The sequence below is a fragment of the Streptomyces sp. NPDC057939 genome (assembly GCF_042887545.1).
Lineage (GTDB): Bacteria > Actinomycetota > Actinomycetes > Streptomycetales > Streptomycetaceae > Streptomyces.
Window position 1 is genome coordinate 1 of sequence record NZ_JBHVPG010000012.1, and the last position, 54,195, is coordinate 54,195.

Here is a 54,195-nt window from a genome sequence, read left to right on the forward strand (position 1 = left end):
CCGTACCGGAACGTCGGCAGGGCCCGACGCGCGAGGAGGTGCCCGATCCGGGCCTGGAGCCCGGTACGGCATGCCCCGTGCGCGCGACCGTCCCGTCCGCACCCCCGGACGCGCGAAGGCCCCGCCCGGGCGGACCGGGCGGGGCCTTCGCGTACGGCGTGTCGCGGACGTCAGTCCTTGATCTCGCAGATGCTGGCGCCGGAGGTGATGGACGCGCCGACCTCGGCGTTCAGCCCGACGACGGTGCCGGAGCGGTGCGCGTTCAGCGGCTGCTCCATCTTCATGGCCTCCAGGACGACGACCAGGTCTCCCTCGTTGACCTGCTGACCCTCCTCGACGGCCACCTTGACGATGGTGCCCTGCATCGGGGAGGCGAGGGTGTCACCGGAGGCGGCCGGGCCCGACTTCTTCGCCGCGCGGCGCTTGGGCTTGGCCCCGCCGGCGGCGGCGGTGCGCGCCAGGGTCATGCCCAGCGAGGACGGGAGGGAGACCTCCAGGCGCTTGCCGCCGACCTCGACGACGACCGTCTCGCGGCCGGGCTCGTCCTCGGTCTCCTCGGCGGCCGGAGCGACGAACGCCTTGATGTCGTTGACGAACTCGGTCTCGATCCAACGGGTGTGGACCGTGAACGGGTTGCCGCCCGCGGGGGCGAACGCCGGGTCGGCGACGACCGCGCGGTGGAAGGGGATGGCCGTGGCCATGCCCTCGACGTTGAACTCGGCGAGCGCCCGGGCGGCGCGCTGGAGGGCCTGCTCGCGGGTGGCGCCGGTGACGATGAGCTTGGCGAGGAGGGAGTCCCAGGCCGGGCCGATCACCGAACCGCTCTCGACGCCGGCGTCGAGGCGCACACCGGGGCCGGACGGCGCGTCGAACTTCGTGACGGTGCCCGGGGCGGGGAGGAAGCCACGACCCGGGTCCTCGCCGTTGATGCGGAACTCGAAGGAGTGCCCGCGCAGGACGGGGTCCCCGTAGCCGAGCTCCTCGCCGTCGGCGATCCGGAACATCTCGCGGACCAGGTCGATGCCCGCGACCTCCTCGGTGACGGGGTGCTCGACCTGGAGGCGGGTGTTGACCTCCAGGAACGAGATCAGGCCGTCGGCGGAGACGAGGAACTCGACGGTTCCGGCGCCGACGTAGCCGGCCTCCTTGAGGATGGCCTTCGACGCGGCGTACAGCTCGGCGTTCTGGGCCTCGGAGAGGAACGGGGCCGGAGCCTCCTCCACCAGCTTCTGGTGGCGGCGCTGGAGCGAGCAGTCGCGGGTCGACACGACGACCACGTTGCCGTGGGAGTCGGCGAGGCACTGGGTCTCGACGTGACGCGGCTTGTCGAGGTAGCGCTCGACGAAGCACTCGCCGCGGCCGAAGGCGGCGACGGCCTCGCGGACGGCCGAATCGTAGAGCTCGGGCACCTCTTCGAGGGTGCGGGCGACCTTCAGGCCGCGGCCGCCACCACCGAAGGCCGCCTTGATGGCGATCGGCAGACCGTGCTGCTCGGCGAACGCGACGACCTCGTCGGACCCCGAGACCGGGTCGGGCGTGCCCGCGACGAGGGGGGCCCCGGCGCGCTGCGCGATGTGGCGGGCGGCGACCTTGTCGCCGAGGTCGCGGATGGCCTGCGGCGGCGGCCCGATCCAGGTGAGTCCGGCGTCGAGGACGGCCTGCGCGAAGTCGGCGTTCTCCGACAGGAATCCGTAGCCGGGGTGGATGGCGTCGGCCCCGGAATCTGCGGCGGCCTGCAGGACCTTCGCGATGTCGAGGTAGCTGGCGGCCGGGGTGTCACCGCCCAACGCGAAAGCTTCGTCTGCCGCGCGGACGTGCAGGGCATCCCGGTCCGGATCGGCGTAGACGGCTACGCTCGCGATCCCTGCATCCCGGCATGCCCGAGCAACGCGGACAGCGATTTCGCCACGGTTGGCGATGAGCACCTTGCGCACGATGGCTCCCTCCTTGAAACAAGCTGAGTTTAGGGATAGTCGACACGGCCTTTCGACCCTTTCCCGGAGGTGAGCTTGCCCACACGGAGCGTGATTCGAGGCAGGCTCTAGTCCGAAAACCCTTGTGTCGCCCCAGGTCAGGGAGATCCCAGACTGCACAGTAACCCTGATGGACGGCCAAGGTCTCTGTTCGGCGGGTCAGCCGCCCCCGCTGATTCTTTGTGGAGTCCCTACGAACGGCCTATGCATTCTTTGCGTGAGAGCCGTCACGGAGGGCATCCGTAACGAAGCCGCCCCGACCCCTTGTCCGCAGGTTTACTCGTTAGTAGCCTCCACGACGTCGAACACGCTTGTGCCGTGTCGGGGGATGGGGACGTCGTGCTGCGCAGATTCGTCGCCGGGCTGGCCGCGGTCGTGCTCGCCGCCGAGGCGGCGCTGCTCGTACTCGTCCACCTGGTGCTGGGCCGGACCACCGAGAACCAGTCGATGTCCATCGCGGGCAGCGACCCGGACCTGATGTCCACGGCCACCTACGTGATGGGCGCCGGGATCGGCGCGTTCCTGCTGCTGTGCGCCGTCGTGCTCGCCGTCGCCGCCGTACGGGACCGGTCGCCGGGCCGTGCCGGCCGCATCCTGCTCATCGTCGCGGCCGTCGTCCACGCGCTGCTCGGCACGCTCGCCGTCGGACTGGCCGGCTGGCCGGTCTGGGGCGCGCTGATGCTGGTCCTGTGCCTGCTGGTGCTGTGCCTGCTGCTCTACGCCAGGACCGACGGGGACGCCCACGGCACCCGGCCGAAGGCGCCCACCGGGCCGGTCGGCGAGTTCAGGCCCACAAGTCCGTGATGGACACGTCCAGTTCGCCCAGCAGGGAGCGCAGCAGCGGCAACGACAGGCCGATGACGTTGCCCGGGTCGCCGTCGATGCCGTCGATGAAGGGCGCCGACAGGCCGTCCAGGGTGAACGCCCCCGCGACGTGCAGCGGTTCCCCGCTCGCCACGTAGGCGGCCACCTCCGCGTCCGTGGGCTCGCCGAAGCGGACCGTGGTGGAGGCGGTCGCCGAGACCTGACGGCCGGCGGCGGTGTCGACCACGCAGTGGCCCGTGCGCAGCACGCCGGACCGGCCCCGCATGGACTTCCATCGGGCGGTGGCCTCCGTGGCGTCGGCCGGCTTGCCGAGCGCCTCCCCGTCCAGCTCCAGCACCGAGTCGCAGCCGATCACCAGGGCGCCCGCGGCCTCCGGGAGGGCCGCCACCACGGCGGCCTTGGCCTCGGCGAGGGCCAGCGCCAGGGCGGCGGGCTCGTCGTGGTCCAGGGTGTCCTCGTCGAAGCCGCTGACGATCACGTGCGGGGCGAGGCCGGCCTGCCGCAGCAGGTTCAGCCGGGCGGGGGACGCGGAGGCGAGGACCAGCGTGCGGCGCGGGCTCTCGGGGAGCGGGGTTGCGGGCAGTGGGGTTGCGGTCATGGGGGCCATCGTAGGGCGGCCCCGGGGACCGCCTAGAACGGGGCGACGCCCAGCACGTAGACGCCCACCACCATCGCGAGGACGAGGAGCACGAGCAGTCGCCGGAGCATCGCCTGCGCGTCGCGCATGTCCTTCGGCGGCTCGTCCTTCGGGTCTGACCAGAGCATGGTTCGATCCTGGCGCCGGTACGGCGGTGGCGCCTGAGTACTCGTACTCAGGCGCCACCGTGCGTTCACGTCATCCTCGCCCGGCCCGTCCCGCGGACGGGTCCGGGAAGGGGCTCAGCCCTGGCCGGGCCAGTACGTACGACCCCAGGCGCGGGGCCCCGGCCGCGGCAGCCGGTGGCGGGCCACCCGGCCCGGAGCGGCCCATTCGTCCGGAACCCGGGGCGCGCCCGACGGGGCCGAGGCCAGCGCCGCCGCGCGCGCTTGGACCACCGCCAGTGCGGCGGCCAGCTCCTCGGGGGTCGGATTGCCCTTGACGACCTTGATCACCGCAGAGACCTCCTCGGGGGCTTACAGGGGGATGTTGCCGTGCTTCTTCGGGGGCAGGGACTCCCGCTTGGTGCGCAGCTGCCGCAGGCCCTTCACGACGTGCGCGCGGGTCTCGGACGGCATGACCACCGCGTCGACGTAGCCGCGCTCGGCCGCCGTGTAGGGGTTGAGCAGGGCGTCCTCGTACTCGGTGATGAGCCGTGCGCGGGTCTCGTCGGCGGTGCCGGCCTGCTCCGCCTCGGCGATGGCCCGCCGGTGCAGGATGTTCACCGCGCCCTGGGCGCCCATGACGGCGATCTGGGCGGTCGGCCAGGCCAGGTTGAGGTCGGCGCCGAGGTGCTTGGAGCCCATGACGTCGTACGCCCCGCCGAAGGCCTTGCGGGTGATGACGGTGATCAGGGGGACGGTGGCCTCGGCGTAGGCGTAGATGAGCTTCGCGCCGCGCCGGATGATGCCGTTGTACTCCTGGTCGGTGCCGGGCAGGAAGCCCGGAACGTCCACGAACGTCAGCACGGGCACATTGAAAGCGTCGCACGTCCGGACGAATCGCGCAGCCTTCTCGGAGGCGTTGATGTCCAGGCAGCCGGCGAACTGCATCGGCTGGTTGGCGACGATGCCCACCGGGTGTCCCTCGACGCGGCCGAAGCCGGTGAGGATGTTCGGCGCGAACAGCGACTGCGTCTCCAGGAACTCCGCGTCGTCGAGCACGTGCTCGATCACGGTGTGCATGTCGTACGGCTGGTTCGCGCTGTCCGGGATCAGCGTGTCGAGTTCGAGGTCGGTGCCGGAGACCTCGGTGTCCGCCTCCTCCGGGAACGCGGGCGGCTCGGAGAGGTTGTTCGACGGCAGGTACGCCAGCAGGGACTTGACGTACTCGATGGCGTCCTTCTCGTCGCCCGCCATGTGGTGGGCGACGCCGGAGGTGCTGTTGTGGGTACGGGCTCCGCCGAGTTCCTCGAAGCCGACGTCCTCGCCGGTGACGGTCTTGATGACGTCCGGGCCGGTGATGAACATGTGCGAGGTCTGATCGACCATCACGGTGAAGTCGGTGATGGCGGGCGAGTACACGGCGCCGCCCGCGCAGGGGCCGACGACCAGGCTGATCTGCGGGATCACGCCGGACGCGTGGACGTTGCGGCGGAAGATCTCGCCGTACATGCCGAGCGCGCTGACGCCCTCCTGGATGCGGGCGCCGCCGGAGTCGTTGATGCCGACGAGCGGGCATCCGGTCTTCAGCGCGAAGTCCATGACCTTCATGATCTTCTGGCCGTAGACCTCGCCGAGGGCTCCGCCGAAGACGGTGAAGTCCTGCGAGAACACGGCCACCGGGCGGCCGTCCACCGTGCCGTAGCCGGTGACGACGCCGTCGCCGTACGGCCGGGTCTTCTCCAGCCCGAAGTTGGTGGACCGGTGCCGGGCGAACTCGTCGAGCTCTACGAAGGACCCCTCGTCCAGCAGCAGTGCCACCCGCTCGCGTGCCGTCAGCTTGCCCTTGGCGTGCTGCTTCTCCACGGCGCGTTCGGAACCTGCGTGGGTGGCTTCCTCGACGCGGCGCCGCAGATCCGCGAGCTTGCCCGCGGTCGTGTGGATGTCGATCGGCTCTGAGGGTTGGGACATCGGGGTCGCGGCTCCCTGTGTGGTGTCAACTGCCTGGTCAATTGATTGACTGCTGCTGGCTACTGGTGCGTAGCGTATCGGCGGGCATGGCGCTCGGCAGTGCGGCGTTTGACACACCTACATTGACTTGCATGACGCCATCAGATGCTCCAACCGGAGCTTCCGCGGGACGCTGGTCGAGCCTGGACCGTCCTCCCCTCAACACCGCAGCCCTGCAGCGCGCCCTCGTGGCCGACGGGGGCCTGTGGACCTCCCTGGAGGTCGTCCCCGCCACCGGGTCGACCAACACCGACCTCGCGGCACGGGCCGCCTCGCTGCCCGAGGGGGCGGTGCTCGTCGCAGAGGAGCAGACAGCGGGGCGCGGTCGCCTCGACCGTAGCTGGACGGCGCCGGCCCGGTCCGGGCTGTTCTTCTCCGTCCTGCTCAAGCCGGGGCCGGGCGTGCCGGAGGAACGGTGGGGGTGGCTGACCCTGCTGGCCGGCGTGGCCACCGCCACCGGCCTGTCCCGGGCGGCGGGCGTGGACACCAGGCTCAAGTGGCCCAACGACCTGCTGGTCGTCGTGGACGGCGAGGAGCGCAAGACCGGCGGCATCCTCGCGGAGCGCGTCGCGGACGGGGTGGTCGTCGGGATCGGCCTCAACGTGACCCTCACGGAGGACGAGCTGCCCGTACCGACGGCCGGTTCGCTGCTGCTGGCGAAGGCGTCGGCGACGGACCGGGACCCGCTGCTGAAGGCCGTGCTGCGCTCGCTGGAGCAGTGGTACGGGAACTGGCGCGAGGCGGCCGGCGACCCGGGGGCCAGCGGGCTCCAGGAGGCGTACGCGGCGGGCTGCGCGACCCTCGGCAAGCACGTCCGCGCCGACCTGCCGGGAGGGCGGACCCTCACCGGAACGGCCGAAGCGGTGGACGCGGACGGACGCCTGGTGATCCGTACCGTCGAGGGCGAGCGGGAGGCCGTGGGCGCGGGCGACGTGGTGCACCTGAGGTCGGTGCACTGACTCCGACCCGGTGGCGGTCGGGGGCCCGCTCCCGGGCCGCCGGGCCGGCGGGCGCGGCCGGGTCGCGGGGGGCTGAGCCCCCGGGCCCCCGCGCCCCGGGCGTCGGCGGAGCCTCGGGCCGCGGGGGACCGGGAAGTGGGGGAGTGAGCTACGGCACACCTGCCGTATGGTTTAGGCGATCCCGGTCCTCCCGGTGATCACCCGGTTCGGCAGTGCGCACGGAATGGACAGGAGGCGGCCCTTGACCGTCGACGACCCTACGTCCGGCGCGTCCGGGGCCGGCTCCACCAGCGGCCCGGGGACCCCCATCGGGCGGGACCAGCACACGCCGCACCACGAGGTCGACCACACGGCGCAGCCGACGGCCGATCCGCTGGCCATCCGGCTGGAGCAGCTGATCCTCGGCGCCGAGCGCCGGTACACGCCGTTCCAGGCGGCCCGGAGCGCCGGTGTGTCGATGGAGCTGGCCTCGCGCTTCTGGCGGGCCATGGGCTTCGCCGACATCGGCCAGGCCAAGGCGCTGACGGAGGCCGACGTACTGGCCCTGCGGCGGCTCGCCGGTCTGGTGGAGGCGGGGCTGCTGTCCGAGCCGATGGCGGTGCAGGTGGCCCGGTCCACGGGGCAGACGACCGCCCGACTGGCCGAATGGCAGATCGATTCCTTCCTGGAGGGGCTGACGGAGCCGCCGGAGCCGGGGATGACCCGTACGGAGGTCACGTACCCGCTGGTCGAGCTGCTGCTGCCGGAGCTGGAGGAGTTCCTCGTCTACGTGTGGCGGCGCCAGCTGGCGGCCGCGACGGGGCGGGTCGTGCAGGTCGCCGACGACGAGGAGATGGTCGACCGGCGCCTGGCGGTGGGCTTCGCGGACCTGGTCGGTTTCACCCGGCTGACGCGGCGCCTGGAGGAGGAGGAGCTCGGCGAGCTCGTCGAGGCCTTCGAGACGACGGCCGCCGACCTGGTGGCCGCGCACGGCGGCCGGTTGATCAAGACCCTGGGCGACGAGGTGCTGTACTGCGCCGACGACGCGGCGACGGCCGCGGAGATCGCGCTGCGGCTGATCGAGACCATGGAGGCCGATCCGCAGATGCCCGAGCTGCGGGTCGGGATCGCCTTCGGCACGGTGACGACGCGGATGGGCGACGTCTTCGGGACCACGGTGAACCTCGCGAGCCGGTTGACCTCCATAGCGCCGAAGGACGCGGTCCTGGTCGACGGGGCGATGGCCGAGGAGCTCGGCCGGACCGGCGCGGCGCCGCTCTCGGAGAAGTCGGCGGAGCTGGAGGAGGGCGGCGGCGCCTACCGGTTCGCGCTCCAGCCGATGTGGCAGCGGCCCGTCCGCGGACTGGGCGTCGTGGAGCCCTGGTCGTTGACGCGGCGGAAGCCTAAGATCCCCGGGTAACGTTCGTTAACCGGGAGGGTGGCGTGGCTGTGGACGAGGTCCGGTTCGGGGAGTTCGTCGCGGTGCGGCGCCACGGCGACGGCGGCGCCGTCGCCGAGCTGGTGCTGGACCGTCCCAAGGCGATGAACGCCGTGTCGACGGAGATGGCGCGTTCGATCGGTTCCGCGTGCGCGGCGCTGGCCGCCGACGCGTCCGTGCGGGTCGTGGTGCTGTCCTCGACGCACGAGCGGGCCTTCTGCGTCGGCGCCGACCTCAAGGAGCGCAACTCCTTCTCCGACGCCGAGCTGGTGCGCCAGCGTCCCACCACGCGTGGCGCGTACGGGGGCGTACTGGAGCTGCCGATGCCCACCATCGCGGCGGTGCACGGCTTCGCGCTCGGCGGCGGCTTCGAGCTGGCGCTGGCCTGCGACGTCATCGTGGCCGACACGACGGCCGTGGTCGGCCTCCCCGAGGTGTCCGTGGGCGTGATCCCGGGCGGGGGCGGCACGCAGCTCCTGCCGCGCCGGGTCGGGGCGGCGCGGGCCGCCGAGCTGATCTTCACGGCGCGCCGGGTGGAGGCCGCCGAGGCGCTCTCGCTGGGCCTGGTGGACTCGCTGGCCCCGGAGGGCGAGGACCGTACGGAGGCCCTGGAGCTGGCCGGCCGGATGGCGGCGAACTCGCCGGTCGGGCTGCGCGCGGCCAAGCGGGCCCTGCGGCTGGGGCACGGGATGGACCTCGCGGCGGGACTGGAGATCGAGGACGCGGCCTGGCGGACGGTCGCCTTCTCGGGGGACCGGGCCGAGGGCGTGGCCGCGTTCAACGAGAAGCGCAAGCCGAACTGGCCCGGGCAGTAGGCGGTGGGCGGTAGGTGCAAGTAGTGGGCGGTGGGCGGTGGCCGGCGGAGCCGAATGGCACACCGGCCATCACCGAATCGGACAAAACTCCCTAATCTGGAGTGATGGGAGTTGACGGGCGGCTGAGAGCCGTTGTGGGCCTCGCGCAGGCCATGGCGGCCGCCTGCGCGCCGCGGGACAGCGTCCGGGCGGCCGCGCGGGGCGCGCGCCTGGCGATGGACGGCTCCTTCGCCGCGATCTCCGCCTGGGAACGCGAGCGGGGCCGCCTGCGCGTCCTCGTCAACGAGGGGGAGCGGCGGGCCGGGGAGGAGGAGTTCCCCGAGGACGAGTCCTACCCGGTGCACGACTTCCCGGAGATCACCGAGTTCCTCCACGAACGCTGGGTGGGCGGTGGCGGGCCGCACGCCTGGGTCGAGAGCGCCGTCGGCGAGCGACCCGGGCGGCGGGGCGAGGCGCTGCGCCGCCGCGGCCGCGGGACCTGCGTGGTCGCGCCGATCGTGCTCAGCGGCCGGGCCTGGGGGGAGCTCTACGTCGCCCGGGACGAGGGGCTGCCCGACTTCGACGAGGACGACGCGGAGTTCGCGACGGTGCTCGCCGCGGTCGTGGCCGCCGGGCTCGCGCAGAACGAACGCCTGGAAGAGGCGCGTCGGTTGGCCTTCACCGACCCCCTCACCGGTCTCGCCAACCGCCGGTCCGTCGACATGCGCCTGGACGAGGCCCTGGAGGAACACAGGCGGACCGGGGCGGTCGTCAGCCTGGTCGTGTGCGACCTCAACGGGCTCAAGAAGGTCAACGACACCCTCGGCCACGCCATGGGCGACCGGCTCCTCGAACGCTTCGGATCCGTCCTCAGCCTGTGCGGCGCGATGCTCGCGGGCACCCTCGTGGCGCGGCTCGGCGGCGACGAGTTCTGCCTCGTCAGCGTCGGGCCGTCGGCCGACGACGTCGTCCGCGTCACCGAGGAGGTGTGCCGGCGGGCCGCGGCGCTCGAACTCGGGGAGGGCGTGGCCTGCGGGGTCGCCTCCACGGGGGACCCCATCGGGCTAGTCAAGTCCTCCCGGCGGCTTTTCCGACTTGCCGACGCCGCCCAGTACAAGGCCAAGGCGGCCCGCTCGCCGCAGCCCGTCGTCGCGGGTCGCGACACCGCCGTCGTGCGCCTCGCGGACGCGGCCGCGCAGGAGGGTCCGGGCGAACGGCGCCGCTTCCGCGGCAGGGGGTGACCAGGGGGCGGGGCGGGCGCGGAAGTAAGGGGTGGTCGTGCGGCTCGATCGTGACGATTCTGGGTGGTGACATGAAGGGATTCAGTCCGTAGGGTGCTGAATATGGATATGCACACTGTCGTGGTGGGGACGTCCGGAACCACCGCCGAGGACGTCATCGCCGTGGCCCGCGGCAACGCGCGGGTCGAGCTGTCCGGCGAGGCGCTCGAAGCCCTCGCCCGCGCCCGCGCCATCGTCGACGCGCTGGCCGCCAAGCCCGAGCCCGTCTACGGGGTCTCCACCGGCTTCGGCGCTCTCGCCTCCCGGCACATCAGCCCCGAGCTGCGCGCGCAGCTCCAGCGCAACATCGTCCGCTCGCACGCCGCCGGCATGGGCCCGCGCGTCGAGCGCGAGGTCGTGCGCGCGCTGATGTTCCTGCGGCTGAAGACCGTGGCCTCCGGGCACACGGGCGTCCGCCCCTCCGTCGCGCAGACCATGGCCGACGTGCTGAACGCCGGGATCACCCCCGTCGTCCACGAGTACGGGTCCCTCGGCTGCTCCGGCGACCTCGCGCCGCTCTCCCACTGCGCGCTCGCGCTCATGGGAGAGGGTGACGCCGAGGGTCCCGACGGCATCGTCCGCCCCGCGGGCGAGCTGCTCGCCGAGGCCGGCATCGAGCCCGTCGAGCTCCGCGAGAAGGAGGGCCTCGCCCTCCTCAACGGCACCGACGGCATGCTCGGCATGCTGATCATGGCCCTCGCCGACCTGGGCACGCTCTACACCTCCGCCGACATCACCGCCGCCCTCACCCTGGAGGCGCTGCTCGGTACGGAGAAGGTCCTCCAGCCCGAGCTGCACGCCATCCGCCCGCACCCCGGCCAGGGCGCCTCGGCCGCGAACATGGCCGCCGTGCTGAAGGGCTCCGGGCTGACCGGGCACTTCCAGGAGGAGTCCGCCCCGCGCGTCCAGGACGCCTACTCGGTGCGCTGCGCCCCGCAGGTCGCCGGCGCGGGCCGCGACACCATGGCGCACGCCGCCCTGGTCGCCTCCCGCGAGCTGGCCGCCGCCGTCGACAACCCGGTGGTCCTGCCCGACGGGCGCGTGGAGTCCAACGGCAACTTCCATGGCGCGCCCGTCGCGTACGTGCTGGACTTCCTGGCCATCGCCGCGGCCGACCTCGGCTCGATCGCCGAGCGCCGCACCGACCGGCTCCTCGACAAGAACCGCAGCCACGGCCTGCCCCCGTTCCTCGCGGACGACGCCGGCGTCGACTCCGGCCTGATGATCGCCCAGTACACGCAGGCGGCCCTGGTCAGCGAGATGAAGCGGCTCGCGGTCCCGGCCTCCGCCGACTCGATCCCCTCCTCCGCCATGCAGGAGGACCACGTCTCCATGGGGTGGTCGGCCGCCCGCAAGCTGCGCACGGCGATCGACAACCTGACCCGGATCATCGCGATCGAGCTGTACGCGGCCACCCGGGCCATCGAGCTCCGCCACGGGCTGACCCCGGCCCCGGCCAGCCGGGCCGCCATCGGGGCGGCGCGCGCGGCGGGTGTGCAGGGTCCCGGGCCGGATCGTTTCCTCGCCCCCGACCTGGCCGCCGCCGACGCCTTCGTCCGCGCGGGCGGGCTCGTCGCCGCGGTGGAGCCGGTGACGGGTCCCCTCGCCTGACGGGCGGCGCGACCGACGCGGGAAAGGGGCCGGGCCCCGGGGATCGCTCCCCGGGGCCCGGCCCCTTCCGCGTTCTTCCGTGCGCCGCTACTGGGTGCGGGAGCGGCGCACGGAGAAGGCCACGAAGCCGGCGCCCAGACCCAGGCAGACCGTGCCGCCCAGGACGTAGGGGGTGGTGTCCGCGCTGCCGGTGTCGGCGAGCGTGAGGGTGACCATCGAGGCGCGGTCCCCGGCGGAAATCCCGTCGGGGGTGCCGGCGTCGGCGCGGGTGGATTCCGGGGTTCCGGAGTCCGGGGCGGCGGGGTCCGTGGTGTCGGACCGGGCGGAACCGGAACGCGTGGCGTCCTGCGTGGAAACGCCGTTCACGGTGCCGGTGTTGGCGGCGGCGGGGCCGCCGGAAGACCTCGCCGCGTCCTGACCGGGTGCGGTTGCGTTCGCCGAGGGGACGAACCAGAGGACGGCGAGGAGGGTGGTCGCTCCGAGAGCGGTGAGCAGCGGTCGACGTGCGGACACGGTGCGATCCCCCTTGTGGCAGCAGCGAATTGGCCGTGTGCGCCGATGCTAGTGAACAGGGCGGGTCGTGGGAAAGTCGGGGCTGTCGCGGGCTTACTCTCCGTCGTATGAACCCTTCTGAGACATCACGATTCGTACGGCTTCGGGTGGATTTGGTCCTCGAAGTATCGGACTCCGAGGCACTCATCGGCGCGGCCCTCGGACACATCAAGGCCGACGAGTTCATGCCGGACGAGGAGCGCGGTCATGCGGAGGCCGCCGTCCGGCAGGACGAATCGGAGGCGCTGGCCTACCTGGTGGACCCCACGGACCTGGTCGCGGAACTGCCCGGAATCGAGCTCGCACAGGCCTCCTGGAGCAGTGAACCGGTCGAATACGACCCCGAGTCACTGGAGTGGGACCTGGACGAGGAAGATGGTGACTTCGAGGAAGAGGCGGACAACGCCTGACCGTGGGGTTGCACACATTCGAACGGAGTGTGGAACCGACCCGCGTCGTTAACGCGTTGTCAGGACGAGCAGGGGGTGATGCCCCCTGCCCGGCCCAATCCCGGGAATGCAGCCTCGGGGTTTCCGGCAACGATGGAGTGACGTGTGAGGACGTACAGCATGCGGCGGAGAAGGTCCCTGGTGGCCGTATCCGCCGTGCTCGGCGGCGTACTGATGCTCTCGGCCTGCAACGACGGGGGTACCGAGAAGCCTCAGGGCAGCGCCGAAACCGGCAAGGCACAGGCGGACGTGGACGCGGCGGCGGCCAAGGACGCGTCCAAGGCGAAGATAGAGATCACGCCGAAGGACGGTTCCACCAACATAGCCCTGAACGACGCGGCGAACGTCACCGTCAGCGACGGCAAGCTCACCCAGGTCGAGTTGAAGAGCTCCGAGGGTGCCGTGGTGGCGGGCAAGATAGCCGCCGACGGCAAGAGCTGGAAGCCGGACGCGGCCCTCAAGCGCTCCACGAAGTACGCGCTGGCGGCGACCGCGAAGGACGAGGCCGGGCGCGAGGCGCACGAGAACGCCTCGTTCACCACCCTCTCGCCGGAGAACAGCTTCGTCGGCTCGTTCGTCCCGGACGAGGGCCAGACGGTCGGCGTGGGCATGCCGGTCTCGATCACGTTCAACAAGCCGATCAAGGATCAGAAGGCCGTCCAGGCCGCGATCAAGGTCAGCTCCAGCAGCAACCAGGAAGTCGTCGGCCACTGGTTCGGCAACCAGCGCCTGGACTTCCGCCCCGAGGCGTACTGGCAGGCGAACTCCACGGTCACCCTGAAGCTCGCGCTCCAGGGCGTGCAGGGCGCACCCGGCATCCAGGGCGTGCAGAACAAGACCGTCACCTTCAAGGTCGGCCGGAGCCAGGTCTCCACCGTCGACGTGAAGGCGAAGACGATGACGGTCACCCGGGACGGCGCGGTCCTCAAGACCATCCCGATCTCGGCGGGCTCCCCGGAGAACCCCACGTACAACGGCCAGATGGTGATCTCCGAGAAGTTCAAGGAGACCCGGATGGACGGCGCCACCGTCGGCTTCAAGGGCAACGACGGCAAGGGCGAGTACGACATCAAGGACGTCCCGCACGCGATGCGGCTGTCCACCTCCGGCACGTTCATCCACGGCAACTACTGGGGCGCCGACTCGATCTTCGGCAAGGTGAACACCAGTCACGGCTGTGTCGGCCTGAACGACGCCAAGGGTGCGAACGACCCGGACCAGCCCGGCGCGTGGTTCTTCGACAACTCGCTGATCGGCGACGTGGTCACCGTGATGAACTCCCCGGACAAGACCATCAAGCCGGAGAACGGCCTCAACGGCTGGAACATGGACTGGGCGGAGTGGAAGGCCGGCTCGGCCGCCTGACACCCCGTGTGAGCGCCGCTCGCGGCGCCACCCGCCGAACCCCGGACGGCGGGGAGCCCACGACGGGCTCCCCGCCGTCCGTGCGTTCCGCGGCGTCGCGACGCCGCGGGGCCGAGCTCCGGGCGATGACGGCGGTTCGACGACAGGCCCTAGGGTCGTGGCATGACGAAGATCGACACGCTGACCGTGCCCCCGACCGACGACGAGGTGGACACCTGGTGGGCGGTGCAGGTCTCCGCCCACGCCGCCGACGCCACCGCCCTGCCCGGCGTGCCCGTGCCCACCCGGGCGGAGGCCGACGGTCGACTGCGCGTGCCGCCCGCCCGCGGCCGGTTCGTCCACTGGGCGCAGACGGACGGCGAGGGCCACGCCGCCCTGCTGCTGTTCACCGAGGAGGCCAACACCCACACCGCCTTCCTCGACGAGCTGACGGTGCGCCCCGACGCCCGCCGCCGGGGCGTGGGCACCGCCCTGTGGGAGCGGGTCCGCGCCGAGCTCGTCGACCGGGGCCGGACCTCGGTCTCCACCATCGCCGACACGGGCGGGCCCGGACAGGCCTTCCTGGAGTCCGTCGGCTTCGTGAACGTCCTGCCGATGGCCTGGTACGTCCAGGAACTCGGCGAGGACCCGGCCGCGGAGGCCGACCCCGACGTCCCCGGCTACGAGCTCCTCACCTGGGCCGGACTGGTCCCCGACGCCTGGGCCCCGGCCGCCGCGGCCGCCCACGGGGCGATGGAGGACGCGCCCTCCGGTGACGGCGACGAACGGTTCACCGCCTGGACGCCGGCGCGGGTGCACGCCGCGCAGCGGCTCGTGCTGGACCGCGGCGGGAAGATGCTGATGGTCGCCGCCGTCACCCCCGCCGGCGAGATCGCCGCCTACACGGCGCTGGTGCTCCCGGACCCGGACGGGCCGCGCGCCCTCCAGTACGACACCGTCGTCGTCCCCGCGCACCGGGGCCGCGGCCTGGGCCGCGCCGTCAAACTCCGGATGCGGGCCGAGGCGGCCGTACGGCACCCGGAGCTGCGCCGGATCGGTACGACCGTCGCCGACGAGAACACCCCGATGCTGGCCGTGAACGAGGCCCTGGGCTACCGGCGCGAGCGCGGCGCGGGCGTCTTCCAGCTGACGCTCTGAGCGGGGCTGGGCTGAGCGGGGCGGGGCTGGGCGGGGCGGGGCGGGGCGGGCGCCGACCGGCCCGGTCGTGTCCCCGCCCGTCCCCGCCCGTCCCCGTCGCGTCGCTCAGGCGCGGTCCTCCGCGCGTGCCGTCCCCGACCCGGAGGGCGGCGCGGGGGTGGTCGGCGTCGGCTCGTGGGCCGGCGCCGACCAGGACGACAGCAACCGCAGCGCGTCCGCCGAGGGGGATCCCGGCACGGCGTGGTACGTCACCAGGAACTGGGCGGGGTCGTCGGGCAGCGCCAGCGTCTCGAACGGCAGGACCAGCTCGCCCACCACCGGGTGGCGCAGGCGCTTCACCCCGTGCGTCTTCTTGTCCGCCACCGTGTGGGCCGCCCACAGCCTGCGGAACTCCTCGCTCTTCACGGACAGCTCCCCGACCAGCACGGACAGCTGCTCGTCGTCCGGGTACTGGCCCGCGTACATGCGCAGGTTGCTCACGACCTCGCAGGCCCGGCACTCCCACTCCGCGTACAGCTCGGCCGTCGCCGGGTCGAGGAACACCAGCCGCACCAGGTTGCGCTCCGCCGGGGGCAGCGTCCCGAAGTCCCCGAAGACGGCCGCGGCCAGCCGGTTCCACCCGATGACGTCCTGCCGCCGCCCCACCAGGTACGCCGGTACGCCCTCCATCGCCTCCATCAGGCTGCGCAGCTCCGGGCGGACCTGCTGCGGACGCCGGGACCGGCTCCGCCCGCGGGTGCGGGGGCGCGCCAGGTGGGTCAGGTGGTCCGACTCCGTGCCGTCCAGCCGCAGGGCCCGCGCGATGGCGTCCAGGACCTCCGCCGACACGTTCTGCCCGTGCCCCTGTTCCAGCCGCGTGTAGTACGCGACGGACACCCCGGCCAGCTGCGCCAGCTCCTCGCGGCGCAACCCCGGAACCCGCCGGTGCCGGCCGTAGTCGGGCAGGCCCACGTCCTCGGGGCGCAGCCGGGCGCGGCGGCTGCGCAGGAACTCGCCGAGTTCGGCTCGCTGATCAAGCTGGTCCATGACGCCAGTATCCCCGGGCGGGACACCGGACGAGACGGTGAGCCTGACCCCGCCAAGGGTAGGTTCGGCAGTCCTAGGCACGGCAGGGGTCTGGGTGGGCGGCCCGGACCGGGGCAGGGTGGAAGTACCGCAGTACGGACGTCGGACCCCGGCGTCACCATGACGTCACAGCCCGGCGTCCTCGTCAGAGGAGATCACCCCCATGTCCGTCACCCAGGTCCCCGCCTACGCCGCCCCCGCCGCGAAGGCCCCGCTGGAGCGCGTCACCATCCCGCGCCGCCCGGTCGGCGAGCACGACGTCCTCATAGACATCAAGTACGCCGGCATCTGCCACTCCGACATCCACCAGGCCACCGACGGCTGGGGCGAGGGCATCTTCCCGATGGTCCCGGGCCACGAGATCGCCGGGATCGTCGCGGAGGTCGGTCCCGGCGTGACGAAGTTCGCCGTCGGGGACCGCGTGGGCGTGGGCTGCTTCGTGGACTCCTGCCGGGAGTGCGAGTACTGCCTGCGCGGCCAGGAGCAGTACTGCGTCAAGGGCATGACCGGCACCTACAACGCCGTCGACAAGAACGGCGAGCCCACCTACGGCGGCTACTCCACCCACATCGTCGTCGACGAGAACTACACCCTGCGCATCCCCGACGGCGTCGAGCTCGACGTCGCCGCGCCGCTGCTGTGCGCCGGGATCACCCTCTACTCCCCGCTCCGGCACTGGGGGGCGGGCCCCGGCAAGAAGATCGCGATCGTCGGCCTCGGCGGGCTCGGGCACATGGGCGTGAAGATCGCCGCCGCGCTCGGCGCGGAGGTCACCGTCCTGTCGCAGAGCCTGCGCAAGAAGGAGGACGGCCTCAAGCTGGGCGCCGCCCACTACTACGCGACGAGCGACCCGAGCACCTTCGAGGAGCTGGCCGGCACCTTCGACCTGATCGTGTCCACCGTCTCCGCGCCGCTCGGCCTCGACCGCTACCTCGCCCTGCTGAAGGTCGACGGGGCGCTCGTCAACGTCGGCGCGCCCGAGGAGCCGGTCGAGCTGAACCTGTTCTCCGTCATCGGCGGCCGCAAGACCCTCGCCGGGTCGATGATCGGCGGCATTCCCGAGACCCAGGAGATGCTCGAATTCTGCGCCGAGCACGGGCTGGGCGCGGAGATCGAGCTCATCTCCGCCGACCGGATCAACGAGGCCTACGAGCGGGTCCAGTCCAGCGACGTCCGCTACCGCTTCGTGATCGACACGTCGACGATCTGACGCGTGGCACCGTCGGCACCCGGCCCCGGGCCACCGCCCGGGGCCGTGCCGTTCGGCCCGCGCCGAAATGCGCGCTCCGGCCCCCTCATCGCCGGCCTGGTGCCGGCCCCGGGGTGAGGTGCCCGAGGCGGGTGAGCCCGAGACGGCGCCGGTCCGCCCGGGCGTCGCGACGGGCTCCCACCCCGCCCCCTCTCATCGGCGAGCGGTCCGACTGCGGCGCAGGAACTCCAAAGCGGCACTCTGGATTTCCTCCTCCGGCCCATCCGCTCGATAGTCCCGCGACTTGATGTACTCGTAGAACTCCGAATCCGGGGCAAAGCCGTAGTGCTCCAGGTAGTAGGCGTGTGCCAGCGTCCAGATCCAGACGCCGTCCGTCATCGTGACGATTGGCACGACCTTGCCCTTGGACGCATCGAGCTGATCCGGAGCCAATCCCGCGGCCCGCTCGATGGCGGCGCCACCGTGCGAGAGGAACTCAAGCAGGCGGTCACGCTCGGCTTGATCGGCGATCCGTGGCCTGGACTCATCGAAGTACGGCCCGGACTCCGGGGTGACGCCATCGAACAACCGCGCACGCTTGAACTCCACCGGTTCTCTCCCTCAGCTCTTTTTTTCCGGTTCAAAAGTCACCCACTTGCCATCGGGTGGCCAGGTCGAATGCATATCGCCGTATTCGTCGAAGACGCCGGAAGCCACCCATGAATTCCCCTCGGAGTCCGACCAGGCCAGCTCCGTGGGGGCGGTGACGTTCACACCCAGGTTGTCGGCCAGTTCCTGTGCGAACGGTTCCTCGCCTTGACCGGTCTCACATGACATCAATCTGACGGGCTCACCGTTCCAATCCGATCTGTCGCTCGTGAGATAGGTGGCAAGCTCTCCCGCGTCGAGGCTTCGCCCATCAACCTCGACCGAGCTCGGAGTACCGTGCAGATCGAGAGTGAAAGCACCCTGCTCAGGCTCCAGACTCGAAGCCATGTCCCGCATCACGGTGTCCTCCGGACCGTAGAAGGCCTCGCCCGCATCGGTGGTCAGCTTGCGATCCTCCAAGTAGGACACTGCCTCCGGTAGCTGATCCGTCTGCTCGGCGGGCTCTGCCTGCTCGGCGGGCTCGGCGGGCTCTGCCTGCTCGACGGGCTCGACCGGCTGCACGGGCTCCGCCTGCTCGGCGGGTTCCAGCGGCTCCGGTGAGCCTGCTTGATCCGCGTCCTCGGGACGATCCGGGTCTTCGGGGGAAGCGTCATCCGGTTCCACCGGATCCAATTCCTCCGGCACGTGCTGATCAACGGTTCCCTCATCCGGAGAGTCGGGTTCCTTCGGGGCGTCGGTACCGTCGTCCGAACCATCCGGTGGGTCCCCGGCCTCAGGGAGCTCTTCCTGGGAGTCGTCCGGTTCGGCGGGTTCCATCGAATGGTCGTCGAAATCCACGGCCGGTGGCGCGTCATGGGCCGGAACGTCCTGGGCGTCGCCCGCCCCGTCCGCGCTTTCGGAGCCGTACAGCTCACTCATCCCGCAGTCCTCCGGCAACGCCGGAGGTGCTTCCCGCCTCCGGACCCCGCGCGCTCGGCGAAGGCGTCGGGTGGCATCGGCGCTCCGATCCGAGCCGGCTCGTGTCCGTGCGACATGGTCCGCACCGTATGCCCCCTGCATGATCGCGTGGAGCCCACCCTAACCGCCGACGCCATGTGATGGCCCAGCGGTTCCGGGGCCGCCCGGGCAGTGTCCGGGATGTGCGAAGAGAGCTGGAGAGAGCTTTCGACGCGGCAGTTGGGCGGCCCGCCGCCGGCTCGTGTCACACGTTTTTCACGTTCCGTGCATGGCCTTCGTGCGGGCCGGGTGTTGATGATCTCCTCACCGCCCCGCCGCCGCCAAGGAGTTCACGATGCCCAGCCGCCGCCACTTCATCGCCGGATCCGCGGCGGCCGTCGGGCTCGCCGCGCTTCCCCAACTGCCCGCAGCCGCCGCGGAGTCGGCCACCGCGACCGCGCCCGGGGGCGCCCCGAACCTCGTGGTGGTGCTGGCCGACGACCTCGGGTACGGCGATCTCTCCCCGTACGGCCAGAAGCTGATCAGCACCCCGCGCATCGGCCAACTCGCCGCGGAGGGGCTGCGGTTCACCGACGCCTACGCGGCCGCCGCCGTCTGCGCGCCCTCGCGCGCCGCCTTGTTGACCGGTCTGCACACCGGGCACGCCCCCGTCCGCGCCAACCCGGGCAGCGGCGGTCAGGCCGGCCTCGGCGCCGGGGACACCACCTTCGCGGAAGTGCTGCGGGCGCGCGGCTACCGTACGGGCCTGTTCGGCAAGTGGGGCTTCGGGCCGGAGGCCGCCGACCAGCCGAGCCACCCGCTGTCGCGCGGCTTCGAGCAGTTCTACGGCTACATCGACCACGGTCACGCCCACCAGTACTACCCGTCGTACCTGTGGCGCGACGGGGTCAAGGAGCCGGTCGCGGCGGGCACCTTCGCCCCCGACGCCATCGCCGCGCGCGCCCTCGACTTCATCGACGCTCACGCGGCCGGACCCGACCCCTTCCTGCTCCTGCTCACCCCGAACCTGCCGCACGCGCCCAGCGAGGTCCCGGACCTCGGCCCGTACGCCTCGAAGCCCTGGACGAAGGCGAACAAGGCGCACGCCGCGCAGATCGGACTGCTCGACGCGCAGGTCGGCGCGGTCGTCGACCGGCTCCGGGCACGCGGGATCGCGGACCGCACGGTCGTCCTCGTCGCCTCCGACAACGGCCCCCACGAGGAGGGCGGCGTGGACCCCGACCTGTTCGACGCCAACGGCCCGCTGCGCGGCTACAAGCGCAACCTCTACGAGGGCGGCGTACGGGTCCCCCTGATCGCCTGGGGCCCCGGCCGGATCGCGGCGGGCACCACCAGCTCCCGCCCCACCCCGCTCCACGACCTGCTGCCCACCCTCGCCGACCTGGCGGGCGCCCCGGCCCCCTCCGACATCGACGGCCTCTCGGCGGCCCCCGTCCTCGCCGGCGCCCCGGCCCTGGCCCCGATCCACTCCCACCTGTACTGGTACCGCGACGAGCAGGGCGTCACCTCCCGGGCCGATGCCCAGGACGGCGGCCGCGCCAAGCGGGTCGCCGAGGCCATCCGCAAGGACCGCTGGAAGGGCGTCCGGTTCGCCCCGGGACGGGACCGCGAAGCCCCCGACGCGCAATGGCAGTTCGAGCTGTACGACCTGACGGCCGACCTCGGCGAGCAGCGCGACGTGGCGGCGGCGAACCCGTCGGTGGTCGCCTCCCTGACGACGCTGCTGCGCGCGTCCTGGGCGCCGACCTACCCGCGCCGGGCCTGGGGCCTGACGGCCGTCCCGGACGCGGCCGGCGCCACCGTCACGACCCGGCTGTCGAACGGCGCCGCCCGGGCCTGGCCGGACGCCCGGGTCGCGCTGAGCGTCCCGGCGGGCTGGACGGCGACCCCGGCGGGCCCGGTGACGGCCGCTTCCCTGGCCCCGGGGCAGACCCTGACCACGGTGTGGACGGTGACCGGGCCCGCCGCGGCGACGTCCGCCCTGCTGACGGCGTCCGCGACCACCTCCGCGTACCGATTCTCGGCGCCCGTCCGCTTCGCCCCGTTGCCGGCCCCGCCGACCCGGGACGGGTACCTCAGTGACCTGCCGTGGGTGTCCGCCTCCAACGGCTGGGGCCCCGTCGAGGTGGACCGTTCCAACGGGCGCAAGGAGGCGGGCGACGGCACCCCGATCGCGTTCGGCGGGGTGACGTACGCCAAGGGGCTCGGCGTGCACGCCCCGTCGGAGGTCGTCTACCACCTGGGCGGGCGGGCGGCCCGCTTCACGGCCCTGGTCGGCATCGACGACTTCTCGAAGCAGCAGTCGGCGGCCGGGGCGACCCGGGCCGTCGTCCGCGCCGACGGCCGCACCCTGCTGACCACGGCCGTCCTCACGGGAGCCGGCGGCCCCACCGCCGTCGACCTGGACGTCACCGGCGTGCGCCTGCTGCACCTGGTGGTGGAGGACGCCAACGGCAACTCCGCCTTCGACCACACCTCGTGGGCCCGCCCGCACGTCACGGTGCGCTGAGCGCCCCGGCGGGCGGGCGCGCTCAGGCCGGGTCGGGTCGGGCGGGCGGCCACGTGTAGGCGTACCGGCCGGCCGTCCGGTCGAAGGTGACGTCGACGGCGTGGGGCGGCAGGGCGAACTCCTCCTCCGCCCAGCGCAGGACCGCGGCGGCCAACCCCTCAGGCTGGAAGTCCGCCTCCGGGAACAGCACGCGGTCCACCGTGACCAGGACGTGCGCGCCCGGGTGCCGGGCCGCGACGGCCGGCGCCGCGACCGCCGCGCCGTGGCGCAGCCATCCGGCCTCGGCGGCGTCGAGCCGCTTGCCCCGGCGGTCCGCCGGCGGATGCGTGCGGACGGGGGTGGTGTCCAGCCACACCCCGTTCGCGACCCGCTCGCCCCGCTCGGGCGGCGCGGCGCCGACGGCCGCCGAGGCCGTCAGCTCGATCCGGATGCCCCACGGGCCCCGCAGGACCCGGTGGAGGACGGTACGCGGACCGTCAGGCATCCGGCGACGGTGCCGCCGCGACGCCGATCGGGCAGGAGACGCCCGTGCCGCCGATGCCGCAGTAGCCGCCCGGGTTCTTGTCGAGGTACTGCTGGTGCTCCGGTTCCGCGGGCCAGAAGGGGCGCTCCGCGGCGGGCAGGACGGCCGTGGTGATCTCGCCGTGGCCGGACGCGGTGAGGACGCGCTGGTAGGCGGCGCGGGAGGCCTCGGCCGTGGCCTGCTGGGCGGGGGAGTGGGTGTAGATCGACGAGCGGTACTGGGTGCCGACGTCATTGCCCTGACGGAAGCCCTGGGTGGGGTCGTGGGCCTCCCAGAACACCTTGAGGAGGGTCTCGTAGGAGACGAGCGCGGGGTCGAAGACGACCCGGACGACCTCGGTGTGCCCGGTCAGGCCGGAGCAGACCTCCTCGTACGCGGGGTTCTCGGTGAAGCCGCCCTGGTAGCCGGCCAGGGTGGTCCACACCCCGGGGGTCTGCCAGAACTTGCGCTCCGCGCCCCAGAAACAGCCGAGGCCGAAGTCGGCCGTTTCGAGGTGGGCGGGGTACGGGCCGGTCAGGGGGTTGCCGAGGACGGTGTGGCGCTCCGGCAGGGCGAACAGCGGGTGCGCGCGGCCCTTCAGGGCCTCCTCGCGGGTGGGCAGCTCGGGCGTGCGGCGGTACGAGAACATGGATTCCCTCCTTGTAGTCCTGACAACGGCCGGGGGCGGGCCGGGATTCCCCGACCCGCCCCCGACGTGCGCCGGGCGCCGCGCGGCGCCCGGCGCGATCAGTCCTCGTCCTCCAGCAGGGTCACGCGGACCGCCCAGTCGCGGGCGTACAGATAGCGCTGCTTCGGGTTGCCCGCGTAGTACCAGGGCATCGCGCCGATGTGGCCGTCGACGTGCCGGAACTGCTCGACGGCCTCCGCGTCCCGGTCCTGCCAGAACAGCAGGTAGGCCAGCAGGTGGCGCAGCGCGACCGTGCGGGTGTCGGCCGGGTCGGCCGCCGCGAGGTCGACGAGGGCCTCGTCGACGGCGGCGCGTACGTCCGGCCCCGTGAAGAAGTCCTCCGCCGCGAGGTCGTCCTCGTAGTTCTCCTGCTCGACGTAGGCGATCAGCGGCAGCATCGACAGCAGCTCACCGGGGGCCGCGCCGGCGGCCGCCTTCCGCGCGAAGGCGTGGGACTCCTCGTGCGAGCCGCGCCACTTGCGGGCCCAGTACTGCATGGCGTTGGTGTGGGCGCTCAGCAGCTTCGGGGAGCGCGAGACGATCTCGGTCCACAGCCGCTCGTACCGCTCGTGCGGGTACATCAGACCCAGGGCGACGGCCTGCTCGACCATGTACGGGACCGGGTCGGCGGGGTCCGCGACCTTCTGTGCCTCGTGGACGGCCGCCTGCGCGCCGCGCAGCAGCTTGTGGAAGAGGTCGAACTGTTCCTCCGAGGTGTGGCGGGCCCACGCGGAGCCGCGGACCTCCCACGCGACGAGGACGGCGTTGTCGGCGAGGACGAGGGCCGCGGCCGGGTCACCGGGCCGGGCGGCGCGCCAGGCAACCAGCCAGGCGTCGTCCTCGACGGCCGCCTCGGCGAGGGCGCGCACGCGGTGCCAGCGCTCCTCCCGGTCCGAGCCGGCGGCTTCCAGGTAGGCGGCGCCCGCCTCCCAGTCCCCGGACCGGACGGCGGCCAGGGCGGCGGTCCGCTCGGCCGGGACGGGCGCGGCGTGCTCGGTGTCCAGCCGGTCCTCCGGTACGAAGCCCAGGGCGACGACCGCGGCCGCCACCTCGGCCTTGCCGTCGGCCTTGAGGGCTTCGGTGCGGGCGCGCAGCTCGGCGCCGGCCGATTCCAGGCCCTCGATCCGTTCGGTCAGTTTTCGGGCCTTGCGGATGATGAGGAAGCCGCGGGCGACGTAGAGGGCGCCCGCGAGGAGCAGGGTGCCGAGGACGAGGAGGAGGACGATCACGGGTTGAGCACCAGCTTCCGCAGCGGTTCGGTGTCGCACGGGTCGGCGACGGCCGCGTCCAGGGCGGCCTCAAGACGGTCCTCGAAGTCTCCGGCCGGGTAGGCCAGGCCGGCCGCGTCGGACCAGGACAGCTGCCAGCGGGCGGTGCCGCGGGCCGTCAGCTCGGTGGTGACGAGCTGGTTCAGGATCCGACGGAAGGCCGGGCGGGCGAACTCGCGGGCCGCGCGGCCGGTGGCGGCCGCCGCCTGCTCCGAGGTCGGGAAGCGCCCGGCGAGCCGCCACCGCAGCTGCGGGTCGGCGTCGACGGCGTCCAGCAGCGGGGCGAGGCCGTCGCCCGCGCCCTCGGCGGCCACGGCCTCGCGGATCTCCCGCGAGCCCTGTCCCACGTACAGGGTCATGCTCTCGTGGACGAGGTCGGGCCAGTCCAGCCGCTTGAGGGCGAGGGCCTCCGGGCTGAGGACGACGGGCTCCAGGGCGGCCATGGCCGCGTCCGCGTCCGACAGCAGCGCCAGCGACGGGCGGACCGCAGCCTCGGCCCGGCCGTCGTCGGGCAGGGCCTCGATGCGGGCCACGCGTTCGGCGAGCGCGGGGTGCGAGTCGTACGGGGAGGCGGGCTCGGTGGACAGCTCGGTGCGCAGCTCGTCCAGCTGCTCGGAGCGGGCGTCGAGGAGGTGGCGGAAGCCGCCGAAGACCTGCCCGGGCAGGGGCAGCAGCCCGGCGTTGACGCCGAGGGTGGCGTAGGACTCCATGTAGAAGTCGTGGGCGTTGCCCAGCGCGTTCAGCTCGCGCAGCGCGGAGGCGGTGGAGTCGCGACCCGCGACGCGGACGGCGGCCAGGTCGGCGGCGAGCTCCTGGCGGCGGGACGCCGAGAGCGTGGCCCGCATGTAGAACTTCGCGTAGCCGGTGTAGATCGCGGCCATGGCGCGGTAGGTCATGCCCTCGCCGGTGGTGTCGACCTCCTTGGCCTTCTTGCCCTTGGCGGTCCGCTTCTCGGCGCGCTTCTCCTGCTTGGCGCGCTCCTTGGCGACCTTGGTGTCGGCCCGGTCGTGGAAGTGGCCGATGGTGCGGATCAGCTGGGCGCGGCCGCGGGCGATCAGTGGGGTGAGGCGGGTGTCGAGGTTGGCGTAGTGGCCCATCTCGTGGGCGAGGACGGCGCGCAGCTGCATCTCGTCCAGGCCGCTCATCAGGGGCAGGCCGATGTGGAGGCGACGGGTGCCGGGCAGCAGGCCCAGCATCCGGGATTCCTCCGAGACGGCCGCGTTGACCTCGTCGATCAGCAGGATCTCGTCGGGCGCGCGGGTGCCGACCCGGGCGGCGACGTCACGGACGGCCTGCCACAGGGCCGGTTCCTGCGCCTCGGTGACGGGGATGCCCGGCAGCGGCTCCGACCGGGGGGTGCGCAGCATGAACATGCCGCGCACGATCGGGATCGCGAGGACCACCGAGACGATGACGACCTTGCCGGCCACGGCGCCGTGCAGCCAGGTCATGACGGCCCAGTCGAGCAGCCCGAGGACGCCGAGCAGGATCAGGCCGAGCAGGTAGAAGCCGGCGAGCAGGACGAGCGCGCGCAGCGCGCGAAGTGAAGCGCCCATAAGGACGGGTCCCCCCAGGGATGCGGAATCGGTGCGTGTGGTGACGGGCGCGGGCCTTGGCCCGGCGGGGCGGCGCCCCGCGCGGGGTCAGCCGCGGCGTGCGCCGTGGGCGGCGAGCCCCCGGGCCAGGTCGAAGGCCGCGACGGGACCGGACCCGTCGGCGTTCCAGGGCGCGGCGCCGCAGTGCGGGCCGATGGCGCGGAACTGGTCGAGCGCCGCCGCGTGCATGCCGGCCTCGCCCAGGCGGTGTGCGAGCAGGTGGCGCAGCCGGGGCAGGCCCTCGTGGTCGGCCCGTACGGACTCCAGCCGGCCCGCGACGGCGCCGAGCAGGGCCCGGTGCGTCTCGGAGCGGGCGGTACGGGAGGCGCGGGAGCCGCGCAGTTCGTCCAGGGCGTGGAGGTAGACCCCGGGCAGCAGGCTGCCGGCCGGGGCCTGGGCGACGGCCCGCCCGGCGAACTCGATCATCAGCTGGTGGGAGCCGTGCCACTTGGCGCACCAGTACTGCATGGCCTGCCAGTGGGCGGCCGTGTGGTGGGGTGCCCGGAGCGTGAGGTTGCGCCACAGGTCGGCGAACTGGCTGTGCGTGTACGACATGGCCCGCGCGGCCGTGATCATGACGACCCAGGGTCCGGGGTCCTCGGGGGCCAGGTCGGCGGCGCGCTGCGCGGCGGCCATGGCGGCGGGCAGTTGGGCGTGGAAGGCGCGCATGTCGGCGTCCGGAACCTCGCGGGCGACGGCCGAGCCGCGCACCGCCCACGCCCGGCTGACCAGCAGGTGGGAGTGGACGGTGCCGGCGTCGCCGTCGGCGGGTTCGGCGGTGCGCCAGTCGGTGAGCCAGCGGTCGTCGGCGTCGGCGAGCCGGATCAGCAGTTCCAGCCGGGTCCAGCGCTCGTCCCAGTCCGTGCCGGCGGCGCGGACGTGCGCGGCGGCCGGCCGCCACTCGCCCTCCTGGGCGGCGGCGATGACGCGGTGGCGCTCGGCCGCGCGCCCGGGATCGGCCGCGGGGCCGGCGGTGCGCGGGTCGAGCGACTCACGGGGGAGGAGGCCGAAGGCCGCCGGGTCGAAGCGCTTGCGGGCCCAGCGGGTGGCGAGCGCGCGTGCGGCGCGATTGACGATCACGGCCGGAATCATGCGGCCTGATCATCACTTACGGCAACTTTATTGGCCAACGGTCAGGGGTCGGGGGCGGTGAGCCCCACACCGGCCGGGACATTTCCGCCGACCGCCGGAGATTCCGGAACCCCGCCGCCGGCTGCCCGCCACCCGCCACCCGTCACCGCCGACCCGGGCACCGCACCCGGCCGAGGTCGTCACCGCGCCCGCCGAACCCGCCACCGCCGACCCCGTCACCGCACCCGCCCGCCCCGCCGCTGCCCCCGCCCGCCCCGCGGCCGGAGCCGGGTCAGTGCGGCAGCGTCGCCGGGGAGCCGCCGTTCGCCTCGTAGCCGGCGACGGCCAGCGCCCGGTACACCGCGTACGTCGCGGCCGGGTCCGGCGCCGTCGACCAGGGGAGCGCGCCGACGTACCCGTCCACGTGCCGCACCTGCTCCATCGCCTCCGCCCAGCGCTCCATATTCACCAGGAACACCAGCAGCAGGTGCCGTACGTGCGCCAGCATCGGGTCGTCCTGACGCGCCGTGCGCACCGCGTACATCGCGCCCTCCACCGCCCGCGTCACGACCGCGCTCCGGTAGAAGCTCTGCACCAGGTTCACCTCGGGCAGGTGCTCGTACACCGCGAACAGCGGCAGCGCCGCCAGCAGCGAGCCCTGCGGGGCACGGGCGGCGGCGGCGTGCGCGAAGGCGTCGGCCTTCTCGCGCGAACCGTGCCACTTCTCGCACCAGTAGTGCAGCGCCGCCAGGTGCGCGCCCATGTGCTGGGGCGCGAGGTCGATGATCCGCGCCCACAGGACGTCGAAGTCCGCCTCGGTGTAGCCGAGCGCCCGCGCGACCGCCAGCTCCGTGATGTACGGAACCGGGTCGCCGGGGGCCAGCAGCGTCGCCCGGCGGCACGCGTCGCGGGCCTCCTCCAGGATGATCCGGTGGTCGGTGGAGCCCACGCCGCCCGAGTGCCGCCACGCCTGCTGCACCAGCAGCTCCGCGTGCACCTGCGCGCCGCCCGCGTCCTTCTCCGCCTCCAGCCGCCACGACTTCAACCACCGCGCCCCGGCCCCGGGCTCCCGTACGAGCTCCAGCGCCGCCGCCCCGCCGAAGGACTGCACCCGCTGCCAGCGCTGCTCGCCCTCCTTCGGGGTCCCCGCGAGCAGGGCCGACGCGGCCTGCCAGTGGCCGCTGCGCTGGACGTTGCCCAGAGCGTCCATCAGGTCCTGGTCGGGCCCGGGCACCCGGATGTCCAGCTGCTCCTCCCGCACGAAGCCGTAGTCGGCGGGGTCGGCGGCGTCGGGGCTGCCGGGCGCCACCTGGCGGATGCCGCCGGCGAAACCACCCCGCCTGCGGCGCACGTACGGCATCACGACGGCCACGAGCAGGACCACGGCCATCAGGACCAAAAGAATCTCCATGCCGCAAGCGAACCAGACGCACCGGGGCCAAGGCCAATGGTCCGGCCCTCCACCCGGCGGCGCAGGTCAGGAGGGCAGGTCAGCGGCCCGTCGTCCACCCGTCAGGCCAGAAGAGGACCGGGGCCCGAACGGGGCATAGCATCTGCCCATGAGCGACGACAGCCACGAGCACCAGAGCTTCGAGACCCGTGCGATCCACGCGGGCAACACGGCGGACCCGCAGACCGGCGCGGTCGTACCCCCGATCTACCAGGTGTCCACGTACAAGCAGGACGGCGTGGGCGGCCTGCGCGGCGGCTACGAGTACAGCCGCAGCGCCAACCCCACCCGGACCGCGCTGGAGGAGAACCTCGCGGCGCTGGAGGGCGGCCGTCGCGGCCTCGCCTTCGCGTCCGGGCTCGCCGCCGAGGACTGCCTGCTGCGCACCCTGCTCGCGCCGGGCGACCACGTGGTCATCCCCAACGACGCCTACGGCGGCACCTTCCGGCTCTTCGCGAAGGTCGTCTCCCGCTGGGGCGTGGAGTGGTCGGTGGCCGACACCTCCGACCCGGCGTCCGTGCGCGCCGCCATCACCCCGAAGACGAAGGTCATCTGGGTCGAGACGCCCTCCAACCCGCTGCTCGGCATCACCGACATCGCCGTGGTCGCCGACATCGCGCGCACCGCCGGCGCCAAGCTGGTCGTCGACAACACCTTCGCCTCCCCCTACCTCCAGCAGCCGCTCGCGCTCGGCGCGGACGTGGTCGTGCACTCCCTGACGAAGTACATGGGCGGCCACTCCGACGTCGTCGGTGGCGCCCTGGTCACCGCCGACGCGGCCCTCGGCGAGGAACTGGCCTACCACCAGAACGCGATGGGCGCGGTCGCCGGGCCCTTCGACTCCTGGATCGTGCTGCGCGGCATCAAGACGCTGGCCGTGCGCATGGACCGGCACGCGGAGAACGCCGCCAAGATCGTGGAGGTGCTCACCCGGCACCCGAAGGTCAGCCAGGTCCTCTACCCGGGCCTGCCCGAGCACCCGGGCCACGAGGTCGCCGCGAAGCAGATGCGCAACTTCGGCGGGATGATCTCCTTCCGCGTCGAGGGCGGCGAGGAGGAGGCCGTCGCGGTCTGCGGCCGCACCAAGATCTTCACCCTCGCCGAGTCCCTGGGCGGCGTCGAGTCCCTCATCGAGCACCCGGGTCGGATGACCCACGCCTCGGTGGCCGGCTCGGCCCTGGAGGTCCCGGCGGACCTGATCCGCCTCTCGGTCGGCATCGAGAACGCCGACGACCTCATCGCGGACCTGGCCCGCGCCCTCGGCTAGGTCGGCCCGCACGGCCGCTCGACCACGGCCCGTACGGCCCCACCCGGGCCCGTACGGCCTCGAACTCCCCGCCCCCCGGAGCGCTACCAGCCCTCCAGGGGCGGGGAGATGCCGCTGGGCGGGGTCACCCACGGCCGGGTCAGCGAGGCCCACACCGTGAAGGCCACCGCCGCCGCGAACAGCACCGACCAGCCCAGCCGGCGCAGGGCCCGCCTGCGGCGCAGCAGCCGCCTTCCGTGTGTGGCGGCGGCCGCCGCGAGCCCGGCCGGAACCATCGGGTGCGGGCCCTCCAGCAGCTTCCTGACCTGGTCCTCCTTGCGGTCGGGGCTCACGCGGCCCCCCGCCCGGAGTCGGCCCCCGGCGCCCGGCCCGCGCCCTGCCCGGACCCGGCGCCCCGACCCGTCCCCGACGCGGCACGCATCGTGGCGACGGCCCGGTTGCAGACGGCCTCGACCCGCTCGGGCGGCAGCCCCAGCTGCGCGGCCGTGACCTCCTCCGCGACGCCCTCGTAGACCCGCATGACCAGCACGAGCCGCTCCAGCGGGCTCAGCCGCGCGAGCACCCCGGTGCCGCCCGGGTGCCGCCAGGCCGTCCGGGCGTACGCCGCGCACAGCTCCTGGCGGGTGTGGTCGTACGGGTCGTCGTCGCGCAGTCGGCTCCAGTGCGCGTACGTACGGGCCAGCGCCCCGGCGAGCAGCCGGCGGGCCGCTCCGGCCTCGGACGGCGGCTCGGCCGTGAGCAGGACCGCGACGTGCAGGAGCCGCCCCGCCGCGCCCGCGACGAAGGCCTCGAACTCCGGGTCGCGCCCCGAACGCCGGTCCACAGCCCACATCTTGCGGCCGGTGCCACCACCCCGGTCAAGGGGTCGGACGGGCCGGGATCGGAGCGCGGGGGTCAGGAGGCGGGGCCGCCCTCGGCGGCGGCCGCCATCAGCTCCGACAGGGAGAGGTTGAAGCGGGTCAGCAGGACGGTGAAGGACTCGCGCTCCTCCTCCGCCCAGTCCTCGGTCACCCGCGCCATCAACTCGCGCCGCGAGGACCGCACCTCCTCCAGGCGGGCCAGCCCGCGCGGGGACAGCGCGAGGACCACGGCACGGCCGTCCTCGGGGTGCGAGGTCCGCTTGACGAGACCGCTGTCGACGAGCGGGGCGACCTGGCGGGTGACCGTGGACGAGTCGATGCCCATCCCGCCGGCCAGCGCCTTGACGCCCATCGGGCCTTCCAGGTCGAGCCGGTTCAGGAGCAGGTACGCGGCGCGGTCCATCGAGTTGCGCGCCTGGCCGACGCCGCCGAGACGGGTCTGCTCGGCCCGGCGGGCGAACACCGCGACCTGGTGCTGGAGCGAGTCGAGGAGACCGGCTCCGGCGGGCGCTTCGGCCGCCGTGGGCAGGTCGGAACTGGCCGGGGTGGAGGGCATGGCCGTGGGCTCTCTTCGCGTGGGGCCGACAAGGATGGGGGACAGAGTACGCGGCCGTGCGGCGGCCCGTACGCCGCGTACGAGAACTGGTGCGGCCCATCGGGCCGACCGCCCCGGGGGCGTCCCGGATGGCGAGATCTCGCCCCTGTCCGCGTGGACGCCGCGCCCCCGCGGAGCGGGTGGGCCGGTCGTCCGCCCCCTGGTCGTCCCTGCGCCGTGACCTGCGGGGGCTGCGAGACTGGCCGTATGAACTACCGCGTGCCCCAGCCCGTCCCCCAGGTCATCCTCGACGACGTCCGGGGGGCCCAGAAGATGCTGTCGGGGGTTTCCCGGGTCACGCCGATGGAAGGCAGCCGCCACCTCTCCTCCCTCACCGGCTCCCCGGTCCACTTCAAGTGCGAGAACCTCCAGCGGACCGGCTCCTTCAAGCTGCGGGGCGCGTACGTGCGCATCGCCGGCCTGCGCCCCGAGCAGCGGGCGGCCGGCGTGGTCGCGGCGAGCGCCGGCAACCACGCGCAGGGCGTGGCGCTGGCCTCCTCGCTCCTCGGGGTCCGCTCCACGGTGTTCATGCCCGTCGGGGCGCCGCTGCCGAAGGTGGCCGCGACCCAGGAGTACGGCGCCGAGGTGCGCCTGCACGGCGAGGTGGTCGACGAGACCCTGGCCGCGGCCCAGGAGTACGCGGACCGCACCGGCGCGGAGTTCATCCACCCCTTCGACCACCGGGACATCATCGCCGGCCAGGGCACGGTGGGCCTGGAGATCCTGGAGCAGTGCCCCGAGGTCCGCACGATCCTCGTCGGCATCGGCGGCGGCGGGCTCGCCGCGGGCGTCGCCGTCGCGGTGAAGGCCCTGCGTCCCGACGTCAAGGTCATCGGGGTGCAGGCGGCGGGCGCGGCCGCCTACCCGCCCTCGCTCAAGGTCGGCCACCCGGTGTCGGTGGACAACCCGACGACGATGGCGGACGGAATCAAGGTGGGCCGCCCCGGCGACGTCCCCTTCAAAATCATTGGCGAGCTCCTCGACGACGTGCGTACGGTCTCCGAGGACGCTCTCTCCAGCGCCCTGCTGCTGTGCCTGGAGCGGGCGAAGCTGGTCGTCGAGCCGGCCGGATGCAGTCCGGTGGCGGCGCTGCTGAGCGAGCCGGAACTGTACGGCGGCGGCCCCGTGGTCGCCGTCCTGTCCGGCGGGAACGTCGATCCGCTGCTCCTCCAGCGGATCCTGCGCCACGGCATGGTCGCCGCGGGTCGCTACCTGTCGTTGCGGCTGCGGGTCACCGACCGTCCGGGCGCGCTGGCGGGACTGCTCGGGGTACTGTCCGCGCTGGACGCGAACGTGCTGGACGTCAGCCACGTGCGCACCGACCCGCGGCTGGGGCTCACCGAGGTCGAGGTGGAACTGCACCTGGAGACCAAGGGGCCGAAACACTGTGCGGAGGTGGCGCGTTCCCTGCACAGTGCGGGGTACGCGGTCATCGGCTGAGCGCGGGGGCCGCCCGCTCGGGGTTCGGGAAAAAGCATGGCGGGACGCGATATAACGCGATAATGTGACGGCCGTCGGGATACCGCCGATCCGAGGCCACCTAGGATTCGTGCAGGAAAGTCCTGATTCTTCTGGCCTGAAACCATCCGGCCTGAATTGCTCTGGGAGAATCCGTATGCCAGGCGCCATCTATGCCGAGGGGCTCGTCAAGACCTTCGGCGACGTAAGGGCTCTGGACGGCGTGGACCTCGATGTCCCCGAAGGCACCGTGCTGGGGCTCCTCGGCCCCAACGGCGCGGGCAAGACCACGACCGTCCGTGTGCTGACCACCCTCCTCCAGCCCGACAGCGGCAGGGCCGTCGTCGCCGGGATCGACGTCCTCAAGCAGCCCAACGAAGTCCGCCGGGCCATCGGCCTGTCCGGCCAGTTCGCCGCCGTCGACGAGTACCTGACCGGCCGGGAGAACCTCCAAATGGTGGGCCGGCTCTACCAGATGAAGGCGAAGGCCGCGAAGGCCCGGGCCGACGAACTCCTCGAACGCTTCAACCTCGCCGATGCTGCCGACCGCACCGCCAAGACCTACTCCGGCGGCATGCGCAGGCGGCTCGACCTCGCGGCGGCCCTGGTCGTCAGCCCGCCCGTGATGTTCATGGACGAGCCGACCACCGGACTCGACCCGCGCAACCGCCAGCAGCTGTGGGGGATCATCCAGGAACTGGTCGCCGGCGGCACCACCCTGCTGCTCACCACCCAGTACCTGGAGGAGGCCGACCACCTCGCGCACGACATCTGCGTGGTGGACCACGGCAAGGTCATCGCGCGCGGCACCTCCGACCAGCTCAAGGCCCGCACGGGCGGCGAGCGCGTCGAGGTCGTCGTCCACGACCGCGCCCACATCGCCACCGCCCGCGAGGTCCTCGCGGGCTTCGGGAAGGGCGAGGCCACGGTCGAGGAGCACACCCGCAAGCTCACCGTGCCCGTCGCGGGCGGGGCCAAGCTGCTCGCCGAGGTCATCCGCGAACTCGACGGCCGCGGCATCGAGATCGACGACATCGGCCTGCGCCGCCCCACCCTCGACGACGTGTTCATCTCCCTGACCGGCCACGCGGCCGAACTCGCGGCGGAGGAGAACGGCGAAGCGCCCGCCGACGGCAAGGGCGACGCCGGCGCCAAGGGCCGCAAGGCGCGTAAGGAGACGGCCAAGTGACCCTCACCTCCCCGAACCCGGGCACCTCCCCGACCCCCGAGCTCGCGGCACCGCGGCCGCGGGGCGGCATCGTCCAGGGCGTCAACGACTCCCTGGTGATCGCCAAGCGGAACCTCATCCGGATGTCCCGCATCCCGAATCTTGTTCGCCAAGGTGGATTTCAGTTCAACTCGTCAGGACGTCATGACCTGCGCCTGAGCGCCAGGAAAGAGGGGACGCAGTGAGCAGCACCGCCGACAGCCTGGTCATCGCCCGCAGGAACCTAATTCGGATGTCCAGGATTCCTGAGATGGTCCTTTTTGGGCTCATCCAGCCAGTTATGTTCGTGGTGCTGTTCGCCTACGTCTTCGGCGGGTCCATCAGCGTCCCCGGCGCCGGACTCAGCGCGGTCGGCTACCGCGAGTTCCTCATGGCCGGCATCTTCGCCCAGACCGTCACCTTCGCCACGGCCGGCGCGGGCGCCGGCATCGCGGACGACATGCACAAGGGCCTGATCGATCGCTTCCGCTCCCTCCCCATGGCGCGCGGTGCGGTGCTGACGGGCCGCACGCTGGCCGACCTCGTTCAGACCACGCTCACCGTCATCGTCCTCGCGGTCGTGGCCCTGCTCGTCGGGTGGCGCATCCATGAGGGCATCCCGAAGGCTCTGGGGGCCTTCGCCCTGCTGCTCCTGCTCGGTTACTCCTTCTCCTGGATCGGCGCACTGATCGGCCTGTCCGTACGCACCCCGGAGGCCGCCACTTCTGGCGGACTGATCTGGCTGTTCCCGGTCACCTTCATCTCGAACGCTTTCGTGCCCACCGAGAACATGGCGAGCTGGCTTCAGCCCATCGCCGAGTGGAACCCGTTCAGTGCCACCGTGCAGGCGTGCCGCGTGCTGTTCGGGAACCCTGGAGTCTCGCCCTCCGACGCGTGGCCGATGGTTCATCCCGTGTGGGCCTCGATCATCTGGTCAGTGGTGATCATCGCGGTCTTCAGGACCCTTGCAGTTCGCAAGTACCGCAAGGTGGCGAACTGATGACAGCGTGAAGCCAACCGCAGCAGACGAGCAGTCGGAAGCTGAACGACTCTCACGTATGGCTAGGTTGCGCATGATCAAATCGTGCACGAGCTAAACCCCCACAAAGTGTGGGGGTTTCTGCGTTTTGGCTGGTCAGCACGGGTGTACCACCGAGTAAGGGCTTTTGTGGCCATAACGAACTAAAGGAAAAGCGGAATCCTAGATTCCGATCATGATGTCCGGTGTGTTCCTATGACTGGCGTACTTCAAATTTGCACAGCCTTCTTGGGGGCCCCTATGCCCGAACACCGCCGAAGGAAGTCCGGCCGGACAGGGACAGTCGCAGGCGCAGTGACGATGGTGCTCAGCATGACTTGGATGCTCGTTGTGGGTATCCGAGGACCGCAGCACGATGCAGCACGTACGCATGACGTCAGCGTCGATGACGATGATGAGATCCCGACCGAGCAGAGAGACGACGTAGCCGTCTCGGACACCTTCACCACGCCCACGCAGGGCACGACTCCCGTCGCGGGGGTGACGAGTGCCGCACAGCCTGCCCAGACCCCTGCTGTGCGCCCTCCCGTGGCCCAGGACGCCATGTCGGCGAGCGAGACGCCCGTCAAGGCAGACCAGCCCGCCCCGGCCCTCACAGAGGCAGCCAGACCGGTCCCCGGAGCCTCGGCAGCAAAGAGGGCCGACACCAAGAAGACCCCGACCGCGAAGGCCCCCAGCAAGAAGACTCCGAGTGCACCGAAGAAGGCCGGCGCGAAGGCCCCGACCGCTTCCGTCACCCCGAACACCTTCATCGTCCAGAACGTCGAGGGCTTCGGGGTCTCGACGCCACCGAAAGACGAGCACGACGCGTGGGACGACTTCGGCGACTTCTGGGGTGCGTTCAACCCGTTCATGGCCTCGCTCGCGGCACTGCCACCCGAGTTCCAAGAGTGGAAGGAAGAGGTCATCGAGCAGTACGTGGAGTCGACTCCCCCGGAACGACAGGACATGGAAGAGGAGTTGGAAGAGGTCTTGCCTGTGCTGACTGAGTCGGTCGGCGACACCCCCCAGCCCGACCGGTACGAGCAACTCAACCCCATCGAGCTGCCACCGATCTTGATCCCCTCGACCGAGGAGACTCAGGACAGCTCCGTCTGAGCGACCAAGCCCCCGACAGGCCAGTCCTGAAGGGGGCTTGCGCTTTTTCCGAAGGGCTTACTCTGGCTGAGAGAGGTGGTGCGCATGTCCGACGAACTCGCAGACAACCTACGGAAATACCGCCGCGCTGCGGGGCTGAGCCAGGAGCAGCTCGCACATCGCGCCGGCATGTCGGTTGGGCCGATCCGGAAGATCGAGCAGGGCCATGGCGGCGTCCGGATGGAGACCCTCCATACACTCGCCCGTGTCCTCAAGCTGAAGACCTCGGACCTGATGGCGGCCGGGCCTCCCCAGCCGGTCAAGCACGACGATCCGAACAGTCAGAACCTCCGCGAGCTGCGCATCGCGCTCACGCCTGCGCTCACCCTCGGTCCAGCGACCGCCCCGACAGGCGAAGAACCAGACCTGCGCCGCCTGAACCGCATGACGTACGACAACTCCGTCCTGTACTTCGGCGACACCTACCAGAGCATCGCCGCGGATCTGCCTACGCTCATCAGGGCGGCGAACGATGCCGTGGCCTACTACGACTCCGGCGAGGAGCGCGCGAACGCCCTGGTCGAGCGCTCACGGGCCTTGAACCTGGTCGGGCGGTACCTGACACAGATCCGCCAGTTCGACCTAGCCCACGTGGCGGCCAGGGGCGCCATCGAGGACGCAAAGGCGGCTGGCAACAACCTCGTGGCAGCGTCCGGGGTCGGCGGGATGTGCTGGCTGCTCGTACGGACCGAGCGGTTCGACGAGGCCGAGGACATCGCGGTCGCGACGATGGACATCGTCGAGCCGAAGATCATGGGGGCCACCCCGGACGAGTACTCGACGTGGGGCGGCCTGGCGATGGAGGCGGCGGCTGCGGCAGCGCGGAACAACCGCCCAAAGGAGGCCAAGGCCCTCCGTAAGGCGGCCGGCACCGCCGCGAAGGCCGTGGGCAAGACGCACAGGAACCTGCTGCGCCACTGGTCGATGTTCGGTCCCGTCACGGCTGCCATGAAGGAGCTGGAGGACTACATGATCGAGGGTGACGCGCTCTCTGTGATCCGGAAGTCCAAGGAGGACGCCACCCTCCAGGAAAAGCACTGGAAGCAGCTCGGAGGGCCGAGCACCAACGACGGCAACCGCTACCGCCTCGACCTCGCGCGCGCCTTCGTGCGTACGGGCGACGCCACGGCCGCGATGGAGGAGCTGACGCACCTCGACGAGATCGCGCCCGAGTGGTTCCGGCATCAGTCCTCCGCCGCGATCACCTTCGAGGAGATCACCAAGAAGCGCCGGACCCTGACGACAGACATGCGCGAGGTGGGCGCTCACCTGGGCGTCTTCGCCTAACTACACGCGGGCGATGCACTTCTGACGGATCATCGTTGGAAGTGCATCGTTTTGTGTCTGGCCCAGCTTGACTACCGCTCGTAGCTTCGTGGTCATGGCGAGCAACCAGCAAGCCGAGCCCCGTATCGAGATCGGCTCGGTCATGAGGGACACAGGGACCGGCCGAGTCGGGCTGGTTCGACGCGGACCCCAGGGTGAGGTGCGCTTACACGCTCTGGACGATGACGACTACTGGGAAGTGGACCCGGAGACTCTTCGGGAGCTGACCCAGACGGAGCGGCTCAGCGCCCGCGTCGCGCTGGCCAACCACGCCAGCCGGTGGCGACGGTGACGACGCAGCCGCGAGCCGTCGTGCGGCACGTCACGTGGACCATCACCCCGGACCAGGAGCCGGACGCCGAGCCGGTGACCTACGCGCTCCAGTGTGTCGTCTGCTCTGAGAAGTCGGAGCGGTTCGAGGACTGGGAGAAGCCGCAGGAGTGGGCGCTCGCGCACTCGGGACAGAACCCTTCGCACCACACGTACCGCGAGCACATCACCCGCCCGTGGAAGACGTTCATGCACGCCGAGCCCGGAGCGCGCTCGTGATCTGGCGACTGATAGCCCGAGCGGCCGGCCCCCTGCTCGCCCTGATGATCGCGGCCTCGGTCGGCTTCGTCCTCGTCGTCGGCTACCAGGCCGCCAACCCCTAAACCGGTCCGTCTTGCGCGGAGGCCATCCACCTGGCTCCCCCCGTACCCGCGCAGGACGGACCTACCAAGCCCCCGCCCCGGTCGTATCGAAACCCTGGACAGGTCGAGTGACGACCGGGGCGGGCTCTCCCCTTCTGAGAGGAACCATGAAGCCCTTCCTTGGCCTTGCCGCCATCGCCCTCGGTGCTGCACACATCGCCCTCGCCGAGAAGAGGCATCGCGAGTCACAGCACCTCGCCTTCGTGCGCCTGCACGGCGACCTCGCCCGCGACACCGCCGAGGACAGCCGCTACACCGAGATCATCAACGCGGACCACTTCGCCCATCTGGATGCCGATGGCAGGGCCCAGATGGTGACGGCGAACAGGTGGGTCTCCCTGTGGAGCGCGATGCTACGGCTGGGCTTCATCACTCGCGCCAGTGCTCGTCAGATCTGCGACACCTTCATGCAGAGCGAGATGAACCGCTCCTACTGGAAGCTCGCGGCCGACTACCGGCGCACTGGCGCCCGCGACCGCCACGACGAGAGGTTCGTCGAGATCATGGCCGACGCCTACGAGAACGCGCGGGCGGCCTGACCCAGAGACGCCCACTCGGCCGATGCATGACGGTCTCGGTCGAGTGGGCTGCAAGTGCACGACACACGGCGGTCCATCGGACCGCAGTCCCTTTCGGCAACAGAGATGGGAAAGCTGATGTCCAACTTGTACGACAAGCCGGTGGCCGGTCCGTTCGCTTCCTTCTGCGGAGGCGGCACGGACAACGACGGCAACATGGAGGACTGCCTCACGGTCGCCGAACTGGCGGGCGGCGGGTACGCCCTCGGTGACAGCAAGCCGGAGGGTGCCGGCCGTGAGCTGCGGATGTCGGCGAAGGAGATCACCGACTTCGCCGAGGGCTGGCTGGCCAAGACGAACCAGTCGGCCTGACGTCCGGCAGGGCCCGCGCCGGGTGGCGCGGGCCCGTTCCTCGTTCACCCCGAAAGGAGCCTCCGATGCCGCTTGCCAGCCTCGTCGACAACGTGCCCAAGATCCTGGAGGAGTGGCCCACGAAGCCGGCCCTCTTCCGCAGACCCCTGCAAGACCTCGCGAAGCTGCTCACGATCGACGAGGTCAACGCGCTGGTTGACGCCGAGTGCCTCGCCGCCCGCAACGTCGTCCTGCTCAAGGACGGCAAGGTCATGGAGCGGTACACCTACATCGACGGGGAGATGCCGCGCCCCGGCGCGGTACGGGCCCACCTGGACGACGGGGGAACCATCTCCGTCCGGCAGCTCCAGACGATCAAGCCGTCCCTGAGCCTCCTCCAGCGCGAGATCCAGGAAGAGACTGGCTGCCTCGCGCACGTGAACGCCTACATGACCCCGCCGGGTTCACAGGGCCTGAAGTACCACTATGACCCCTACGTGACGCTGATCGTGCAGCTCGCTGGCCGGAAGGCGTGGCCCCTGCACCCTCCGTTCGTTGAGAACCCGATGAAGGAACACGGCAACTTCCTGGGACGGGGCTTCACGGAAGATGAGCGCCACTATCTGGCCAACACGCCGCCGTCCCAGACGTTCACCCTGGAGCCTGGTGATGTGCTCTGGCTTCCGCGTGGCTACGTCCACTCGCCCCACACCGTGGGTGACGAGACGTCGCTTCACCTGACCTTCGCCCTGAAGGAGCGCACCTTCCACTGGCTCGCCGAGCGGATGGCGGAGGAGATCCTCGCCCAGGCCCTCGTAGACCCGGCGCTTCGGGCCGAGATCTCGCCCGCCTCGCTGCTCTCCGCGCCGGACTCGGCCATCAAGTGGACACGTAACTATCTCCTCGGAGCCCTGTTACTCCAGAAGCCCGAAGAAGTGGCCGAACTCGCGCGGAAGGCGGCCACGAGTGCAGCACGATGATGAGCCCCAGCACGACTACCCTGCCGCCGTGACGCATCACTGGCACGCCTACTCGTACAACGGACGGTCCTACGCGGACGGGATGATCCGGCGCGGGGAGGTCCCTTCGAACTACCCCCCGATCGAGATCAAGGACTGGCTGCGCAGGCCGGCCGCGCAGGTCATCAACACCTTCCATGAGATCGAGAAGGCGGTGACCTGGCTCGAAGGCGAGCTGACGCAGAATCCGCACCTCGACGAGCAGTCCTACCCGGTCGCGGATCGTCTCCAGTACTCGCGGGACACGCTCGGACAGACGGCCGGCAACGATGTGGTCTACGGGTACTACTCGAAGGGCGGTCAGTACATCTCTCGGGCGCTGATCTCCTGCCCCCGCGACAGCTTCCCCACCTGCCCGTACGGGATCACGTAGACCGGCCCTTCAGCGAACGGCGAAGACCCCCAACGTCGGCTGGGGGTCTTCGCTTTGTCGTTACCGGATCGGGCAGGCACCCGACGCACAGTCCTCGTCCGTCGAGTCCTCGATCGAGGTCAGCTCGTAGGAGTCGAACTCTTCCTCGGTGATCCGCTCGTACGGGCTCTGCGGGCGGGTGCCGTCCGGCATCAGGGTGGTGCCCTTCAGCGACGGAAGCCACGACTCGATGATGTCCATCGCCTCGTGGACCTGATACTTGCCCTCGGGGAAGTTCACCGTGAAGGAGACGGCGTTGTCTGCCCAGCACTCCTGATACATCGCCTGGAAGGCGAGCATCTCGTGAAGGGTCAGCTCGTCTGCGGACTCGACGATCTTCGGATCGAAGCCCAGCTCCTCGACCTCGGCGACGAGCTTCTCCTTCGTCGGGAAGGCCACGACGTAGGTGTTGCCCGACTGGTCGTACGCGCACGGCTCGACCGCGTACCCCTGCGCCTCGAAGTCGCGGACCGTCTTGGCCTGCGCCGGGTCCGGCATCGAGAACCGCACGCGGCGGATGAAGTGCCTGGCGTAGATCGGGTGGATGCCCTCGGTCACGCCCGGCAGCTTGGCGATGGACCCGGTCGGCGCGACGGTGGTGACCTTGACCGGCTCGGGTATCCGCAGCTCGAAGGCGTACTCGCGGGCCTCCTCACGGACCGCGTCGTACAGGTCCGAAAGGTGGGCGCGGAAGCCCTCGTTGTAGGCGGCCTTCGAGTACCGGATGCCCTGCTTGGCGAGGTAGCCCTGGACTCCGAGGTGGCCTACGCCGATGCGTCGGTTCCGCAGGAGAAGGCCGGCCTGCTGGTCGTCGTTCACGTCGCCGTAGGTGGCCCGGACCAGGAACCGGGTCATCAGCTTGTGCGCCCTTTGCAGGCCGACGCGGTCCACCCTGGCGCCGCTCGCCGTGGGGGCGAAGTAGTCCAGGTTCACGTGGCCGAGGTTGCAGTTCTCGGCGGGCTCCAGTGCGATCTCGCCGCACGGGTTGGTCGCGATGACCGTGCCGGTCTCGCCTTCGTTCGAGGCGGAGCTGTTCCAGTAGCCGGGCTCACCGTTCTTGAGCATCCCGGCAACGACCTGCTGGTGGACGAAGCGGGCGTTCTCGTGCTCGGGGTGGTCCTCGTTGGTGAGGGCGGCCATGAACGTGTCATCGATCTCGACGCTGATGTTCGTGGTCCAGTGCTTCGAGCCGTCCGCCTTGCACTCCAGGAAGTCGTCGATCGCCGGGTCGTCCCAGTGACAGATCGCCATCCGGGCCGAGCGCCGGACCCCGCCGGATACGACGCACTCCGCGATGGCGTGCGCTATCTCCATGGCGTCGGTGGGGGACAGGTGCGGGCCGTGGCCGAAGAAGAACGGATCGACCGCCTTGTTCATGACGGCCGCGATCTCCAGCATCATGCGAGCGAACGGGCCGGGGCCCGAGGCCGTACCGCCGAACGTCTTCAGGCGGCTGCCCTTGCAGCGGACGCGAGAGACGTCGTACACGCGGTCGGCGTGCTGGACGTGGCGGTCGTCCATGAAGGTGTCGAGCAGGTCCACCAGGGCGTCGGACCAGCCCTCGCGCGAGTCCTCGATCTCGAACGCCCCGGCCCAGTCCGAGTTGTATTCCTCGGAGAGGACCCCCGCGGCCTTCATCTCCTCGTAGTCCTGGTGCATCGGGTCGCACACGATGTGGACCTTCAGCTCACGGCGCGGGGCACCGTACGGCGCGAGGAAGCGCGAGCTGTAGTTCGCGCCGACCCCGCCGCCCTCCATCAGGCGCATGAACTGGAACTCGAAGTGCCGGCTGAGCTTCTCGCCCCACGGCGCGACGTGGCAGTTGAACAGGTACTGTCGGCCCTTCACTCCCGTCGCCCACAGATGGCGCCCTGCGGGGATGATGGCGAACCGGTCCATGTGGGAGACCAGGGCGTCGTATTCGGCCTTCACGGGCGCGCTCCAGGCGCTCATGTCGGCACCGTGGACTAGGGCGAGGTTGCCCTTGGCGACGCGGCGGACAGTGTCGGGCCACTGCTCCTTCGAGCCGTCGGCCAGGGTCCGGCTGTACGTGCGGTCGTAAACGATCTGGCCGGAGGGTCCGAACGGAACGTCGAAGAGGTCAGTCACTGAGTAAGGCTCCTTTGTACGTCTATCACACTCTGGTCAACGAGGGGGCGGGCCACGTCAGGCCCGCCCGGTCCCTCGTTACTTCACGCTGCGGCCAGTTCGGGCATCGAGTCGTAGCCGTCCACGTAGGGCTCACCGTTGAGCCAGGCCGTCACCTTGCCGACGCCCCTCTCGGTGGCCTTCCTCGCGCCGGACTTCTGCTTGCCGGTCTGCTTGCCCGCGTCCTCGTACGTGTCGTCGAGGACGAATCGCATGAACACGGCCTGCCGCTCGACGAGCGAGAGGTCCGCTTGCTTCCAGGCCCGCCGGACGTCCGAGAGGGAGGCGAAGACCGAGTTGCCGTGAGAGGGGTCTGAGTACCCCTTCGGCATCCCGTCCTCGACGTAGACCTCGGACTTGATCCCGTACGCCGCGATCGGATCGAACAGGTAGGGAAGGACCCGCTCGACCTCGGCCCGCTGGTACATCAGGCGCCGGCCAGGACATCGAAGGAGGTGAGCGCGGTGCGGCGCCCGGCCTCGGTGAGGAACTGGTCCCGAAGTCTCTGGTGCAGCCAGCGGTGCAGCACGCCCGTCCCCTGCGCGAGGGCCTGCCGAGCCTGCCGGGACCGCGTCGCCAGGATGACGAGGGCCTCCTGGTGGGCGTCGTCCTCTTCGAGGGTCAGCGCGTAGTCCCGGCCGAACTGGCGGGCCACGGCTCGGGCAACGCTTCGCACGCCTTCCTCGTCGAGGACTGTCCAGTCGGTGTACGCGGCCTCTGCCGACCCGTACGTCTGCGTCTCGATCTCTGTGATCGCGAAGCTCAACTCACTACCTCCTTGACGGGTACGGCCCCGTCCTTGGTCACTGCGACGATCAGTCCGGGGGCCCCGGTCGTCCCCTTGGCGTGGCGCCACCACGTCGACTCGCTCTCCATGGCCGGCGGCTGGAGAAAGGTGCGGTATCCGTCCGTGTCGATGAACTCGTGGTGCAGATGGCCGGAGAGGAGGACGTCCGCCTGATGCATCGCCGACTCGCGGTTGAACGCCTGGCCCTTCCACCACTCGAAGTGCTTGCCGGGCCGCCACTGGTGACCGTGAGCGTGGGCGACGATGGTGTTCGAGCAGTCCGTTACGACCGTCAGTTCGTCCGTGTCCGGGACGTAGAACCCGGCATGACCGAACAGGGTGGGGTTCAGGCTGGCCGCGTCCTGGACGGCGATCAGCGACTCCGTGTCGTGCGAATCGTCGTACCTCGTCACGCCCTTGCCGTTGATCCTCACGGCCTCGCCGTGGTTGCCCGGCACGGCGGCCATCGTCAGGCGCTCGACCAGCGGCGCGAAGGTGAGCAGTGCGTGAAGCATCACCCGGCGCGTCAGGCGGATCTGTTCGTTCAGTGTGAGCTGAGTGCGCCACGTGTTGGCGCCGCCCTGGCTGACGAACCCTTCGATGTGGTCACCCATCCACGCCACGTGGACATGGTCGACACGGAACCGTAGGCGGTATAGGGCCAGCAGCTCGGCGGCCTTGTTCAGGCAGTTGACCGTGCGGGCCAGCGTGCCTTCGACCCCGTCGCCGTCGATCTTGCCGAACTGCATGTCGCCGAGGATCACCAGGAAGGTGTGCTCGCCACCGCTCTTGACCATCATCGTCTCGGGCTTGCCCGGCCTGAACGCCTCGATCGTGGCCAGCAGGTCATCGATCGGTGGGCGCTCGGCAGTCGCGGAAGTGCCGGCTCGGGCGAAGGTGAATCGCGTAGAGAGGCCCGTGTCCCCGTTGGCCATCGTCCACTCCGAGGAGCGGAGCCCGGTCACCGTCCACTGCGACGGGTCCAGGCCCTGCCCCTGAAGGACCGAGCTGGCCGCGCTCTCGTTCTCCTCGAAGGTCTCACCGCGGACCGTGACGGCCGCCTCGTCCCCGCTCACCTCGATCTGCCGGGTGAAGTCCTTCTCGGGGACGGTCTGACGGGGCGGGATGCTCGGGCCCACGGGCTTCGCGAGAAGCTCGTCCTTCAGCGATCCAGGCACTACTATCACACTCCGGTCTGGCGAAGGGATCGCCGATAGGTTCGTATCGTCGTGGCGGACACGTCGTGTCCCCACTTGCGGAGCGTCGTGGCCAGCCAGTCGGCGCTCGTGCCTCCGAAGAGGTGATCGAAGAACAGGTCACGCTCGCGCTCCCCGAGGTCGGTCCAGATCTTGTCCAGCGCCGGGCCGGCGCTTCCAGGCAGCGGCACTAGGCCCCGCTGTCCAGCTTCTCGACCTGGGCCACGGCGATAGCCGCGAGCTGCACGAGGGCCCAGCGCTGCTCGTGTTCGTAGGCGGCGAGCGACTCGAAGGCGTACGAGAGGAGCAGAGCCTCGAAGGTGCCCTGGCGTCCATACTCCTTGCCCCAGGCCGAGGCTCGACCGTCGTGCTGGCGGCGCCTGTCGTCCGTGCCGGGCTTCGCCGTGTACTCGCCGAGGTTCTTCACGGCTGCCCGTACGTCGGTGAAGACGTGGGTCATGGGGTCGGGTTTGCGGGTGGCCTTCTTCGTGGTGGTGGTCTCACTCATGCTGCGGTCTCGAAGTCCTTTCGGTAGAGGTTGAAGATGGAGTCCGCTCCGCCCTGGAGGTAGGTCTCCGTCACGTCGCCGTCGCGCATCCGTACGGCCTTCGCGGTGCGGAGCTGGCGGCAGATCTTCGCGGAGAACTCCGCGCCGGCCTCGTCCGGATCACCCCAGACCCAGACCTTCGAGAACCCGGCGAGCATCCGGCGGTGACGGCCGGCCCACATGTTCGCGCCGGGTGCGGCCACGGCGTACAGGCCGAGCTTGCGCAGGATGGCCCGGTCCAGCTCGCCCTCGGTTATGTGGATCTCGTCCCCGGCCTGGTGGATGGAGTCGATCCCGTACATGCGCGGGATGTCGTCCTTGATCGTGTTGTATTTGCCGTGGAAGAAGTCGCGGTGGTTGTGCTCCTGGAGGCACCGGAACCGGATCGTCAGCGGCTTGCCGTTGCGGTCCAGGTAGGGGATGGCCAGCATCCCCCTGTACTTCGCGTGTCCGGGGAAGGGGTCAGCGACGACGCCAAGTCGGGCGGAAGTTGCTTCCTCCCTGCCCAGCCCCCTTGCGTGGAGATACTGAGCGACCTCCGCCGTAAGCGCTCCTTCGTACGCCCTGGCCGCCTCTTCCAGAGTCTCCCTCTGGGAGACCGAGAGAGGTCGCAAGGGCTCGTGCTCCTGGGAAATCTGTCTCCTCCTTCAGCATGATCATCGAGTAGCTGTCACCGCCCTGTCCGCAGGAGTGGCACTTCCACAGGCCCTCGTCGAGCTTGTAGGACATCGATGGGGTGTTGTCGTCATGGAGGGGGCACTTGGCCATCCCTGTGTTGCGCTCCGAGTTGAAGTCGACCTCGAAGTGGTTCATCACGGCTTCCAGCGCGGGCTTGGCCTCTTCGCCCTGCTCGTCGCGGTCTCCGACCCGCCCGTACCTCACACCGACACCCCGTACAGCTCCTCTACGGCGAGGGTCGTGGTCAGGTCGGCGTCCGGGTCCTCGATGTAGGCGAAGAACGCCTCGGCCTCGTCGAAGGCCCGCTCTGCGGTCTCGGGGTCTGTCCCCATGAAGCCGATCACTGGGCGTCCAAGCCGAGGTAGTCCTCAAGCGTGGTCAGGACGTACGCCTGTCTCCAGTTCTTGCCTCGCGCCTTCACGACGGCGAGCGAGGTGACCAGCTCGGGGTCGAGGCCGCGGTGCTTGGCGAAGTTCAGCCGCTCGACCTTGGCCTCACGGACGAAGGTGGCCGGCTCGAACTTCGCGTTCTTCGCCTCGATCACCAGGAACGAGCCGTCGATCCGGACGACCATGTCACCCTCGTCCTCGGTGCCGGCCAGGCGCAGGGACTCGACGTCGAAGCCCAGCCCGCGCAGGCCCTCGCGGAGGTCCGTCTCCCACTGCGAGCCCTTGCGCTTGTTGCGACGGTTCCTCGCGGTAACGTCGGTCACTCTATCACACCCCTTGTTTAGGAACCGAGCAAGACCTTCGTCGGGCTCCAGTCGTCTGCGGGCTTCGGGGCCCTGATGATCGTGTGCTTCTCCGCCCGCTTGAAGCGGGTGTACTCGGGCTCGCAGATCATCGTGGTGTAGCGCTGCGCGGTGGGATCGCACGGGCCCATGCGTTGTTTCACGCACGCCACGTGGTACGCCATCGACGTGGGGTCGAGCGCCACCGACAGGGACAGCTCGGGCTTCTCACTGAGTCCGCCCTTGATCTGGTCGCGGCTCGGCGGGTTCCAGGGGGACGACTTCGCCTCCCATGCCTTGTCGCTCGCGTGGTGCAGCAGGATGACCGTGGCGCCCGTGTCGCGGGCCAGCTCGGTGGAGCCCTGCATCACCGCCATCTGCTCGGTGTAGTCCGACTCGGCACCCTCGAAGTCCATGAGGTTGTCGAACACGATGACCTGCGGATACGCGTCCCACAGCTCGATGTACGCCTCGATCTCCTCGTCGATCTGCTTCCACGTGATCGGGCTGCCGAAGCTGAACGTGATGTTCGAGCTGGACAGCGCGTCGAGGTACGCCTGGCGGTACTTCCCGCCCTCGGCCATCCCTGCCTCGACCATCTCCGTGGTGTCGCGTGTCGCCATCGAAGCGAGCCGGGACGAGGCGGTGAAGGCGCTCATGTCGGCGGAGAAGTAGAGGGTGGGCAAGTTCATCTGCGCGACCCAGAAGAGGGCGAACCCCGACTTCTGGGTGCCGGACCGGCCGGCGACCATCACGACCTCGCCGTGACGGGGGCGGACACCAGCGGCGTAGAGATCCTCGAACGCCTCTACGCGGGGGAGTTCCTTGCCCGACTCTGCATGGAGCGCCAGGGACCTACCGGGGGTCAGCACGGGGTGTTCTCCTCTCCGAGGACGACGACGCGCCGGATGCCGGCGGAAGCGATGAGCGTTGAGCAGGCCGGACACGGCTTGCGGGTGACGTACAACGTGGCGATGGGGAACTCAGACGGATCGACGCCCTGTTCGATGGCGTTCTCGATCGTGTTCCTCTCGGCGTGCGTGGCCGAGCAGTTGAAGTAATCGGTGTCGCGGGCGCACTCCGCGGTGGAGAGCTGGCCTCGCGGGCAGTTGCCGGCGCTCGCGCATCCAGGGATGCCGGCGGGCAGACCGTTGTATCCGACGCCGAGCACGCGGTGCTTACGGCTGAGCAGTACAGCCCCGACCTGGGACCTCGTACAGTCCGCTCGGGTCGCTACGGCCCCGGCGATACCGAGGGCCCATGTGTCCCATGTAGGTCTCACTGGAGACCTCCTTCCAGCAGGCGCTACCGCCTGCCATCGCCCTCCCTCCGGGCTCGTGATCTTGCTTATGCACGACTAACACACTATGATCAGTCGAAGTCGGGGGCGTCGTCGACAGCCGCCTCCGCCTTGGCCTCTCGCTCGTTGGCGTACGCGATGACCTTGTTCCGGGCCTGCGCGTCAGTGAGCTGGCGCCACACCCACGCCGGACGCTGGCCCGGCTTGGACGGCGGGATCTGGTCGAGGGTCACGATCGTCGCGCCGCCGACCACGGTCTGAAGGTCACGGGCAAGGATCGTCTGCTCGATGCGCACGCCCTTGGTGATCTCGGGAGTGCCGGCTTCGAGCTGGTCCGGCGTACGGAAGGCCGTGACGTCGCACAGAGCCGAGTCCTTCGGGCCGTTGGCCGTGGGGCGCTGGCGCTCGAAGGAGTGGACCTCGACGAGGAAGGCCGCGGAGCCCTGGACGTCTGCGGGCTTGAACCAACCGCCGGCCTGGACGGGGATGTCGATGAGGTTGAGTGCCACTGTTGGGGTGCTCCTATGTTCGGTGAAAGGTGTCGGTGTTCGGTGTTGCGGTGGTTGCTACTTCGGGCGGCCGGCGACAACAACGGCCGTCGCCTTCACGTCCAGCAGCTCGGTTCCGGCGGGCAGGCCCTCACGGAAAGACCGCTCGTGTTCCTTGGCGTGTGAGGCAGCGAACTGCTTCTCATCGACCAGAAAGAAGAGGGGTACGTCTACTTCGATCGCGTACGTCACCGTGCTGACGATGGTCACCTTGCTCATGCGGGCAACGCCTTGCCCTTGGCCTTGTAGGCATCCATCACGGCCGCCTCGGCGAAGAAGGACTGGTTGTTGGCCCAGATCTTCTTCAGGTCAGCGCGGTTGGTCTGCTTCTCGATCTCCCCGAGAATCCACGCGTTCTTGTCCTGCTCGGGGCTGGCGGCCGGTGCGCTCGCGGCCTGCGGCGTACTGCCGAGACTGGCCCACGGGTCTCCGCCTGCCGGCTTGGCCGGGGGCGTGTCCTCTGCGATGACCGTGCCGCCGAGCTGCGTGGCGATCAGGCCCTTGCCGTGCGCAAGGTTCGTGGCGTTCGTGACGATGTCGCTCAGCGTCAGTCCAGTCACACTATCACGATCCATCCCGAAGAAGTCCAGGATGTCGTCGCGGACCTCGCCCGGCCGGCCCTTGAAGACCGCCCAGCTATCGTCATACGACTTGCCATACTTGATCGTGACCGTAAGGGCCCTGCTCGTTTCACTCACTGAGTGGTTGATCCTCTCTCTCGCCCCGCTGACGTCGTCACTCTATCACACTTTCAGGCGGCCGAAGCGACCTGATCCCGTGTGACCTGCGCGACGAAGGGCTTCATCGCCTTGCGGCTCAACGACCGCATCTCGCGGATGGTCAGCGCCAGTTGGGCCGCCTTCCATCCGATCTCCAGGTCGACCCAGTACAGCGTGCACTCACCCTCACCCGCAGGCAGGTGGATGATGATGCCCCACTTCTGGTTGACCGGCCGCAGAGGCGAGTAAGCGCCCTCTGCATGCTGTACTTCTATCACACGCTTCTTGAAAGAAGCAAGCTCGGCTTTGCTGTCGACGTTCACCGGGAAGCGGGTGTGGTCGTAGACCTCGCCGCGCGAGTACACCGCGAGCTGGGCCGCCATCTTCAGGCCGCCATACTTCACGCTGCCCGTCTTCAGATCCGCGATGAACTCGTCCTCGATCCACTGCCCGTCAGGGTCGGGACCGGCGTACTGGACCATGCGGTCGAAGGTGCCGGCCACGCCCAACTCGTTGACCACGACGAACTGTTCGACAGAGATCACCTTCAGGACCGACGTCTCCATGAGGTACGCGCCCATGTCGGCGATGTCTTGCTTGGAAGCCGAGGCCGGCAGGGGCTGACCTGCGTCGACCAGCTCCGAGAGCGTGTGGAGGTAGGTTCCCCGCTCGCGCTTGTCGTTGGCTCCCGACGCGGCAGTTGCCTGCTCGGCAAGGGCGTTGAGATGCTTCTTGTCGTCCGCGTTCTCGGGGTCGAGCCCCGCGGCCTTGTTCAGCAGGTCCGGCCGGCGCGAGGCGCCGAACAGGACCATGCGCTTGCCCCAGTCGACCAGGCTGGACTTGTCCTCGATGCAGTCGATGAACGTCGTGGTCCTGGTGTGGCCCTTCGGCTTCCCGCCGGCCTTCGGCACTACCAGGGGTCGGCCCCAACCGTCGCGCGGTACAGCATGGTTGGGGTGGTCAGACTTCTGCGGGATCTCGATCAGGTTCAGTGTCACTCGGCCACCTTCGGGTCGCACTCGGCGAGGTAGAAACGGACGTTGCCGTCTTCGTCGAACTCGGGCTCGTACTCGTCTTCGTCGATCAGCTCGTAGCCGATCTGTCCGAGGAAGTTCAGCAGCTCGCGCATCGCGGTTGAGCTGTGCTGCATGGGGTTGACCAGGATGTGATAGTCCTCCGCGTCAGCGTCGATATGAACGCTGATGTTGCCCGAGTCGGCAACCAGTGCGGCCCTCTCCAGGACTCGTATCACTATCATCTCCGAGGTGTGTAAGTATGACTAGGCAGGGGCTGGAGTGTCGCACACCCGAGCGGGGGTGTCAACGAAGCTCCAGAAGTTAAGGAAAATCTAACGCAAGCGGAGTAGGTGAGGAGTAAACGATCAGCCCTCTTTGATAACGAAAAGGCCCCCTTCGGGGAAGGGGGCTTCGCAGGTCAGAGGGGTTGGGGGGCCTACTTGTTGTAGTCCGTCTTGCTGTGGTCGGTGTGCTCGTCAGCGTTCTTGCGCTTGGTCGTCTTGCGCTCCGGGCGGCGGATGATGTCGTCGTCGCCCTCCTCGCGGGGCACATAGAACCACCCTTCCTCTGTGTCCGGGTCGTAGTGCACGACGCAGTTGTTGTCTTCGAGCATCTGCTTCCAGCGGGCGAGTCGCTGGGTCTTGTCCTCGTCGAGCGGCAGGCCGGCGCGCCTGCGGGCCTCCACGCGCAGCATGATGATCGGGTACGGCTGACGGTGCTCCTTCTTCACTGCCCACGGGATAAGCTCGTCGTCCCGTGCGATACGCCGGTCCAGCCCCTCGCGGTACCGGAAGTTCCCCCACATCGAGGAGACGGTGTCGATGCCGTACTTACGCTTGTACTCCTCAGTCATCTCCTGGTACGTCCAACCCTCCTCGAACCATCTGATGACCTCTTCCTTGTCCTGGATCTTGCGAGCCCCCATGGCCGTCCTTCCCTCGGTGTGTTCCGCAGTGTGTTACCGGCGGTCTTGATCTTGCACTACTTACACTCCCATTATGCCTCGACCTTGTCAACCCTGCACACCCGCGACCGTAGCGCTGGCTACAGATTCACACCGGAGCCCCGATGAAGATCACCGCTTGCGACCTCGACAAGCTGACCCCGGCGAAGACCTACACCATCACGCCCGAGGGTGAGGAGCCTGTCGAGCTGGACCTCTGCGGGACGCACGCCGCGCCGATCGAGGAGCTGATCCAGCAGGCGAAGGGTGCGCAGGTAGCGGCCCCGGCAGAGGCTCGGACGGCCCCGGCGCCTGCCGTCAAACGGGTGACAAGGAAGACGACGGCGAAGAAGGCTGCGGCGAAGAAGACCCCCGCGAAGAAGACTCCTGCGAAGACCGCCAGCAGGGCGCCGAAGATCATGACCCTGGAGGAGATCGAGGCCCAGAAGCAGGCACAGAAGGGCTGAGACGAGAAGAGAGCCCCCACTGACCGCGAGGTCGGTGGGGGCTTCTGTGTTACTCGGACTCTCCGTTGGGCTGGACGTACACACCGAGCGCGGTGAGTACCTGGACGGCCGCCGCGATCCTCGGCTCGTCGATGCCGTACATCACCGCGAGGCCGGCCAGGGCGCCGAGCAGAGCGACCGCCGCCTTGGCGTACGGCTGCACCCGCTTCGGCAGGAGAGGAAGGATCAGCCCCATGGGCTTAGCGTGCTGGCTCACTCGGCCTCCTTCTGAAGCTCGACGAAGCCCTTGGACCCGATCGCCGGGTCGTACGCCTTCGAGGACAGCGCCGGGTTCTTCTTGTGGAAGCGAGCCACCGCGGCCTGGGTTTCTGCGCCGTAGAAGTCCGTGACCGAGCCCTTGATCGGGCCGTACCCGGCCTTGATGAGGAACGTCTGGAGCTTCTTCACCTGCGCGTGCTTCGCGCCCGGCTTCACGCCCGTGGACAGGGACAGGTACGTCTTGGCCGCAGTCGCCGGGGCCGCCATCAGACGGGACCAGGTGGACGAGCCGGGGTAGCCGTCAGCGTCCGAGCCGCTCCAGCCCTGGGCCTTCTGGAACGCCTGCGTCGCGTCCTTGTCGGCCTGGCCGAACGTCGGGCCAGGACCGACCGAGTAGAAGCGGCCGTACCCGTGAGCGACCAGGCGCTGACCGAGGACCGTGACGGCCGGGTGCGACTTACCCAGGACGAAGGCACTCGTGCCGGGGAAGCTCTTGCCGTCCCAGGCCGCCGGCTCCGAGGGAGCGGTCGAACCGCCGGTCGAGGGCTTGGCGCCCTTGACCAGCTCGATCAGGCGCTTGATCGGGAAGTTGCCGGGGTCGCCGTGGTCGTTCTCCGGGACATGCTGATGTCCACAGATCCCGTTGAAGTTCTCCCACTCGGCGAACGACATGCGCTGACCACGGGCGGACCCGTAGCTCGACGGGTAGGACAGCCACGGCTTGGACGTCGAGACGACCGGGATCGGGTAGGTGTCCGTCAGCCACTTCACCAGCTCGGCCAGGGCCGCAAGGTCAGCGTCGTCAGCGTCCGGCCAGTACAGGCCAGGGCCGCCCTTGTCGCACGTGCCCACAAGCTCGATCTGGATCGCGTTGAGCGTGTTGGTCTGCACCCCGCCGGCCGCGTTGACCAGAGCCCGAGCCGACTCGTTGGCGTAGAAGTGCTGACGGACGATGCCGCCCTTGATCGTAAAGGTGGGCGCGGAGCCACCGCCCCCGTACGACGGGAACGAGCTGCCCTCCGTGGTGTGCAGGACGATCACGTTCGGGTGGGCCATGGTGTCGCCCTGGTACGCAGTGTGGAACCACTGCGACGTCGCGTCGGCCTTCGGGTAGATGTGAGCAGTCAAGGGTGTGCCTCCAAGGGAACGCCGAAGGCCCCGCCTCACTGGGAGACAGGGCCTTCGGAAGGGGATGGGTCAGGCGTTGGTGGATGCCATGTGGTCGTCGAGGCGCTCGGCCACCGCCAGGCGCTCACGGCGCTCGTGCGCGATGTCCGAGCGGAGGCCGGCGATCTCTGCGCCCTGCTGACGGAGGGCGTCGTCGTGGCGCTCCTGGCCGGCGAGGACGCGATCGATCCGGAACATCACGGAGTCGAGGTCATCTCGCAGGTTCGTGCTGTGCGTGTTCGCGACCTGGTCGCGTGCTTCCTGTGTGTGCTCGCGCACCTCGTTGATGGCGCGAGTCTGACGGCGCAGAAACTCGGCTCCGATGCCGATCAGGGTGACCAGGACCGTGCCGCCTGCGGTGACGGCGGCGACCTGAACAGTGGGTTCGAGAGCGAGCGTCATCATCAGGCGGCCTTGGACTCCAGCGCGGCGAGGCGAGTCTCCACGGCCGCGAGCTGGGCGGCCTGGCGCTGGACGACCGGGAGCAGCGCGACGCCCAGGAGGTCGTACCGCAGGCCGTCCACTTCGCCGTCGAGGTAGTTGACCAGCCAGGAAAGGCCGGCCGCCTCGACCTCTTCAGCGATCAGGCCGACCTCGTCCTTGCGGCCCTCCTTCACCGAGCCGTCTTCCTTGACCTGGTCCTTGCGGTCGTAGACCACAGGGCGCAGAGCAAGGACGCCCTCGGCGTGGACGTCGAAGTCCCGGACGTTCTCCTTGAACTTGATCGAGGAGGTGTTCCGGCAGAACGTGCCGTCGCCCTCAACCCACACCGCGTACCAGGTGCCCGAGCCGCTGGCAGAGTTCGAGTGCGGCTTCTTCGAGCCGTTGGCCCAGGCGATCGTCGAGCCCGACGTGAGGTAGCCCGAGTGGGAGTGGGACGACGGCTCGAAGGTGTCAGGCTTCGAGGTGATCGAGGCCCAGGTGTGCGAGTGGGAGGCTGGCGCGAACGTGGACGGCTTCCCGCTGATGTCGTCCCAGTCGTGCCCGTGCGAGCTGGGCGGGTACGTGGACGGCTTGCCCGTGACCTGCGCCCAGTCGTGCGTGTGGGTGCTGGGGTTGAAGGCGGTCGGCTTGTTGATGACGTCGCCCCAGTCGTGGGTGTGAGTGCCGGGCGTGAACTCGTTGGGCCGACCGGAGATCGAGGCCCATGTCACGGTCGGGGCGAGCGCGGACCAGGCCGAGCCGGTCCAGTACTCCCACGTGTTCGTCGAGGTGTTCAGCCCGAGCCGGCCGATCCGCGGTGACTGGGGTCGAGTCGTGCTCGTCCAGCCGCCCACGGTGTTGCCGGTGAACCGGCGCTCGCTCGTCACAGCCGAGGCCGAGATCGTTGCAGCACCCACAGCGACGGAGACCTGAGCCAGCGGGAACTCGTAGACACCGGTGTCGGTCTGGGCGAGGGCGGGGACTCCACCGCCGGGCGTCCCCTGCACGACGGCTATCACGATGGAGTTCGCGGCCGGGTCCAAGCGCAGGACCACGCGGTCGATGCGGGCGCTCGTCGAGGCCGCCGCGATGGTGATCGTCTCGGTGCCCGTCGACTGGACCGCGTGGCCACGCACCAGGGCGAAGCCGGGGGCCACCTTGACCTGCATACCCGAGCTGTCGCCGTAGGTGTTGAAGGAGGAGCCGCCCACCTGATCGGCGACGCCCGTGGACTGAAGCTCGCGGAACAGGTAGGAGAACTGGCCTTCGCTGACCGGCTGCTCGTCGAAGGGGTAGGACGTGAGGGTCACTGGGGGTCCTTCCTGGGAATAGGAAAGGCCCCCAGCGACCAAGTCACTCGGGGGCCTGCGGGGC

At 70.4% G+C, this 54,195-nt stretch carries 64 protein-coding genes; 25 read left to right on the forward strand and 39 right to left on the reverse strand.

The window, feature by feature from the left end:
* Positions 1-170: 170 nt before the first annotated feature.
* Complete coding sequence (locus ACFVS6_RS15815; protein ID WP_389704207.1) at positions 171-1,934, reverse strand: acetyl/propionyl/methylcrotonyl-CoA carboxylase subunit alpha; 1,764 nt, start codon at positions 1,932-1,934, stop codon at positions 171-173.
* A gap of 357 nt (positions 1,935-2,291) precedes the next feature.
* Here ACFVS6_RS15815 and ACFVS6_RS15820 point away from each other — a divergent pair, with 357 nt between their 5' ends.
* Positions 2,292-2,777 carry a hypothetical protein gene (locus tag ACFVS6_RS15820; protein WP_389704209.1) on the forward strand — a complete coding sequence of 162 codons (486 nt, stop codon included), beginning with the start codon at positions 2,292-2,294 and terminating at the stop codon, positions 2,775-2,777.
* On the opposite strand, the gene ACFVS6_RS15825 is transcribed toward ACFVS6_RS15820, so the two are convergent.
* The 4 genes from ACFVS6_RS15825 to ACFVS6_RS15840 form a co-directional block, all read right to left on the reverse strand.
* Positions 2,758-3,396, reverse strand: coding sequence for a nucleoside triphosphate pyrophosphatase (locus tag ACFVS6_RS15825; protein WP_389704210.1), 639 nt, complete (start codon positions 3,394-3,396; stop codon positions 2,758-2,760). The genes ACFVS6_RS15820 and ACFVS6_RS15825 overlap by 20 nt on opposite strands.
* A 32-nt stretch (positions 3,397-3,428) precedes the next feature.
* On the reverse strand, positions 3,429-3,563 hold the full coding sequence (gene mmpB / locus ACFVS6_RS15830; RefSeq protein ID WP_389704212.1) for a morphogenic membrane protein MmpB: 135 nt from the start codon (positions 3,561-3,563) through the stop codon (positions 3,429-3,431).
* Positions 3,564-3,677: 114 nt separating this feature from the next.
* On the reverse strand, positions 3,678-3,890 hold the full coding sequence (locus tag ACFVS6_RS15835; RefSeq protein WP_389704213.1) for an acyl-CoA carboxylase epsilon subunit: 213 nt from the start codon (positions 3,888-3,890) through the stop codon (positions 3,678-3,680).
* Between the two features lie 21 nt (positions 3,891-3,911).
* A complete protein-coding gene (locus tag ACFVS6_RS15840; protein ID WP_281205635.1) occupies positions 3,912-5,507 on the reverse strand; it encodes an acyl-CoA carboxylase subunit beta in 1,596 nt (531 codons plus the stop codon).
* Positions 5,508-5,638: 131 nt separating this feature from the next.
* Between ACFVS6_RS15840 and ACFVS6_RS15845 the strand changes: the two genes are divergently transcribed.
* From ACFVS6_RS15845 to hutH, 5 genes are all read left to right on the forward strand, one after another.
* The gene (locus ACFVS6_RS15845) at positions 5,639-6,505 is read left to right on the forward strand and encodes a biotin--[acetyl-CoA-carboxylase] ligase (protein WP_389704215.1); all 867 of its coding nucleotides are present in this window, start codon (positions 5,639-5,641) and stop codon (positions 6,503-6,505) included.
* 241 nt (positions 6,506-6,746) lie between these two features.
* Positions 6,747-7,904: an adenylate/guanylate cyclase domain-containing protein gene (locus ACFVS6_RS15850; protein WP_389704217.1), complete on the forward strand. Its 1,158-nt coding sequence runs from the start codon at positions 6,747-6,749 to the stop codon at positions 7,902-7,904.
* A 29-nt stretch (positions 7,905-7,933) separates the two neighbouring features.
* The gene (locus ACFVS6_RS15855) at positions 7,934-8,737 is read left to right on the forward strand and encodes an enoyl-CoA hydratase/isomerase family protein (protein ID WP_389704510.1); all 804 of its coding nucleotides are present in this window, start codon (positions 7,934-7,936) and stop codon (positions 8,735-8,737) included.
* 104 nt (positions 8,738-8,841) lie between these two features.
* Complete coding sequence (locus ACFVS6_RS15860) at positions 8,842-9,957, forward strand: diguanylate cyclase domain-containing protein (RefSeq protein WP_389704219.1); 1,116 nt, start codon at positions 8,842-8,844, stop codon at positions 9,955-9,957.
* 108 nt (positions 9,958-10,065) lie between these two features.
* Positions 10,066-11,607, forward strand: a complete 1,542-nt coding sequence (hutH, locus tag ACFVS6_RS15865) for a histidine ammonia-lyase (protein ID WP_389704512.1) — start codon at positions 10,066-10,068, stop codon at positions 11,605-11,607.
* A gap of 87 nt (positions 11,608-11,694) precedes the next feature.
* Here hutH and ACFVS6_RS15870 read toward each other — a convergent pair whose 3' ends face one another.
* Positions 11,695-12,120 carry an LPXTG cell wall anchor domain-containing protein gene (locus ACFVS6_RS15870; protein ID WP_389704221.1) on the reverse strand — a complete coding sequence of 142 codons (426 nt, stop codon included), beginning with the start codon at positions 12,118-12,120 and terminating at the stop codon, positions 11,695-11,697.
* Positions 12,121-12,227: 107 nt separating this feature from the next.
* Here ACFVS6_RS15870 and ACFVS6_RS15875 point away from each other — a divergent pair, with 107 nt between their 5' ends.
* The 3 genes from ACFVS6_RS15875 to ACFVS6_RS15885 all read left to right on the forward strand — a co-directional run bounded on the left by ACFVS6_RS15875 (position 12,228) and on the right by ACFVS6_RS15885 (position 15,110).
* Complete coding sequence (locus tag ACFVS6_RS15875) at positions 12,228-12,569, forward strand: hypothetical protein (protein ID WP_389704223.1); 342 nt, start codon at positions 12,228-12,230, stop codon at positions 12,567-12,569.
* Between the two features lie 159 nt (positions 12,570-12,728).
* Positions 12,729-13,973, forward strand: coding sequence for an Ig-like domain-containing protein (locus tag ACFVS6_RS15880; RefSeq protein WP_389704225.1), 1,245 nt, complete (start codon positions 12,729-12,731; stop codon positions 13,971-13,973).
* 162 nt (positions 13,974-14,135) lie between these two features.
* A complete protein-coding gene (locus tag ACFVS6_RS15885) occupies positions 14,136-15,110 on the forward strand; it encodes a GNAT family N-acetyltransferase (protein WP_389704227.1) in 975 nt (324 codons plus the stop codon).
* 105 nt (positions 15,111-15,215) lie between these two features.
* Here the strand turns inward: ACFVS6_RS15885 and ACFVS6_RS15890 are convergent, their stop codons facing one another.
* The gene (locus tag ACFVS6_RS15890) at positions 15,216-16,136 is read right to left on the reverse strand and encodes a helix-turn-helix transcriptional regulator (RefSeq protein WP_389704229.1); all 921 of its coding nucleotides are present in this window, start codon (positions 16,134-16,136) and stop codon (positions 15,216-15,218) included.
* Between the two features lie 202 nt (positions 16,137-16,338).
* Between ACFVS6_RS15890 and ACFVS6_RS15895 the strand changes: the two genes are divergently transcribed.
* On the forward strand, positions 16,339-17,385 hold the full coding sequence (locus ACFVS6_RS15895) for an NAD(P)-dependent alcohol dehydrogenase (RefSeq protein WP_389704230.1): 1,047 nt from the start codon (positions 16,339-16,341) through the stop codon (positions 17,383-17,385).
* A 192-nt stretch (positions 17,386-17,577) separates the two neighbouring features.
* Here the strand turns inward: ACFVS6_RS15895 and ACFVS6_RS15900 are convergent, their stop codons facing one another.
* A complete protein-coding gene (locus ACFVS6_RS15900; RefSeq protein ID WP_389704231.1) occupies positions 17,578-17,973 on the reverse strand; it encodes a hypothetical protein in 396 nt (131 codons plus the stop codon).
* Between the two features lie 12 nt (positions 17,974-17,985).
* Positions 17,986-18,891, reverse strand: a complete 906-nt coding sequence (locus ACFVS6_RS15905) for a hypothetical protein (protein WP_389704232.1) — start codon at positions 18,889-18,891, stop codon at positions 17,986-17,988.
* 373 nt (positions 18,892-19,264) lie between these two features.
* Here ACFVS6_RS15905 and ACFVS6_RS15910 point away from each other — a divergent pair, with 373 nt between their 5' ends.
* The gene (locus ACFVS6_RS15910) at positions 19,265-21,439 is read left to right on the forward strand and encodes a sulfatase-like hydrolase/transferase (protein WP_389704234.1); all 2,175 of its coding nucleotides are present in this window, start codon (positions 19,265-19,267) and stop codon (positions 21,437-21,439) included.
* Between the two features lie 22 nt (positions 21,440-21,461).
* Here the strand turns inward: ACFVS6_RS15910 and ACFVS6_RS15915 are convergent, their stop codons facing one another.
* The 6 genes from ACFVS6_RS15915 to ACFVS6_RS15940 form a co-directional block, all read right to left on the reverse strand.
* Entirely contained in the window at positions 21,462-21,923 is a 462-nt protein-coding gene (locus tag ACFVS6_RS15915; protein ID WP_389704236.1) for a hypothetical protein, read from the reverse strand.
* On the reverse strand, positions 21,916-22,590 hold the full coding sequence (gene msrA / locus ACFVS6_RS15920) for a peptide-methionine (S)-S-oxide reductase MsrA (protein WP_389704238.1): 675 nt from the start codon (positions 22,588-22,590) through the stop codon (positions 21,916-21,918). The genes ACFVS6_RS15915 and msrA overlap by 8 nt, the downstream gene beginning before the upstream one ends.
* A 98-nt stretch (positions 22,591-22,688) precedes the next feature.
* Entirely contained in the window at positions 22,689-23,858 is a 1,170-nt protein-coding gene (locus ACFVS6_RS15925; RefSeq protein ID WP_389704240.1) for a hypothetical protein, read from the reverse strand.
* Positions 23,855-25,453, reverse strand: coding sequence for a M48 family metallopeptidase (locus ACFVS6_RS15930; RefSeq protein ID WP_389704242.1), 1,599 nt, complete (start codon positions 25,451-25,453; stop codon positions 23,855-23,857). Before ACFVS6_RS15930 ends, ACFVS6_RS15925 begins: the two co-directional genes overlap by 4 nt.
* Positions 25,454-25,540: 87 nt before the next feature.
* Positions 25,541-26,572, reverse strand: coding sequence for a DUF4034 domain-containing protein (locus ACFVS6_RS15935; protein WP_389704243.1), 1,032 nt, complete (start codon positions 26,570-26,572; stop codon positions 25,541-25,543).
* A gap of 283 nt (positions 26,573-26,855) precedes the next feature.
* Positions 26,856-27,974, reverse strand: a complete 1,119-nt coding sequence (locus ACFVS6_RS15940) for a hypothetical protein (RefSeq protein WP_389704245.1) — start codon at positions 27,972-27,974, stop codon at positions 26,856-26,858.
* A 148-nt stretch (positions 27,975-28,122) separates the two neighbouring features.
* Between ACFVS6_RS15940 and ACFVS6_RS15945 the strand changes: the two genes are divergently transcribed.
* Complete coding sequence (locus ACFVS6_RS15945; protein ID WP_389704246.1) at positions 28,123-29,280, forward strand: cystathionine gamma-synthase; 1,158 nt, start codon at positions 28,123-28,125, stop codon at positions 29,278-29,280.
* A gap of 83 nt (positions 29,281-29,363) precedes the next feature.
* Here the strand turns inward: ACFVS6_RS15945 and ACFVS6_RS15950 are convergent, their stop codons facing one another.
* The 3 genes from ACFVS6_RS15950 to ACFVS6_RS15960 all read right to left on the reverse strand — a co-directional run bounded on the left by ACFVS6_RS15950 (position 29,364) and on the right by ACFVS6_RS15960 (position 30,696).
* Entirely contained in the window at positions 29,364-29,612 is a 249-nt protein-coding gene (locus tag ACFVS6_RS15950; RefSeq protein WP_389704248.1) for a hypothetical protein, read from the reverse strand.
* A complete protein-coding gene (locus tag ACFVS6_RS15955) occupies positions 29,609-30,112 on the reverse strand; it encodes a sigma factor-like helix-turn-helix DNA-binding protein (RefSeq protein WP_389704249.1) in 504 nt (167 codons plus the stop codon). The genes ACFVS6_RS15950 and ACFVS6_RS15955 overlap by 4 nt, the downstream gene beginning before the upstream one ends.
* Before the next feature lie 62 nt (positions 30,113-30,174).
* Positions 30,175-30,696 carry a MarR family winged helix-turn-helix transcriptional regulator gene (locus tag ACFVS6_RS15960; protein ID WP_389704250.1) on the reverse strand — a complete coding sequence of 174 codons (522 nt, stop codon included), beginning with the start codon at positions 30,694-30,696 and terminating at the stop codon, positions 30,175-30,177.
* A 246-nt stretch (positions 30,697-30,942) separates the two neighbouring features.
* Between ACFVS6_RS15960 and ilvA the strand changes: the two genes are divergently transcribed.
* The 12 genes from ilvA (at position 30,943) to ACFVS6_RS16020 (ending at position 39,855) form a co-directional block, all read left to right on the forward strand.
* Positions 30,943-32,175: a threonine ammonia-lyase gene (gene ilvA / locus ACFVS6_RS15965; protein ID WP_389704252.1), complete on the forward strand. Its 1,233-nt coding sequence runs from the start codon at positions 30,943-30,945 to the stop codon at positions 32,173-32,175.
* A 175-nt stretch (positions 32,176-32,350) separates the two neighbouring features.
* Positions 32,351-33,382 carry an ATP-binding cassette domain-containing protein gene (locus ACFVS6_RS15970; protein ID WP_389704254.1) on the forward strand — a complete coding sequence of 344 codons (1,032 nt, stop codon included), beginning with the start codon at positions 32,351-32,353 and terminating at the stop codon, positions 33,380-33,382.
* Entirely contained in the window at positions 33,379-33,606 is a 228-nt protein-coding gene (locus tag ACFVS6_RS15975) for a hypothetical protein (RefSeq protein WP_389704256.1), read from the forward strand. The genes ACFVS6_RS15970 and ACFVS6_RS15975 overlap by 4 nt, the downstream gene beginning before the upstream one ends.
* Positions 33,603-34,400, forward strand: a complete 798-nt coding sequence (locus ACFVS6_RS15980; RefSeq protein ID WP_389704257.1) for an ABC transporter permease — start codon at positions 33,603-33,605, stop codon at positions 34,398-34,400. Before ACFVS6_RS15975 ends, ACFVS6_RS15980 begins: the two co-directional genes overlap by 4 nt.
* A gap of 351 nt (positions 34,401-34,751) precedes the next feature.
* Positions 34,752-35,537, forward strand: coding sequence for a hypothetical protein (locus ACFVS6_RS15985; RefSeq protein WP_389704259.1), 786 nt, complete (start codon positions 34,752-34,754; stop codon positions 35,535-35,537).
* Positions 35,538-35,621: 84 nt separating this feature from the next.
* Entirely contained in the window at positions 35,622-36,863 is a 1,242-nt protein-coding gene (locus ACFVS6_RS15990; RefSeq protein WP_389704261.1) for a helix-turn-helix domain-containing protein, read from the forward strand.
* Positions 36,864-37,062: 199 nt separating this feature from the next.
* Positions 37,063-37,194, forward strand: coding sequence for a hypothetical protein (locus tag ACFVS6_RS15995; protein WP_389704263.1), 132 nt, complete (start codon positions 37,063-37,065; stop codon positions 37,192-37,194).
* Positions 37,191-37,451, forward strand: a complete 261-nt coding sequence (locus tag ACFVS6_RS16000) for a hypothetical protein (protein WP_389704265.1) — start codon at positions 37,191-37,193, stop codon at positions 37,449-37,451. The genes ACFVS6_RS15995 and ACFVS6_RS16000 overlap by 4 nt, the downstream gene beginning before the upstream one ends.
* Before the next feature lie 250 nt (positions 37,452-37,701).
* Positions 37,702-38,133 carry a DUF6082 family protein gene (locus ACFVS6_RS16005; protein ID WP_389704267.1) on the forward strand — a complete coding sequence of 144 codons (432 nt, stop codon included), beginning with the start codon at positions 37,702-37,704 and terminating at the stop codon, positions 38,131-38,133.
* Between the two features lie 117 nt (positions 38,134-38,250).
* Positions 38,251-38,484 carry a DUF397 domain-containing protein gene (locus ACFVS6_RS16010; protein WP_389704269.1) on the forward strand — a complete coding sequence of 78 codons (234 nt, stop codon included), beginning with the start codon at positions 38,251-38,253 and terminating at the stop codon, positions 38,482-38,484.
* A gap of 65 nt (positions 38,485-38,549) precedes the next feature.
* Positions 38,550-39,443, forward strand: a complete 894-nt coding sequence (locus tag ACFVS6_RS16015) for a JmjC domain-containing protein (RefSeq protein WP_389704271.1) — start codon at positions 38,550-38,552, stop codon at positions 39,441-39,443.
* Positions 39,444-39,471: 28 nt separating this feature from the next.
* Positions 39,472-39,855: a hypothetical protein gene (locus ACFVS6_RS16020; protein WP_389704273.1), complete on the forward strand. Its 384-nt coding sequence runs from the start codon at positions 39,472-39,474 to the stop codon at positions 39,853-39,855.
* Between the two features lie 60 nt (positions 39,856-39,915).
* Here the strand turns inward: ACFVS6_RS16020 and nrdJ are convergent, their stop codons facing one another.
* The 17 genes from nrdJ to ACFVS6_RS16105 form a co-directional block, all read right to left on the reverse strand.
* Entirely contained in the window at positions 39,916-42,003 is a 2,088-nt protein-coding gene (nrdJ, locus tag ACFVS6_RS16025) for a ribonucleoside-triphosphate reductase, adenosylcobalamin-dependent (protein ID WP_389704275.1), read from the reverse strand.
* An 83-nt stretch (positions 42,004-42,086) separates the two neighbouring features.
* Complete coding sequence (locus ACFVS6_RS16030) at positions 42,087-42,470, reverse strand: hypothetical protein (RefSeq protein WP_389704276.1); 384 nt, start codon at positions 42,468-42,470, stop codon at positions 42,087-42,089.
* Positions 42,470-42,808, reverse strand: a complete 339-nt coding sequence (locus ACFVS6_RS16035; RefSeq protein WP_389704277.1) for a hypothetical protein — start codon at positions 42,806-42,808, stop codon at positions 42,470-42,472. Before ACFVS6_RS16035 ends, ACFVS6_RS16030 begins: the two co-directional genes overlap by 1 nt.
* Positions 42,805-44,007: a hypothetical protein gene (locus tag ACFVS6_RS16040; RefSeq protein WP_389704278.1), complete on the reverse strand. Its 1,203-nt coding sequence runs from the start codon at positions 44,005-44,007 to the stop codon at positions 42,805-42,807. Before ACFVS6_RS16040 ends, ACFVS6_RS16035 begins: the two co-directional genes overlap by 4 nt.
* A 208-nt stretch (positions 44,008-44,215) precedes the next feature.
* Positions 44,216-44,533: a hypothetical protein gene (locus ACFVS6_RS16045; protein WP_389704280.1), complete on the reverse strand. Its 318-nt coding sequence runs from the start codon at positions 44,531-44,533 to the stop codon at positions 44,216-44,218.
* The gene (locus tag ACFVS6_RS16050; protein ID WP_389704281.1) at positions 44,530-45,003 is read right to left on the reverse strand and encodes a toprim domain-containing protein; all 474 of its coding nucleotides are present in this window, start codon (positions 45,001-45,003) and stop codon (positions 44,530-44,532) included. Before ACFVS6_RS16050 ends, ACFVS6_RS16045 begins: the two co-directional genes overlap by 4 nt.
* Before the next feature lie 31 nt (positions 45,004-45,034).
* On the reverse strand, positions 45,035-45,385 hold the full coding sequence (locus ACFVS6_RS16055) for a CHC2 zinc finger domain-containing protein (RefSeq protein WP_389704514.1): 351 nt from the start codon (positions 45,383-45,385) through the stop codon (positions 45,035-45,037).
* Positions 45,386-45,450: 65 nt separating this feature from the next.
* The gene (locus ACFVS6_RS16060) at positions 45,451-45,582 is read right to left on the reverse strand and encodes a hypothetical protein (protein WP_258049903.1); all 132 of its coding nucleotides are present in this window, start codon (positions 45,580-45,582) and stop codon (positions 45,451-45,453) included.
* An 8-nt stretch (positions 45,583-45,590) separates the two neighbouring features.
* Entirely contained in the window at positions 45,591-45,962 is a 372-nt protein-coding gene (locus ACFVS6_RS16065; RefSeq protein ID WP_389704283.1) for a hypothetical protein, read from the reverse strand.
* A 17-nt stretch (positions 45,963-45,979) separates the two neighbouring features.
* Positions 45,980-46,852, reverse strand: coding sequence for an AAA family ATPase (locus ACFVS6_RS16070; protein ID WP_389704284.1), 873 nt, complete (start codon positions 46,850-46,852; stop codon positions 45,980-45,982).
* On the reverse strand, positions 46,846-47,262 hold the full coding sequence (locus tag ACFVS6_RS16075; RefSeq protein ID WP_389704286.1) for a deoxycytidylate deaminase: 417 nt from the start codon (positions 47,260-47,262) through the stop codon (positions 46,846-46,848). Before ACFVS6_RS16075 ends, ACFVS6_RS16070 begins: the two co-directional genes overlap by 7 nt.
* Positions 47,263-47,351: 89 nt before the next feature.
* Positions 47,352-47,789 carry a hypothetical protein gene (locus tag ACFVS6_RS16080; protein WP_389704287.1) on the reverse strand — a complete coding sequence of 146 codons (438 nt, stop codon included), beginning with the start codon at positions 47,787-47,789 and terminating at the stop codon, positions 47,352-47,354.
* A gap of 57 nt (positions 47,790-47,846) precedes the next feature.
* Positions 47,847-48,047, reverse strand: a complete 201-nt coding sequence (locus ACFVS6_RS16085) for a hypothetical protein (protein ID WP_354825196.1) — start codon at positions 48,045-48,047, stop codon at positions 47,847-47,849.
* Complete coding sequence (locus tag ACFVS6_RS16090; RefSeq protein ID WP_389704289.1) at positions 48,044-48,526, reverse strand: hypothetical protein; 483 nt, start codon at positions 48,524-48,526, stop codon at positions 48,044-48,046. Before ACFVS6_RS16090 ends, ACFVS6_RS16085 begins: the two co-directional genes overlap by 4 nt.
* Positions 48,527-48,579: 53 nt before the next feature.
* Positions 48,580-49,545 (reverse strand): hypothetical protein, encoded by a 966-nt coding sequence (locus ACFVS6_RS16095; RefSeq protein WP_389704290.1) that lies wholly within the window; start codon positions 49,543-49,545, stop codon positions 48,580-48,582.
* Positions 49,542-49,805, reverse strand: a complete 264-nt coding sequence (locus tag ACFVS6_RS16100; RefSeq protein WP_219732131.1) for a hypothetical protein — start codon at positions 49,803-49,805, stop codon at positions 49,542-49,544. The genes ACFVS6_RS16095 and ACFVS6_RS16100 overlap by 4 nt, the downstream gene beginning before the upstream one ends.
* A 194-nt stretch (positions 49,806-49,999) precedes the next feature.
* Positions 50,000-50,488: a hypothetical protein gene (locus tag ACFVS6_RS16105; RefSeq protein WP_389704292.1), complete on the reverse strand. Its 489-nt coding sequence runs from the start codon at positions 50,486-50,488 to the stop codon at positions 50,000-50,002.
* Between the two features lie 143 nt (positions 50,489-50,631).
* Between ACFVS6_RS16105 and ACFVS6_RS16110 the strand changes: the two genes are divergently transcribed.
* Complete coding sequence (locus ACFVS6_RS16110; RefSeq protein ID WP_389704294.1) at positions 50,632-50,973, forward strand: hypothetical protein; 342 nt, start codon at positions 50,632-50,634, stop codon at positions 50,971-50,973.
* Between the two features lie 49 nt (positions 50,974-51,022).
* Here ACFVS6_RS16110 and ACFVS6_RS16115 read toward each other — a convergent pair whose 3' ends face one another.
* The 4 genes from ACFVS6_RS16115 to ACFVS6_RS16130 all read right to left on the reverse strand — a co-directional run bounded on the left by ACFVS6_RS16115 (position 51,023) and on the right by ACFVS6_RS16130 (position 54,131).
* Entirely contained in the window at positions 51,023-51,229 is a 207-nt protein-coding gene (locus tag ACFVS6_RS16115) for a hypothetical protein (RefSeq protein ID WP_354825214.1), read from the reverse strand.
* Positions 51,226-52,359: a peptidoglycan-binding protein gene (locus ACFVS6_RS16120; RefSeq protein WP_389704295.1), complete on the reverse strand. Its 1,134-nt coding sequence runs from the start codon at positions 52,357-52,359 to the stop codon at positions 51,226-51,228. The genes ACFVS6_RS16115 and ACFVS6_RS16120 overlap by 4 nt, the downstream gene beginning before the upstream one ends.
* Positions 52,360-52,428: 69 nt before the next feature.
* The gene (locus tag ACFVS6_RS16125) at positions 52,429-52,803 is read right to left on the reverse strand and encodes a DUF2746 domain-containing protein (protein ID WP_389704297.1); all 375 of its coding nucleotides are present in this window, start codon (positions 52,801-52,803) and stop codon (positions 52,429-52,431) included.
* A complete protein-coding gene (locus ACFVS6_RS16130) occupies positions 52,803-54,131 on the reverse strand; it encodes a tail fiber domain-containing protein (protein WP_389704299.1) in 1,329 nt (442 codons plus the stop codon). The genes ACFVS6_RS16125 and ACFVS6_RS16130 overlap by 1 nt, the downstream gene beginning before the upstream one ends.
* Positions 54,132-54,195 lie beyond the last annotated feature (64 nt).

Coding starts and splice junctions, on each gene's coding strand:
- ACFVS6_RS15825 (WP_389704210.1), bottom strand. CDS start 3,396: ATGACCGCAACCCCACTGCCCGCAACCCCGCTCCCCGAGAGCCCGCGC.
- mmpB (WP_389704212.1), bottom strand. CDS start 3,563: ATGCTCTGGTCAGACCCGAAGGACGAGCCGCCGAAGGACATGCGCGAC.
- ACFVS6_RS15840 (WP_281205635.1), bottom strand. CDS start 5,507: ATGTCCCAACCCTCAGAGCCGATCGACATCCACACGACCGCGGGCAAG.
- ACFVS6_RS15845 (WP_389704215.1), top strand. CDS start 5,639: ATGACGCCATCAGATGCTCCAACCGGAGCTTCCGCGGGACGCTGGTCG.
- ACFVS6_RS15860 (WP_389704219.1), top strand. CDS start 8,842: ATGGGAGTTGACGGGCGGCTGAGAGCCGTTGTGGGCCTCGCGCAGGCC.
- hutH (WP_389704512.1), top strand. CDS start 10,066: ATGCACACTGTCGTGGTGGGGACGTCCGGAACCACCGCCGAGGACGTC.
- ACFVS6_RS15875 (WP_389704223.1), top strand. CDS start 12,228: ATGAACCCTTCTGAGACATCACGATTCGTACGGCTTCGGGTGGATTTG.
- ACFVS6_RS15880 (WP_389704225.1), top strand. CDS start 12,729: ATGCGGCGGAGAAGGTCCCTGGTGGCCGTATCCGCCGTGCTCGGCGGC.
- ACFVS6_RS15885 (WP_389704227.1), top strand. CDS start 14,136: ATGACGAAGATCGACACGCTGACCGTGCCCCCGACCGACGACGAGGTG.
- ACFVS6_RS15890 (WP_389704229.1), bottom strand. CDS start 16,136: ATGGACCAGCTTGATCAGCGAGCCGAACTCGGCGAGTTCCTGCGCAGC.
- ACFVS6_RS15895 (WP_389704230.1), top strand. CDS start 16,339: ATGTCCGTCACCCAGGTCCCCGCCTACGCCGCCCCCGCCGCGAAGGCC.
- ACFVS6_RS15905 (WP_389704232.1), bottom strand. CDS start 18,891: ATGAGTGAGCTGTACGGCTCCGAAAGCGCGGACGGGGCGGGCGACGCC.
- ACFVS6_RS15910 (WP_389704234.1), top strand. CDS start 19,265: ATGCCCAGCCGCCGCCACTTCATCGCCGGATCCGCGGCGGCCGTCGGG.
- ACFVS6_RS15915 (WP_389704236.1), bottom strand. CDS start 21,923: ATGCCTGACGGTCCGCGTACCGTCCTCCACCGGGTCCTGCGGGGCCCG.
- msrA (WP_389704238.1), bottom strand. CDS start 22,590: ATGTTCTCGTACCGCCGCACGCCCGAGCTGCCCACCCGCGAGGAGGCC.
- ACFVS6_RS15930 (WP_389704242.1), bottom strand. CDS start 25,453: ATGGGCGCTTCACTTCGCGCGCTGCGCGCGCTCGTCCTGCTCGCCGGC.
- ACFVS6_RS15940 (WP_389704245.1), bottom strand. CDS start 27,974: ATGGAGATTCTTTTGGTCCTGATGGCCGTGGTCCTGCTCGTGGCCGTC.
- ACFVS6_RS15945 (WP_389704246.1), top strand. CDS start 28,123: ATGAGCGACGACAGCCACGAGCACCAGAGCTTCGAGACCCGTGCGATC.
- ACFVS6_RS15955 (WP_389704249.1), bottom strand. CDS start 30,112: ATGTGGGCTGTGGACCGGCGTTCGGGGCGCGACCCGGAGTTCGAGGCC.
- ACFVS6_RS15960 (WP_389704250.1), bottom strand. CDS start 30,696: ATGCCCTCCACCCCGGCCAGTTCCGACCTGCCCACGGCGGCCGAAGCG.
- ilvA (WP_389704252.1), top strand. CDS start 30,943: ATGAACTACCGCGTGCCCCAGCCCGTCCCCCAGGTCATCCTCGACGAC.
- ACFVS6_RS15970 (WP_389704254.1), top strand. CDS start 32,351: ATGCCAGGCGCCATCTATGCCGAGGGGCTCGTCAAGACCTTCGGCGAC.
- ACFVS6_RS15985 (WP_389704259.1), top strand. CDS start 34,752: ATGACTTGGATGCTCGTTGTGGGTATCCGAGGACCGCAGCACGATGCA.
- ACFVS6_RS15990 (WP_389704261.1), top strand. CDS start 35,622: ATGTCCGACGAACTCGCAGACAACCTACGGAAATACCGCCGCGCTGCG.
- ACFVS6_RS16005 (WP_389704267.1), top strand. CDS start 37,702: ATGAAGCCCTTCCTTGGCCTTGCCGCCATCGCCCTCGGTGCTGCACAC.
- ACFVS6_RS16010 (WP_389704269.1), top strand. CDS start 38,251: ATGTCCAACTTGTACGACAAGCCGGTGGCCGGTCCGTTCGCTTCCTTC.
- ACFVS6_RS16015 (WP_389704271.1), top strand. CDS start 38,550: ATGCCGCTTGCCAGCCTCGTCGACAACGTGCCCAAGATCCTGGAGGAG.
- ACFVS6_RS16030 (WP_389704276.1), bottom strand. CDS start 42,470: ATGTACCAGCGGGCCGAGGTCGAGCGGGTCCTTCCCTACCTGTTCGAT.
- ACFVS6_RS16045 (WP_389704280.1), bottom strand. CDS start 44,533: ATGAGTGAGACCACCACCACGAAGAAGGCCACCCGCAAACCCGACCCC.
- ACFVS6_RS16050 (WP_389704281.1), bottom strand. CDS start 45,003: ATGCTGGCCATCCCCTACCTGGACCGCAACGGCAAGCCGCTGACGATC.
- ACFVS6_RS16055 (WP_389704514.1), bottom strand. CDS start 45,385: ATGAACCACTTCGAGGTCGACTTCAACTCGGAGCGCAACACAGGGATG.
- ACFVS6_RS16060 (WP_258049903.1), bottom strand. CDS start 45,582: ATGGGGACAGACCCCGAGACCGCAGAGCGGGCCTTCGACGAGGCCGAG.
- ACFVS6_RS16085 (WP_354825196.1), bottom strand. CDS start 48,047: ATGAGCAAGGTGACCATCGTCAGCACGGTGACGTACGCGATCGAAGTA.
- ACFVS6_RS16100 (WP_219732131.1), bottom strand. CDS start 49,805: ATGATAGTGATACGAGTCCTGGAGAGGGCCGCACTGGTTGCCGACTCG.
- ACFVS6_RS16105 (WP_389704292.1), bottom strand. CDS start 50,488: ATGGGGGCTCGCAAGATCCAGGACAAGGAAGAGGTCATCAGATGGTTC.
- ACFVS6_RS16110 (WP_389704294.1), top strand. CDS start 50,632: ATGAAGATCACCGCTTGCGACCTCGACAAGCTGACCCCGGCGAAGACC.
- ACFVS6_RS16125 (WP_389704297.1), bottom strand. CDS start 52,803: ATGATGACGCTCGCTCTCGAACCCACTGTTCAGGTCGCCGCCGTCACC.